Consider the following 54,603-nt stretch of genomic DNA (forward strand, 5'->3'; position numbering starts at 1 on the left):
CTACTCCCCTACTCCCCTACTCCCCTAACTTCCCCATCGCCTTGTACACCGCAATGCCGGCAGCGAGGTCTTCGAGGGCTGCGCCAACCGATTTGAACAGCGTGATCTCACCGGGGCTCTGCCGGCCCTTCTTCTGGTCGCGTGCCAATTCATGCAGGTCGGCGACGATGGCTTGCGCCTCCAGCACGCCCGAGGCCAGTGGCTGGACGATGTCGCCCGCTTCCTTGGTGGCGCCGGCCCGGGTGTCGACGTAGACGCGGGCGCGCGCAATCGCATCGTCGTCGCTTTCGCGCATGGCCGGCGTGAAGCCGCCGACCAGATCGACATGGGTCCCCGGCTTCAACAGCGCGCCCCTGATCAGCGGCGTGGTCGTGATCGTCGCCGACGAAACGATGTCGGCCTGGCCGAGTTCTGCGTCGAGATCGCTCGCGGCGGTAGCCGCAAAGCCCTCGGCGCGCAATTCCGCCGCAACCTTTTCGGCATTGGCCGGCGTGCGGTTCCAGATGCGGATGACGGTGATCGGCCGCACCGCGCAATGCGCCCTGGCGAGGAACGGCGACAGCGCGCCGGCGCCGACCACCAGCAGCCGCGAAGCGTCCTCGCGGGCCAGATAGGAGGCTGCCAGCGCCGAGGCGCAGGCCGTGCGCCACTGCGTCAGCCGCTGGCCGTCGATCATGGCTTCAGGCTCGCCGGTTGCACCGTCGAGCAGGAGGTAAAGCCCCATCACCGCAGGTTTGCCCACGGCGTTGTTGTCGGGCGACACGGTGACGATCTTGACGCCGATATGGCCGCCTGCCGACGAGCCGGCCGCATTGAAGTCGGTCCAGGCCGGCATCAGGAGCAGGGTCGAGGCCGCGCCGTCGGGCCGTTCGACCGTATGGTGGTGCCTGACCGGCTGTACCGCGCCATCGCGAAAAGCCGCGCGTAGCGTTTCGACCAGGCCGGGAAAGGTCAGCGCCTGATCGACCTCGGCCGCCGAAATGCTCAGCATAGGAAACTCCGTCGAGAGAAATTCGCCCTGACGCATGACCGCGAAACCAGAAGCGATTTTCCGCAAAGATCATGCGCAATCAAAAATGGTACAGCGTCTTTTGCGCGTCCAAAAAGGGCGCGCGGCGGTTCCGGCTCAGCCCGTCGGCTTCGGCAAGGAGGGGCCTTGTTGCGCGGCCGGTGCCCGGCTGACCGCCTGGCGCAAGTTCTCGGCCTCGACGCCGCGCTGACGCGCCAGCTTGCGATAGCGGCCCTGCTTGATCCAGGTCGCCAGGCTGCCGACGATCATGCCGATGGCGAGGGCCAAGAACAGGAAGATGAAAAGCGGCAGCGTCATCGTCAGCGCCGGATTGCCGGGGTTGAATGGGTCCAGGGTGAAGGCAACCGGATCGCGGTTGGCGACCGCCAGCGCAATCAGAATGACGGCCAGCGGCACGAAGACCACGATGAGCATGAAACGATTGAACATAGAATTTCCTGTCGAAGGCGGGCTCTACCAAAGGCCGGGCCTACTGAAAAGGCTGGCATGGCGCATGAGCCCGCGCGGCGCTTATTTGCCGCTGTTCAGCCTTTCACGCAATTCCTTGCCGGTCTTGAAGAACGGCACCCATTTCTCCTCGACCTCGACGGATTCCCCGGTACGCGGATTGCGGCCGGTGCGGGCGGGGCGGTTTTTCACCGAGAAAGCGCCGAAACCGCGCAGTTCGACCCGGTTGCCTTCGGCAAGCGCGTCGGTGATCTCGTCGAAAATCGCGCCGACAATGTTTTCGACGTCACGCAGGAAAAGGTGCGGGTTGCGTGTGGCGATGATCTGCACAAGTTCGGATTTGATCATGAGAAGGCTCCCCGTGAAAACTCTGCGGTCAAATTATGAGGATGATTTTATTTGCTTTTTCACTCGTCTCAAGGGTGCCAGACGGAAACCAGACCGTCAAGAAACAAGCGATCGGCACCAAGTTCGTGAATGATGTCGCCGCCATAGTCGGGCAGGCCGAGCGCACTGCCGATGGTTCGCGCCATCGACTTCGAGAACAGGAAGCCACCGCTTTCCGCGTCCTTCCACTCCACCACCTTGAGCTTGGCGTCGATGCCCTTGGTTGCGAGCCAGTCGATCGCTTCGGTCTCGCCGCCGACCGCGTCGACCAATTTGTTGGCAACGGCCTGCCGGCCGGTGAAGATCGATCCGTCGGCCAGCGCCAGCGCCTCCGGTTTGGTCATCTTGCGGCGTTCGGCGACGATGCCGACGAACCAGTCGTAGCTGTCGAGGATGAGCTTGCGGACCATGGTGCGCTCGTCGTCATTGGTCGGCTTGAAAGGCGATGGCGAAGCTTTCAACGGCGAGGATTTCACTTCCTCGAGCTTGACGCCGAGTTTGTTCATAAGGCCGCTGACGTCCGGATACTGGATCAGCACGCCTATCGAGCCGACAATCGACGATTTGCGCGCGACGATATGATCGGTCGCGGTGGCGATCATATAGCCCGCCGATGCGGCCAGCGTGCCGACCTGGGCCACCACCGGCTTCTCGGCGGCCAGCTTGCGCACAGCCTCGTAGATCGATTCGCCGCCGACGGTGGTGCCGCCCGGTGAATCGATCGACAGGATTACGGCTTTCACCCTCGAGGATTGACGGATGGCGTCCAGTTGCTTGATCAGGTCTTCGTCTTCGGTGATGGTGCCCTCGATCTCGACCTTGGCGATATGGTCGATCGCCGCGCCAGTGAAGTCATCGCCGTAAATCCAGGTCCAAAAGGCAATCAGCCCGGCTGCTGCGACAACAAGCGCTGCAACGCGCCAGAATGTCAGCTTGCGGCGCAAGCGGCGGCGGTCGATCAGGTCGTCGGCTCTCAGTACCATGGTCAGCCTCATAGTCGGTGGGAGCAGATGCTTTTAAAGCAACCGCCCGCGCCCGGCTACCGATTCCTGACGAGCTTGCGCCAAAGACAAGGTCTCGACGTTGGGGAGACGGCGTTTCGAGAGAACGTAAAAGACCAATCCACAGCCCCTAACGCTGTCCGCCCGTATCTGGTATGACGTGCAAGTTGTGCCGGTTTCATTTTCGTTTGTGCAACAGCAACCGTCACACTTTTGCGGTTTTCCTCCGCTTGTGCTTGCTTGTGGGCGCCGGCATCCCACCTATAGGGGTGCTTGGCGGCAGGGGTTTAGAAGAAAGCAGTTATGTTAGCGCGACCGATCGAACCGACCAACACCGAGGCGGGGTTGGCTCCCCCGGACGTAGGCCCGGCGCGGGTCGACGCCTTCGGCATCGCCCAGCGCCACTCGCGCCGCGTGCGTATCTTGAAGCTGGCGGTGCCGCTGGCCGCTGCCGCGATCGCGGTCGCCGTCCCGGTCTATTCCTATCTCTCGGCGCCTGGCTCGATCCAGGTCCAGGCCGACGCCAGCGCCTTCGCGAACGGCAAGCTGGTGATGGCCAACCCCAAGCTCAACGGGTTCACCAAGCAGAAACTGCCCTATTCCATGACGGCTTTGCGCGCCATACAGGACGTGAGCCAGCAAGGCATCATCAATCTGGAGGGCATCGACGCCAAGCTGCCGATATCAACCGACAATGTGGCGGCCATCAATGCCCCGCACGGTAGCTTCAATCGCGATGGCAACACGATGAGCCTGACCAGCGATGTCACCATAACCACCACCGATGGCCTGGCGGCAAAGTTCAAATCGGTCTTTCTCGACATGGGCAAAGGCACTATGAAGACGAACGATCCGGTCGACGTCAGCCGTGGCGGGTCGCGGATTACCGCGGATTCCATGTCTGTCCAGGACAACGGCAAGATCGTGGTCTTCGAGAACAGAGTGCGTGTCAACATCGATCCCGCCAGCTTGAAGGCGGCAGAGGCAATGAGCGGAGAATCCAATGCGGTTCAGTAGTTCGACACGGCTCGTGGCCGCGGCTTCGGCGTTGCCGGCCGTAGGGCTGGCCGCCCTGGGGCTGGCTTTGGCGGCGGCGCCGGCTCTGGCGCAGTCCAGGACCACCAGCCAGCTGTCGGGCCTCAAACTGTCCGGCGACAAGCCCATCCAGATCGAAAGCGACAAGCTCGAGGTTCGCCAGGCGGACAGCGTCGCCGTGTTCACCGGCAATGTAAACGTCGTCCAGGGTCCGACCTTGCTCAAGGCCGGCAAGATGACGGTCTATTACGTCAAGGACCCCGACGCTGCCGCCAAGGGTGAGCAGGCCTCGGGTGCCGCGATGACGGGCTCGGCCGACATCGACCGTCTGGAGGTCGCCAACAAGGTCTATATCAAATCGGACGACCAGGTCGCCACGGGCGACAACGGCACCTTCGACATGAAGACGGAAGTGCTGGTGCTTTCAGGCAGCAAAGTCGTGCTCTCGCAAGGCGACAATGTACTGGTCGGCTGCAAGCTGACCGTGCAGATGAAGAGCGGTCTGGCCCAGGTCGACCCCTGCGGCGGTGGACGCGTCATGATGTCGATCACGCCGCCGAAGTCGGGAGCGGCGAACCCCTGATGGTCGACGTAGCATCGCTGTTGGCGCGTCTTCCAGGACGCGCCGCCAGCAAACTTGCGGCACCGGCCGCGATTAGCCTCGATCAGGTAAAATTCAAGGGAACCCTGATCGCCAAAGGGCTGACCAAGAGCTACAAGGGCCGCAAGGTGGTCAGCGGCGTGACGATCGGCGTGCGCGCCGGTGAGGCGGTCGGGCTGCTCGGTCCCAACGGCGCCGGCAAGACCACCTGCTTCTACATGGTCACCGGCCTGGTGCCGGTCGACGAAGGCACGATCGAAATCGACGGCTTCGATGTCACCTCTATGCCGATGTACCGCCGCGCCCGCCTTGGCATCGGCTACCTTCCGCAGGAGGCGTCGATCTTTCGCGGCTTGAGCGTCGAGCAAAACATCCGTGCCGTGCTCGAAGTGGTCGAGAAGAGCCGCAAGGAGCGCGAACGCATTCTCGACGAACTGCTCGAGGAGTTTCACATCAGCCATCTGCGCAAGGCCCCGTCGCTGTCGCTTTCCGGCGGCGAGCGGCGGCGCCTTGAAATCGCGCGCGCCCTGGCGACCCGCCCCGCATACATGCTGCTCGACGAGCCTTTCGCCGGCATCGATCCGATCGCCGTCGCCGACATCCAGCAACTCGTGCGCCATCTGACGGCGCGCGGCATCGGCGTGCTCATCACCGATCACAATGTCCGCGAGACGCTCGGCCTGATCGACCGCGCCTACATCATCCATGCCGGCCAGGTGTTGACCCATGGCCGGGCCGACGAAGTGGTCGCCAACCCGGATGTGCGGCGGCTTTATCTCGGTGAGGGGTTTACACTCTAAGCGTGAAAATTTCTGTCCAGACGCGGTTTTTGACGCGAGACAGAGCTTTTTCTTCGATTTCTCGTCGGAATACGCACGGACAGGCGAGTTTTGATCGCCGTCGCCTTGACAAGCAAAAGCCGGGCCAGTTTCTATGCCGAACTCCTTCCGGCAGTCCGGATGCGTAGACAGGGCGTTTGAAACCGAACCATGGCGTTGGCGGCAAAACTACAGCTACGACAGTCCCAGTCGCTGGTGATGACGCCGCAACTCATGCAGTCGATACGGCTGCTGCAGTTCACCCACATCGAGCTGGAACGCTTCATCGACGACGAGATCGAGCGCAATCCTTTGCTCGAGCGCGCCGAGCCGCAAGACGATGCCGTCAGCGACCAGGCGCAGAAGATCGATGCCGCGCCGGAAACGGCCACCGCCGGCGACTGGTTCGAGAAGGAAACGGCGTGGAGCGCCGAGGCGATCTCGGAAAAGCTCGATACTTCGCTGGAAAACCTGTTTCCCGACGACCCCGGCACCAGCGAGCGGCTCGGTCCCGACCTGACGGCCCAGTGGAAATCGGCATCCGGCAACGGTTCCGCATCCTCTTCCGACGGTTTTGACGTCGGAGACATGGCGGCCGGAGCCATCACGCTGCGCGAGCATGTTGCCGAGCAGGTCGCGCTTGCCTTCGCCGACCCGGCAGCACGCCTGATCGCCAGCGAACTGGCCGATGGCCTCGACGAGGCCGGCTACATGCGCGCCGACATGGCTGAGATCGCCACCCGTCTCGGCACCGACAGAGCGGCGGTGGCAAATGCGCTCGCGGTCTGCCAGACATTCGAGCCCACCGGCCTCTTTGCCCGCGACCTTGCCGAATGCCTGTCGCTGCAGCTTGCCGTCCGCGACCGTCTCGACCCTGCGATGAAGGCTTTGATTGCCAATCTCGAACTCTTGGCCCGGCGCGATTTCCAGACCCTGAAACGGATTTGTGGGGTCGATGAGGAGGATCTGCTCGACATGCTGGCCGAGATACGTGCGCTCGATCCGCGCCCGGGGATGGCGTTTTCGGGCGGCGCCAGCGACGCGATCATCGCCGATGTCGAAGTGCGTGCGGCCAATGACGGGAGCTGGGTGATCGAACTCAACCCCGAAACGCTGCCGCGCGTGCTGGTCGACCATATCTATTTCGCTCGGGTTTCGCCGCATGCGAAAAATCAGACGGAAAAGGACTTCCTGGCGGAGTGCCTGCAAAACGCCAATTGGCTGACGCGCAGCCTCGATCAGCGGGCGAAGACTATCCTCAAGGTTGCCTCAGAAATCGTGCGCCAGCAGGACGCCTTCCTCGTCCATGGCGTGCGTCACCTGAGGCCGCTCAACCTGCGCACCGTGGCCGACGCCATCGGCATGCACGAATCGACCGTCAGCCGGGTCACCGCCAACAAATACATGCTGACGCCGCGCGGCGTGTTCGAACTGCGCTATTTCTTCACCGCCTCGATCGCTTCGTCGGGTGGCGGTGACGCGCATTCGTCTGAAGCGGTGCGCGACCGCATCAAGCAGTTGATCGACGAGGAGAAACCTGCCGACGTGCTTTCCGACGACGCGATTGTGGATATGTTGCGGGAAAGCGGCGTCGATATCGCCAGGCGCACGGTCGCCAAGTATCGGGAGGGCATGAATATTCCCTCGTCGGTGCAGCGGCGGCGTGAAAAACGCGCTTTGGCCAGCGCCGGACGCTGATCTCTGACTGAATTTTCGACAGCTTTCGCACTTCATTGACAAGCCGCAATGAAGTGGCTAGAAGCCCGCCCGCATGGGACGGGCTACTGCCCGCATGCGGATGGTCCGTCACGACGTTGGCCACGGGACGGTCAAGAAGGCGGCTTGTGATCATCGGAAAAGTTCGGATTTAAAATCGGCGCAAGTGACGCCGCAAAGCTTGTGCGCTCAGACCACGGGTATAAACTCGGGACAGTTTGAAGCCTGAGCAAGGAAGGTCAGTATTCAGATGACGCTGCGCATATCAGGAAAACACATGGATATCGGCGATGCGTTCCGTACGCGCATCAACGACCGTGTCGGAGAGGTGATCGGGAAATATTTCGATCGGGGCTTTTCTGGGCAAATTGTAGTCGTCAAATCGGGATCGCGCTACACGGCCGATTGCATGATCCGGCTGGATTCCGGCGCTTCGCTGCAGGCGACCGGTGAAGCGCAGGACCCGACGCTCGCTTTCGAGGCGGCGGCGGATCGCCTCGAGACCCGCCTTCGCCGCTACAAGCGTCGGCTGAAGTCGCATAATTCAGGCAACGCCAATGGCGAACCCACCGACGTCGCCTATACGGTGATGGCGCCGCTTGCCGACGATGACGAGGAAATGCCGGAGAATTTCGCGCCAGCCATCGTCGCCGAATCAACCATGACGCTGCGGACCATGTCGGTGGCGTCAGCCGTGATCGAACTCGACACCAAGGACAGCCCGGTCCTCGTCTTCCGCAACGCCGGAAACGAGCATCTCAATATCGTCTATCGTCGGCCGGACGGAAACATCGGCTGGATCGACCCGTCTACGACCAAGGTCGCGCAGGGCTAACGGCCAAGGCCGCACTGGGCTGACGGCCAAGGCCGCACTGGGATAAGGCACCAGCCGCACGCGAGAGTGAGGGCTGGCGACGGCAGGCGAACAAGGGATTTCAAGTATGGACCTGAGCGATCTTATCAACGTTCCGGCAATCTTGCCGGCGTTGAAGGCGAACTCCAAGAAGCAACTGCTGCAAATGCTGTCCGAAAGGGCGGCGGCGATTGCCGGTATTCCGGAACGGGAGGTGTTCGACACCATCCTGCAGCGTGAACGGCTGGGCTCGACCGGTGTCGGCAACGGCATTGCCATTCCGCATGGCAAGCTGGCCGGGGTGAAGCGGATCGCCGGGGTTTTCGCCCGGCTGGAGACGCCGGTCGATTTCGAGGCGCTGGACGACCAGCCGGTCGATCTGGTGTTCCTGCTTTTGGCGCCCGAAGGCGCCGGCGCCGACCATCTCAAGGCGCTGTCGCGCATTGCGCGGGTGCTGCGCGACGCCGACACGGTGGCCAAGATCAGGGGCACCCGCGACGCCGCCGCGATCCATGCGCTTTTATCGGATACACAAGCCTCGCACGCGGCCTGAGTTTTTTCGATCAGTTCGGTTAAAGGGCCGCCGCGAGCGGCCCTGTCCGTTCTAACCAGATCGCTGCGCCGTCTTGTTAGTGGATCGCGACTTAGTGGATCGCGACGGGGGTCAGGTCGTTTTCCAGGGCGCCGGCCAGCGCCCGCTCGCGAGCGTCGGAAAGCAGGATCGGCTGGCCGTTGGCGGCAAACAGGGCCCACAGTTCCAGCCCGGGCGCGATTTCGCCGAGGCCCGGGAAACGGCCGCGCAGATCGTCGCTCGAGATTTTCCTGAGATAGGCGACCGAGCCTTCGCCGAGATGGGCGAACTCGCCGCTGGTCATGATAAGATTTTCGTCAGTTCTGGTCATTTAAGCCTCCGTGCTGCGAGGACCCCGTTCAAGGCCGCCTCGCATGAGAGCAATCGGTAAAAATCAGTCTTTCACCGATATGTTTATTTTCCGTACCAGCCGTTCGGACTCGGGCCGATCGAGATCGATCGACAAAAGACCGTTCTTCAGCTCCGCCGCGATCACCCGCATGCCGTCGGCCAGCACGAAACAGCGCTGGAACTGGCGCGCGGCAATGCCGCGGTGCAGAAATTCGCGCTCGGTGTCATCGTTCTGACGGCCGCGCACGACCAACTGGTTCTCCTCCGTGGTCACATCGAGATCGTTTTCGGCGAAACCGGCGACAGCGAGTGTGATACGCAGCCTTTCGGCCTTGCCGTCGGCACCGCTGAGGCGCTCGATGTTGTAGGGAGGGTAGCTGTCACCTGACTTCGCCAGACGCTCCAGGGTCTTTTCCATGGCGTCGAAACCCAGGAGAAGCGGGCTGGAAAAAGGCGTCATTCGACTCATGTTACACTGTCCTCTCAAGAGCGACATAAAGCGGAAAAACCCGGATGGCATTTTTCCCGATGGTCTTGATATGGTCCGCCCGGCGGTCGAGTTCAAGCCGTCAAAAGCCCCGCCCAAAAAGACTCCCTAAACAAGGAATTGAAATGCCCCAATCCCGCAAGATCATTATCGACACGGATCCCGGCCAGGATGATGCCGTCGCCATATTGCTGGCGCTCGGCAGCGCCGAGCTGGAGATCGTCGGCATGACCGCCGTCGCCGGCAACGTGCCGCTGAGACTCACCGAAAAGAATGCACGCAAGATCTGCGAGCTGGCCGGCCGGCCTGACATCAAGGTCTATGCCGGCGCCATCCGGCCGCTGGCGCGCGAACTGGTAACCGCCGAGGAGGTGCACGGCGAGACCGGGCTCAACGGACCGCAATTGCCCGAACCAACCATGGAGCTGCAGGCCCAGTACGCAGTCGATTTCATCGTCGAGACGCTGATGAAGGAAGAGAGCGGCACGATCACCCTGTGCGCACTCGGCCCGCTCACCAACATAGCGCTGGCGCTGATCCGCGAGCCGAACATTGCGCCGCGCATCAAGGAAATCGTGCTGATGGGCGGCGGCTTCTTCGAAGGCGGCAACGTCACCCCGACCTCCGAATTCAACATCTATGTCGACCCGCATGCCGCCGATGTCGTATTCAAATCCGGCATTCCGATCGTCATGATGCCGCTCGACGTCACCCACAAGGCGCTGACCACGGCCAAGCGCACCCAAGCCTACCGCAAGCTCGGCACCAGGGTCGGCACGGCCACGGCGGAGATGCTGGAATTCTTCGAACGATTCGACGAAGAGAAATACGGCACCGACGGCGGTCCGCTGCATGACCCTTGCGTCATCGCCTATCTATTGAAACCCGAGCTGTTCAGGGGCCGCAACTGCAACGTCGCTGTGGAAACCGCCTCGGAACTCACCATGGGCATGACCGTGATCGACTGGTGGGGCGTGACCAAACGGCCGAGCAACGCCATGGTGATGCGCGACATCGACCACGATGCGTTGTTCGCGCTGCTGCTGGAAAGGCTGGGCCGGCTTTAGGGCCGCTTCCTTCTCCCCTTGTGGGGCCTTGTGGCCCGAAGGGCGGGCGAGGCCCGTGACTCGCCCCGGGCGGGGGATCTGCGTGCAGCGCCGAGACGGTTGAGGGTATTGGCCGGAGCGCTGTTGGAGCTGGAACACCCCTCATCCGGCCGCGGAGCCTGTCCTCGGGCTTGCCGGGGGCAAGACCAGTGGGCGGCCACCTTCTCCCACGGGGGGAGAAGGAAAGGAGTGCCGCTCACTTCGCCTTTGAAAATGCCAGCCACAGGCCGCCGCCGACCAGAAAACTGCCGCTTATCCGCGACAGCAGCTTGACGCGGCCGGCCGAAAGCAGGCGTCCGGCGCGGCCGGCGGCCAGCGCGTAGGTCGAATCCGATACGGCGGCGAAGATCATGGCGGTGAGGCCCATGACGCCGATCTGCAACCCATGGTTGCCGTCAGGGGCGATGAACTGCGGAAAGAAGGCGCCGAAGAACACCAGCGTCTTGGGATTGCTGATCGCCACCAGCAGGCCCTGCAGGAAGAAGCCGCCGCGCGGTGTCTTCGCCGATCCGTCGGCGTTCAGCTTGCCCTTGGAGCGGAACATCTGCACACCCATCCAGATCAGATAGGCGGCACCGATCAGCCTGACCCATTCGAACCAATGGCCCATTCCCGCGATCAGCGAGGTCAATCCGATGCCGACAATGGCGATCATGATCGCCAGTCCGGCCTGTGTGCCGGCGACGTTGGCGAGGCCGGCGCGAGAGCCATGGCGGATGCTGTTGGCGATGATCAGCGTGACCGTCGGTCCGGGTACCAGGATGATGACGAGGCAGGCGACGAGATAGGTGGCATAGAGTTCCAGCGACATGGTTTCCTCAACAGTATGCGGCTTTGCGACACGGCTGACCGCGATCAATGCATGACAGTAACGCGGCTGCAAGCGGCAGGAGATGTCGCCGGCAACCTTGACCTGGATTATTTTAGGCTCCAGCCAGCCACGGCAGCGTCGTCTCGTAGGCTGCCGCCGCTCTCAGCACGGCCATGTCGCCGCGCGGCCGCCCGATCAATTGCATGCCCATCGGCCTGCCGCTGCCATCGAAGCCGGCCGGTACGTTGACCGCCGGGCAGCCGCCCAGCGTGGCGAGTGCTGAAACCTGCATCCAGCGGTGATAGCTGTCCATGGCACGCCCGGCCACCTCCCGGGGCCAAGGAGTACTGACATCGAAGGGAAAAACCTGCGCAGTCGGCAGCGCAATCAGGTCGAAGCGATCGAAGAGCGCCAGCAACGTTCGATGCCAGGACGAGCGCCTCACCGTGGCGGCGTGGATCTGCGGCGCCGTGAGCTGCAGCGCCTGTTCCACCTCCCACACCGCCTCCGGCTTCAGAAGAGCGCGTTTCAAGGGATCGTCGTAATGCGCCTTGAGCGCACAACCGCTGCTCGCCTGGCGCAGCGTCACGAAGGCCTGCCACAGCGCTTCGAAATCGACATCCGGCACCAGCGCTTCGGTCTGAAAGGATGCCGCGGCGAACCGGCCGAGAGCGGCCTCGCAAAGACCAGGGATGCCGGGTTCGACCGGCAGATGACCACCGAGATCGCCGAGCCAGGCGATGCGGCCGCCGGCCGTCGGCGTTTGCAGTCCCTGCAGGAAGCAGTCCTGCTTGTGATGCGAGAGGGGCGCGCGAGGGTCGTAGCCAGCCTGCTCGTCGAGCAGCAACGCCATGTCGCGCACGCTGCGGCCCATCGGCCCTTCGACGCCCATCTGGGCGTGGAAGACGTCAAGCTCTGGGCCGGCCGGGACAAGCCCCTGCGACGGACGGAAGCCATAGACGTTGTTGTAGGCGGCCGGGTTGCGCAGCGAGCCGCCAAAGTCGCTGCCGTCGGCGACAGGCACCATGTCGAGCGCCAGCGCGACCGCCGCGCCGCCGCTCGAACCGCCGGCGGTCAAGGCCGGGTCGAAAGCATTGCGTGTCGGGCCGAATACGGTGTTGTAGGTATTGGAGCCCAGGCCGAATTCGGGAACATTGGTCTTGCCGATGATGATGGCGCCGGCCTTGCGGATGCGCTCGACGAAGAAATCGTCTTCCTGCGGGACGAAATCGGCGAAGATCGGCGAGCCCAAGCTGGTTCTGAGGCCCTTGGTCTGCGCGAGATCCTTGATGGCGATCGGCAGGCCGAACAGCGGTCCGGCATGCCCTGCATGCGCCAGATGGGCGTCTGCCCTGTCGGCCTCGCGCAAGATGTCGGCACGGTCGCGCAGCGAGACGATGGCATTGACCAGCGGGTTTACCGCGTCGATCCGGTCGAGGAATGCCGTCACCACCTCGCGCACCGACAACCGCCTGCGCCGGATCGCCTCGGCAAGATCCACGGCGGACAGGCGGCAGATATTGCCGGCAGGCGGCACGGCGTGTTTTGTGGCCGGACGCATGGCTCTCACCTGGCTGGCGTGTTTTGGAGCGCCGCCTCGACGTCCTTCGCTAGTGGGATCGCCGGCTGGGCGCCGGGCTTCAGGCAAGCGAGCGAACCAGCGGCTGCAGCACGGGCGAGCGCCTGGTCGAGCGGCAGGCCCGATGACAGCCCGGCGGCGAAATAGCCGCAGAACGTGTCGCCGGCGCCGACCGTATCGACCGGAGTGATGTTCAACGCCGGAACCATCAGGAGATCGGCTGGCGTGGCGGCCAGAACGCCGTCACCGCCGAGCGTGACGACTATTGTGCGACCGGTCGTCCCCGCGAAATCGCGCATCCGCGCCGGGCGATCGCGGCCGCTCAGCGACAGCGCCTCGCCATAGAGGTCGAATTCGGTTTCGTTGGCGACGACATAGTCGGCCTTGCCGAGGAAGGCGGCCGCCTCTGCGCGGAACGGTGCCGTGTTGAGCACGGTAACCGCGCCTGCCGCCCGTGCCGCGTCCAGTGCTGCATCGACAGTCTGCAGCGGAATCTCCTGCTGCAGGAGCACGACATCGCCCTTCTTCATGAAAGCCTTGGAGAGGTCGCCTGTGACGACCGAATCATTGGCGCCCGGCACCACGGCAATGATGTTCTCACCGTCGTCGGCGACCATGATCAATGCCGTGCCGGTCGAAGCGAAGGTTTCACCGACACCGGACAGGTCGATCTTGCCGTCCCGCAACAGCGCCAGCGCTTCGTTGGCGAAATTGTCCTTGCCGACCGCGCCGACCATGCGCACCTTGGCGCCGGCGCGCGCGGCGGCCAGCGCCTGGTTGGCGCCCTTGCCGCCGGGTGCGGTGCTGAAGCCAGAACCCCGAACCGTCTCGCCCTGTGCGGGCAAGCGGTCGACATTGGCGATAAGGTCGAGGTTGATCGAGCCGACAACGATGATCAAGTGGTGCCTCCCTGCTGACTGCGGGAAGCTACTCCGTAAGGCCGCCGCTTGCCAGACGGCGCGATCTAATCGCGTCAGGTCTGAACGCGCTTCTCAGCGCAACTCCAGGCGTCGTCGGCGCCGACATCGACAATTGGCGCGCGATTTCAGGATCCGACCTGTCCCGCTTCCCAGCCAAGGATGGCGCGTTTGCGCGTCAGGCCCCAGTGGTAGCCCGTGAGCGCGCCGGACTTGCCGAGAGCCCGGTGACACGGCACCACGAAGGACATCGGATTGGCGCCGACCGCGGCGCCCACCGCCCGGCTGGCGCTCGGTGCGCCGATGCCGGCGGCGATCGAGGAATAGGTGCAGGCCTTGCCCATCGGGATGCGCAGCAAGGCTTCCCAGACGCGGACCTGAAAGTCGGTGCCGATCAAGACGACGCGCAGCGGCTGGTCGGCGCGCCACAGTGCCGGGTCGAAGATGCGCGCCGCATAGGGCGCCGTCGCGGCCATGTCCTCGACATAGGTTGCGTTCGGCCAGCGGCCGGACATGTCGGCGAAGGCCGCACGCTCGTCGCCGACATCGCTGAAGGCGAGGCCGGCAAGCCCACGGTCTGTGACCATGATCAGGGCGATGCCGAAAGGCGAGATATGATAGCCGTAGCGGATCGTCAGCCCGGCGCCGCGCGTCTTGTAGTCGCCCGGCGACATCGCTTCGTGGGTGACGAAAAGGTCGTGCAGCCGGCCGGGGCCCGACATGCCGACCTCGAAAGAAGCCTCGAGCAGCGGCATGCCGGAATCGAGCAGTTTGCGCGCGTGGTCGAGCGTGACCGCCTGCAGAAACGCCTTGGGCGACAGGCCGGCCCAGCGGGTGAAGAGCTTCTGCAACCCGGTCGGTGTCTCGCCGACTTCCTCCGCCAATATCTCGAGCGACGGCTGGTCACGATAGTCAAGGCTGATCTTCTCGATCGCGCGCCGAACAACTTCGTAGTCACCGCCTTCGGGTGTGATGTCTTTCTTCAGAATAGCTGTCTGTGCGTTCATCGGGCCATCTCCTTGATCGTGAATATCGTCCTTCGCGGCTCCGATCACCACCCGAAACTTGCCTTCTCGTCATGTGCATCCAGATAGATCTGGCTTCGAGGAAGGAGCCGACGAGGGCTGGCAAAAAGGTGCATTCCAGCAGGGAGAAGTAACGCTGCCGATTACCGTTCTTGGCCGATTGCCGGTTTATGAGGCATTGCAGAACCGGTTCGCGAACGAGGCGGTTCGCTCACATTCAGCGCGCTTTCGCGGTCGCCAGGGCGCGCGAAAAGGCTGACGCAAAGCTCTCGCGGTCGTCGGGATTAAGGAAGCCGCCGATCGGCACATTCTGGCCTTGTGCTTCCACCGCCATCCTGGTGATGCCGATTTCGGCGTGGCGGGCGACCGAAAAACGCGCCCAGAACGGATTGAAGCGATGGGCTTCCGATTTGCCTGATGGCGCGGTCTTGCGGATGTCGAGGCTGGTGCGCGAGACCGACACCTCCTCACGGGCGCGGGCGGCACGATAATTGGCGCGAAAGGCGATGTAGACGGCGATGACGTCGAGACCCAGGAAGCCGAACACCGGCCAGGCGCCGCGCGACAGGAAAAACGCTCCGGTGACCAACGAGCCGAACAGCAGAGCGCCCATCAGGATGGCAAAGCCGGTTTTGCCCAGCGAGCGATGCGGTATCAGCAACGCCTGGAAGAATGGCTCGTCGGCCTGAAATGAGGCGTTTGTGTCGCTCATGCCGGGGTATTATAGGAAGGGGATGACGAGCCCCAAGTCCAAAAATTCCTCTACACCCAAAAATGAACTGCTCCCCGGCCGACGCGATAGCGCGAACGCCAAACCGCGTGCCCGGCCTCTGCGGTCCCATTCGCTCTACGGCCCGGCCGAAGTGCACGAGATTTTCCGACGCTTTTCCGTTCAGCGGCCCGAGCCGAAGGGCGAGCTCGAACATGTCAACGCCTTCACGCTGCTGGTGGCGGTGGTGCTTTCGGCACAGGCGACCGATGTCGGCGTCAACAAGGCGACGCGGGCGCTGTTCAAGGTCGCCGACACGCCGCAAAAGATGCTGGCTCTCGGCGAAGCCAAGGTCGGCGACTATATCCGCACCGTTGGGCTCTGGCGCAACAAGGCCAAGAACGTCATCGCGCTCTCGGAGGCGCTGATCCGCTGCTATGGCGGCGAAGTGCCCGACGACCGCGACCAACTGGTCAAGCTGCCGGGCGTCGGGCGCAAGACCGCCAATGTCGTGCTCAACATGGCCTTCGGCCAGCACACGATGGCGGTCGACACGCATATCTTTCGCATCGGCAACCGGCTGCGGCTGGCGCCCGGCAAGACGCCGGAACAGGTCGAGCAGGGGCTGTTGAGGATCATTCCGGACGAATACATGCGCCATGCGCATCACTGGCTGATCCTGCATGGCCGCTATGTCTGCAAAGCGCGCAAACCGGATTGCCCGATCTGTGTCATCGCCGACATCTGCAAGGCCGAGGAGAAGACGAATGATGTTCCGGCGCCGCTGGTCGAAATTGCGCCGCTCGAACCCTTAAGCGAGATTCAGTAGCCGTAGCCGCGCGCCATCGCCGCGGCGAAGACCGGGATCAGCAGGAAGATCGAGGCTTCGGCGCGGACATAAGTTCGAACGGATGCAAGTTGTGCCGCCGGCACTTGAAAGCCGGGGCTGGCCGAGGCCTGCCTGCTCCAGAACGCAAAGCGGACCGTCGGGATGATCGACAGCAGCCCGACGGTGACGAAGGCCGCCATCTTTGCCCAGAATACCCAGTTGTAGACGTAGAATTCCCAACCTTTCAGGCCGTAGATGACGCGTCCGATGCCGACAACGATGATCAGCATGGCGATGATGCCGTAATGGCGATCGATGCCGACAAGCCGCCGAAGCGTCGCGGCGGGCAGATCGCCGCGGATCAGGACAAATTCGGCGCCGATGATGCCGGCCAGTGAAAACACCAGCAGATGATGAACGATGGCAAGCAGAAAATCGGTGGTATCCATGCCCTTTTCCCTCCGTCGGACGGCACAGCGGACGCTGAATCAGTTCATGCGAAGGGTAGCATCGTTCGGCAAGATTCCCATGCCGGAGCTGGAGTTCGCGACTACGTTGACGCCAAATCCCGACAGCCTAAATTTGACATAACCAGACTGAAACGCGCCTTGAACCCGATGCCGGACGACATCCGAACCGCTTTGACAAAGCAGGGTTTGATGGCGGCCTATGATGACAGACCGGATTATCAGAAGAACGACTATCTCGGCTGGATCGCTCGTGCCAAACGCCCCGAGACAAGACACAAGCGGCTCGACCAGATGCTGGACGAATTGAAGCGTGGCGGCGTCTACATGAACATGCCGTGGCGCGGCTGAAATCGCGCTTGTCGGGTCACAGTTTCCCGCGGTCGAAGCGCCTCGACCTCGTTTCTCGCGCTGGAAGATGATCTGCCCTGTCCTGGCTCTTGTTGGACATTTGGGCGACATGCATGAGGCACCGGCAAAGAAACACTTTGAATTTGCGCATGATCGTTTCGGAGGCGGTTTTTCGGCGATCGTGCGCCGCGAGGCAGAGTTATGGGAATTCCAGGAGCAGCCAGTGCACCGGTCATCGAGACGAAGCGAACCATCTTGCGGCCACACCAGCTCGATGATTTCGATGCCTATGTTGCCATGTGGGCCGATCCGGACGTCACCCGCTTCATCGGCGGCAAGCCGCGCACGCGCGAGGAAAGCTGGATGCGCTTCCTGCGTCATGCCGGCCTGTGGTCGCTGCTGGGCTACGGCTTCTGGGCGATCGAGGACAAGGCATCCGGCCGTTTCATCGGCGAGGCCGGTTTCCACGATCTGAAGCGCGACATGGTGCCGTCGATCGAAGGCGTTCCGGAAGCCGGTTGGGCGCTGGCCCCGAGCGCACATGGCCAAGGGTTCGCCAGCGAAGTCGTCGGACGGGCTCTCGCCTGGGGCGACGAGGCATTCGGGCGCGCAAGGACGGTCTGCATCATCGATCCGGAAAACACCGCTTCGCTGAGCGTCGCGGCCAAATGCGGCTACAGCGAAGTGTTGCGGACCACCTATCACCACGATGCGACGATCCTGCTGGAACGGCAGCCCTAGCGGTTGCGGCCTGTCATCCGGTGGTTCTGATCGGGCCGAATCGAGGCTTTCTAGGCCTGCCGCTTCAGCACCGGGCCTTCCGCTTCGGCCTTTAGGGCCGCCTGTTCTAGCATCGAGGCGTCTTCGCCGAAAGCGCGGGTGGCGCGCGCGGCCGCCTCGATCAGCGGATTTTTCATGCGCTGTAGAAAGGCCGCGTCGACGCGCGTGCTCGGGCCGGACAGCGTCAACGCACCGAGCAGGGTGTGCCCCGGCCCGAACACTGGTGCCGAGACGCCCGCCGTCTCGGGGTCGCGATCGCCGACCGACAAACAATGGTAGGTTTTGCGGATCGTCTCGTATGGTTCGCCCTGCTGACCGGAAAACGCCGCAAGCACGCGGCCGCCTGTGCCGGCCAGCAGGGGCAGCACGTCGCCTTCCCGGATGGTGTAGCGGATGGGATGCTTGGACTCGACGCGGTAAAGACAGGTGCGCACGTCGCCCGAACGGACATAGAAGGCGACGCTTTCCCAGCTTCGCTCGGCCAGATCGCGCATGATCGGCAGCAGGATGTCGATCGCCACCACCGAACGCTGGTATAGGGCGCCCAGCCGAAAGGTGGCAGGGCCGACACGGTAGCGGCCGTCGTCGAGACGCTCCAGCAATTGCCCGCCCAGCAACGAGTTCGCCAGCCTCAGGATCGTGCTCTTGTAGAGGCCGGTGCGCGCCGCGATTTCGGCCAGGCTGAGCGAACGGTCGGCAGCAGCGAAAGCATCGAGGATGGCGATCGCTCGGTCGAGCGCGGCAACGCCGTTGGTCGACGCAGGCTTGGTTTGTGTTACGGTTATCCGCTTGACCACGTCGTTCCGTTCCCAGTTGGACAGAAGGGCCGATCGGAACAATTGTGCCGCATCCGGACAGTTCTGTCCAGCAGAATGCCATTCCGGTTGACAGAACGATGCAAAGACTGCATGAATTTTTGTCGAGCGGGTCTGAATTCAGGCTACGTTGCTGGCAGGCACCGGAGGAGGTGTCGTGATTGGAGGAATCCCATGCTGAACAGACGCAGATTTTTAACGAGCACCGCCGCTGCCGGCGCCGCCGGTTTCGCAGCGTTGCATCTCTCGCCCGCTTTCGCGCAGGACGCACCGCAGATCCAGATCTTTGTGCCGGCAGCGCCCGGCGGCGGCTGGGACCAGACGGCGCGCACGATGGACCAGGTGCTGCGCAGTGAGAAGCTGATCTCCGGTTCGCAGATCACCAATGTCGGCGGCGCCGGCGGCACAGTCGGCCTGCCGCAATTCATCAGCCAGTGGAACGGCAAGGGCAATTCGCTGATGGTTGCCGGCATGGTCATGGTTGGCGCTATCATCGCCAACAAATCGGCCAACAATCTCACCGAGGTCACGCCGATCGCCCGCCTCACCGGCGAATTCGAGGCGCTGGTGGTGCCGGCGGCCTCGCCGTTCAAGACAGCAGCGGATTTCGTCGCCGCCCTCAAGGCCGATCCGACCAAAGTGCCGGTGGCAGGCGGTTCGGCCGGCGGTTCGGACCACATATTGTTCGGCCTTATCGCCAAGACGGCCGGTGTTCCGGCAGCCAACCTCTCCTACGTGCCGTTCGCCGGCGGCGGCGAGGCATTGTCAGCGCTTCTCGGCAACCAGGTCGCGGCCGGCATCTCCGGCTATGGCGAGTTCTCCGAACAGGTCAAGGCAGGCGCGCTTCGGCTGCTCGCCATTTCCGCGGACAAGCGCCAGGAAGGCATCGACGCACCGACGATGAAGGAATCCGGCATCGATGTTGAACTGTTCAACTGGCGCGGCGTCTTCGCACCGCCGGGCGTTTCCGACGCCGACAAGGCGGCGATGATCACGCTGGTCGAGACGATGGCCAAAAGCGAAGCCTGGACCACCGAATGCAAAAACCGCAACTGGACGCAGATCCTGCTCACCGGCGACGACTATGCGAAATTTCTCACCGAAGACACGGCTAGGATCGCAGCCATCCTCAAGGACCTCGGCCTTGCCTGATGTCCCCGGAGAGGGGCGGTCTGCACTGCCCCTTTCCGATGTTCGCCAGCCGCATGGACATACGATCCGGCGCGAGTGAAACTGCGATGAGGTCGGCCGTGGGAGACCGGCTATCCAGGGAGGACGATCATGAGCACCAGCGACCAGCAGGCGGCGCGGCCGCGCCTTGCCGTGCCCGAATTGCTGATCGGCATCGGGCTTCTTGCCTGCGCCGGCGCAGTGGCCTGGCAGACTCTGTCGATTCCGGTGTCGCCGCTCTACTCCAAGGTCGGCCCGACCGTCTTCCCCTACATCACCATGGTCGGCATGACGGTCCTTTCCCTGCTGCTGATCGTCGCCGCTCTGCGGGGCGGCTGGCAGCCGGAGGAAGAAAAGGAAACCCCGACCGACTGGAAGGCGATGGGCATCGTCGCCGTCGGACTGGTCACGAATCTTGTTCTGATCCAGCCGCTTGGGTTCACCGCAGCCTCGGTGATCATGTTCGTTCTCATCTGCCACGGATTCGGCAGCAGACATCCGCTGCGTGACGTGCTGCTTGGCCTGATCCTGGCGCTTGCCGCCTATTTCGGCTTCGCCAGGGCGCTCGGCGTCAACATCGGCGCCGGCTTCATCGAGAACCAGCTGAACACGGGCATCGATTCCATTATCCGTATGTTGAGAGGCTGAAGCCATGGAAACGCTTGGCCATCTCGCGCACGGATTTTCGGTCGCCTTTACGCCGGTCAATCTCATGTGGTGCCTGCTCGGCACGACACTGGGGACAGCGATCGGCGTGCTGCCAGGCCTCGGACCTGCGCTGACCATCGCCCTGCTTTTGCCGATCACCTACCAGGTGGCGCCGGAAGCGTCCTTCATCCTGTTTGCCGGCATCTATTACGGCGCCATGTATGGCGGTTCGACGACATCGATCCTGCTCAACACTCCGGGTGAAAGCGCGACCATCGTCACTGCGCTGGAAGGCAACAGGATGGCCCGTTCCGGCCGCGGCGGCGCTGCACTTGCCACCTCGGCGATCGGCTCCTTTGTCGCCGGCACACTCGGCACGCTGGGGGTCGCCTTCCTGGCCCCGGTCGTCGTCAAATTCGCGCTGTCCTTCGGCCCGGCCGAATATTTCTCGCTGATGGTGCTGGCCTTCATCACGGTTTCGGCGGTGCTCGGCTCGTCGTCGGTGCGTGGCCTGACCAGCCTGTTCATCGGTTTCGTCATCGGCATGATCGGCGTCGACCTGCAGACCGGGCAACCGCGCTTCACCTTCGGCATGAGCCAATTGCTCGATGGCGTCGACGTGATCGTCGTCGCGGTCGGCCTCTTTGCGGTCGGCGAGACGTTCTACATGGCCTCGCGCCGCTATGCCGGCAAGGACGAGATCGTGCCGCTGAAGGGCTCGCTCTACATGACGGCGGCCGAATGGGCACGCTCGTGGAAGGCTTGGCTGCGCGGCGCCCTGCTCGGCTTCCCGATCGGCGCGCTGCCGGCCGGCGGCGCCGAAATCCCGACCTTTCTCTCCTATGCAATCGAGAAAAAGCTCTCCAAACACAAGGAGGAGTTCGGCACGGTCGGCGCCATCGAAGGCGTTGCCGGGCCGGAATCCGCCAACAACGCATCGGCCGCCGGCGTGCTGGTGCCGATGTTGACGCTTGGGTTGCCGACCTCGGCGACGGCCGCGATCATGCTGTCGGCCTTCCAAAGCTATGGCATCAATCCCGGGCCGATGCTGTTCATGACGCAGGCCAATCTGGTCTGGGGGCTGATCGCCAGCCTGTTCATCGCCAACATCATTCTCGTCATCCTCAACCTGCCGCTGATCGGGTTGTGGGTGCGGCTGCTGAAAATCCCGGCGCCGCAGCTCTATGCCGGCATCCTGGTGTTCGCCACGGTCGGCACCTACGGTATTTCTCAGTCGCCGACCGATCTCGTCATCCTCTATTTGCTCGGCGCGGCCGGGTTCCTGATGCGGCGCTTCGATTTCCCTACGGCGCCGGTCATCATCGGCATGATCCTGTGGCCGCTTGCCGAAACACAGTTCCGCCGCGCGATGACCATCTCGAACGGCGACTGGTCGGTGTTCTACAAACATCCGCTGTCGCTGACGCTGCTGACGCTGGCGTTCATCGGGCTGATCGGGCCGCATATCTACGCTTACATCGAACGCCGGCGCATGCGTGGACCGGAACACGTGCCGGGCGATGCTTGACCTGTTTGTGACATCATGACCGATCTGCTGTCCGGCATCCGCGTCCTCGACCTGACCAATGTTCTGGCTGGCCCCTACTGTGCCTATCAGCTGGCGCTGCTCGGGGCCGATGTGATCAAGGTCGAGGCGCCGCAAGGCGGCGATCTGGCGCGCCAGCTCGGCGGCTCGCCGGAACTCAACAGCACCGGCATGGGCGCTTCATTCCTGGCGCAGAACGCCGGCAAACGATCGGTCGTGCTCGATCTCAAGAAAGAGGCCGATCGCGGACGCTTCCTCGATCTGGTCGCCTCCGCCGACGCGCTGGTCGAGAATTTCCGCCCCGGCGTGATGGATCGGCTGGGGCTCGGCTATGCCAGGCTGAAAGAGGTCCGCCCCAGTCTTGTCTATTGCGCGATTTCGGGCTTCGGCCAGACCGGGCCGATGCGCGACAATCCGGCCTATGACCAGATCATCCAGGGTCTTTCGGGCATCATGAGCATCACCGGCACAGCGCAGACCGCGCCGCTGCGTGTCGGTTATCCCGTCGCCGACACGCTGGGTGGGCTGGTCGGGGCGTTCGCCATCACGGCGGCACTTGTGAAGCAGAAGACGACAGGCGAGGGCGCTTTCCTCGACGTGTCGATGCTCGAATGCACGCTTTCCGCGCTGGGCTGGCCGGTCTCCAACTATCTGACGGCAGGCGTCGAGCCGCAGCCGATGGGCAACGAGAACATGACGGCGGCACCTTCCGGCACGTTTCGCACCGGCGACGGTCTGCTCAACATCGCCGCCAACAAGCAGGAGCAGTTCGTCACGCTCTGCCGGCTGGTCGGGCTGCCGGAGCTGGCGTCGGACCCGCGCTTTGCCGAGCGCGAGACGCGCAAGCGCAACCGCATCGCCTTGAAGGCGCTGATCGAGGATGCCCTGGCGAACAACTCGGCCGCAGCCTGGGAGGAGACGCTCAATCGCGCAGGCGTGCCGGCGGGCAGGGTGCTGACCATCCCGCAGGTGCTGGCCGAGCAGCAGGTGATCGAGCGCGAGATGACCGCCCGCTTCGATGGCATGCCGAAGATGGACCGGCCGCTGACCGTCGTGCGCGGAGGGTTCATGGTCGACGGCGAAGCACCGTTGCCGACCAGGCCGCCGCCGGCGCTGGGCGAGCACATGGACGAGGTGTTTGCCAGTCTGCCGCCGCGCGTCGAGAAAAGGGCGCAGGCATGAGCGACGCGAGAACATGAGCAACGTTGAGAAAAAAACCGGCCGCGAGCGCGGTGAGGAATGGTGGCAGACCGATATCATCGAAATGCGCCCTGGCGTGATCCGGCTGCGTGGCTATGAGATCCAGGACCTGATCGGCCGCGTCAGCTTTCCGGGGATGATCTGGCTGATGCTGCGCGGCGAACTGCCTGGCGAGGAGCAGGCGGCGCTGCTCGGTATCGCGCTGGGGGCGGCCGTCGACCACGGGCCGCAGGCGCCGTCGATCGCCGTTGCCCGCATGGCGGCCACCTGCGGCGTCGGCATCAACAGCGCCATGGCTTCAGCCATCAATGTGCTTGGCGACGTGCATGGCGGCGCCGGCGAGCAGGCGCTCGCCTTCTACGGCGACATCGCCGCGGCACTGGACGCAGACGTGACGCTTGCCGATGCCGTCGCGTCGCGGCTCGATCGCTTCTTCGCCGATGAAAAATCCTATGTGCCGGGGCTCGGCCATCGCTTCCACCCGGTCGATCCGCGGGCGCCGCGTCTCATCGAGCTGACCCGCGATTTTGCCGCGCGCGGCGTCGTCAGCGGACGTTTCGCCGACATCGCCGAGGCTGTCGAGGCCGAGGTCGCGCGGCGCAAGGGCAAGAAGATCCCGCTCAACATCGACGGCGCCACCGCCGTCATCTATGGCGAGCTCGGCTTTCCGCCGCCGCTGACACGTGGCCTTTTCGTGCTGTCGCGCTCGGTCGGCATCTTGGCGCATGCGTGGGAACAGTCGCAACAGAGCGACCGCAACAAAGGACCACTGCCGCGCGAATGGTTGTGGGCCTATACCGGCACGCCGGTCCGGTCTTTCCCTCAGGGAGAGGACGACGCCAAATGAGACCTTGGTTCAAGTGCGCCAGCGGGCGCTGGCTGGGGAATTTTCAAGTTCTTCAGCAGCGTTGAAAGTTCGGGCTCGTCGATAAGCACGGCTGCGTCTTCCGGCGCCAGCCATGCCCGCTGCCGCCTTTTGGCTTCCTGCCAGTTGGCCAGTTCCTCCGTCACCGCCAGCAGGTAGACGGTGACGTCGACGCGGACGAAGCGGTTCGTCAGCCGCTTCCAGTAGGAATAGGTGCCGGGCGGCTGCTTCAGCGTCTTGCCGAGGACGCCGGCTTCCTCCCGCGCTTCGATGGTGGCTGCCTTGCGCCCACTCTTGCCCTTCATCGGCCAGCCCTTGGGAACGATAAAGCGCCTTGTCGATATCGAGGTGACCAGCATCACCTCGACAACGCCATGCCTGCCCAGCCGAAAGGGAATTGCCGCGACCTGGCGGATCCGCTCGCCCTTCCTCGCCTTGCGCACGACCTTCTTCTTGGTGGCTGCCATTGCCGACGATCCAATCAGGGCAGTGCCCAAGCGCAAAGGCACGTTGCGAAATCAAAACCGCCTTTGATGCTACTTTAAGTAGAGCGGCGTTCAAGCATATCAGCTAAATAAATGAAAACGCCGGGCCATCAGCGGCAGACGCTGATGAAGCGGCTGCCCGATCGCCGCAACTGGCAAGTAGGCGCCATCTGCGGCACATCTGGCCGTTGCGGCACGACCACGCGATCCTGGGCACGGAACTGCTGTTGCTGCTGCTGAAATTGCTGCCGTCGCAGCCTGTTCTCCAGCATCTGCAATTCGCCTTGCAGGACCACGGTATTGCGATTGGCGGGAGCGACGTTCTGCGCGGAGACAGCCGCGCCCGACAGCATCGCTGTTGCCAGGGTTGCCGATATCAAGACCGTCGAAAGGCGAAGCGGCGACATCCATCCATTCCCTTACGAAACAGAACCTTGCGATTATATAGGGCGTTTGTCTGATGATGCCATGGATTAAAACCCCGCGCCGGAGCGGAATTGGCTGACTAGCCAGTCAGGGCGCAAAGCCCGTCGACCGATGTGTGCTGGCAAAGGGCACCAATACGAGGCCGACGACAAGAAGCTGGAGGGCATCCTGCAGTTCCATGCCTTTCAGGCCTGGATTGGATAATTTGAACCGCAACATCGCACAGTTGAAAACCGCGGCACGGGCGGCGCTGCGTTCCCCGGAGCCTTTGGCCACGGCACGGCGATAGCCCAGCTGCGCGACTATTCGCGGAATGCGCGGCTGATCTGGTCGGTCAATGGCTTCATCAGAAACGAGATGACGGTGCGATCGGTCGTGCGCATGAACGCCTCCACCGGCATGCCCGGCTTGAGGCTTTCCGGATCCAACGAGCCAAGCTTGCCTTCGTCAAGCCTGATCCGCACGCTGTAGTAGGATAGTCCGTTCCGCTCGTCTTCGACGAGGTCGGGAGAAACCGTTGCTACATGTCCTTCGATTTCCGGCGTGACCTGCTGGCTGAACGCCGACGGCCGCAGATGGACAAGCTGGCCGGGCTGGACCTGATCGATGTCTTGAGGCGCGATGCGTGCCTCCACAGTCAATTCGTCAGCGGTCGGGACAATCATCATAATTGGCCCGCCGGTCGTGACGACGCCGCCGACCGTATGGATCGCAAGCTGATGCACCCGGCCGTTCTGGGGTGAACGAATATCGGTCTGTCTAAGCAATTCCTCCGCGGCGATCTTTCGCTCTGCCAATTCTGTGGTTCGAGCCTCCGTTTCGCGTAATTCTTTCGCGACCTCGCTGCGCCAATCCTGCTGGATCTGGATGATGGCCATTTCTGTTTCGCTGATTCTGCCGTTCGCTTCGGCTATCGCAGCGACGAGTTGGCCGCGCCCTCCCTCGATCTGAGCCTCGCCCCGCTCCAGGTCCAGGAGTCGCGACCGCTGGACGAGTTTTTTTTCCCAAAGGCCCCTGACGCCCTTGATCTCGTCGCGGACCAACGCAATCTCGTGCTCCTTGGCCGCCCTTTGTGCCTCGAGGCCCGCTATCTCCTCCTTGAGCTGGCTCACCCGTTGCCTGCGTTGCTCGATTTGGGCACGGTAAGCTCCCCGTCGCAAAGCGAAAAGTTTCTGCTCCCCGCCGATCACACGCGCCACATGTCCAACAGAGGAGCGGCTGGTGAGATCCTCGGAAAAGGCTATCGCCTCGGCATCCTCACGCTCCGCTGTGAGGCGTGCCTCCCGCGCCGAGAGTTCGTCCAGGGTATTGGTTATGACGGCGAGATTGGCGCGTGTAAGCGTGTCGTCGAGACGGAGCAAAATATCGCCTGCTCTGACTTCATCGCCGTTGCGCACGTTGATCTCACCCACAACGCCGCCGCTTGGATGCTGAACCGCCTTGACGTTGGATTCCACTGCGATATGGCCGGTAGCGATGACGGCGCCTGACAATTCCGTCGTTGCGGCCCATGCACCAAGGCCGCCGACAAGCAGCGCCACGGTTGCGGCGCCAAGAAGCATATACCGGCGAAGGGATAAGTCGTTCTGCGTCGGCTGCGATCGCACATCGGTAGGGAGGTTAGCCCGAACGAACAGCAGCCCGCCGATTTTGCCTTTGACGCTGGCCAGATGGCTCGCTCCGGCACGAATATGCGGAATCATCCCCTTTACGCCGTTACGCGCGCCAAAGAACGATCGATCATGAAATAACGTCATCCTGATGCCTTTTCCTCCGGGGCAACTGCTTGAACCGTTCCCACGGAGGCACTCCGCGTCGTGCCCCGCACGACCAGATCCCTCGCCCCAAATGCGTGCTGACGGCCGGAGTCGAGAACAAGTAAAAGGTCCACTGCCGCCAGGGCGCTTGGACGATGGGCGATTACGACAACCACGCCGTGCCGCTGTTTGACTGCAAGGATCGCCTGGGTCAAAGCCTGCTCGCCTCCAGCGTCCAGATTCGAGTTCGGTTCATCCAAAACAACGAGGAAAGGATCACCATAAAGCGCGCGGGCCAGTCCGATGCGCTGCCGCTGTCCTGCTGAAAGCGATGCGCCGCCCTCGCCGATCTCGGTCTGATATCCGCGAGGCAAGCGCAGGATCATTTCGTGCATGCCCGCGGTCTTGGCCGCCGCGATAATGGTTGCCGGATCCGGAGAAGGATCAAAGCGGGCAATGTTTTGAGCAATGGTGCCTGCGAAAAGTTCGACATCTTGCGGCAGATACCCGATGTGCCGCCCCAGTGCCTCAGCCGGCCACTGTTCGATGGCGGCGCCGTCCAGGCGGATTTTGCCGCGCGCTGCCGGCCAGACGCCGACGAGCGCCCGCGCCAGTGACGATTTGCCCGATGCACTCGGACCGATGACACCGAGCGCGGAGCCGGCGCTCAGCGAAAACGTAATGTCCTGTACAACAAAACGGCGCTCGCCTGGCGGAACGACGCCGATCCCTTCAACCGAGAGTTCGGTCCGCGGCGGCGGCAGCTGCAAGCGATCCTCTGTGGCGGGGAACTCCCTGAAAAGTTCGCTCAGCCGATGCCAGCCTTGTCTAGCGGCAAGAAAGTTCTTCCAGTGCGCAATTGCGAGTTCGACTGGCGCCAGCGCTCGCGCGGTGAGAATAGAACTTGCGATGATGATGCCAGGCGTGGCTTCCTGGCCGATCACCAAATACGCTCCGATCGCGAGAACGACTGATTGCAGCAGCATCCTAAAGCCGCGGGAGAGCGCGCCGAATGAACCCGTGACATCGCTGGCACGCATCTGCGCCTGCCTGTATTTGCCGTTTGCTTCCGCCCAGCGCGAGGCCATAGTGGATCTCATGCCCATCGCTTCGAGCACCTCGGCATTGCGGATGCTTGCCAGTGCGATATTGCTGCGCGCTCCGGCATATCCAGACATTTCAGTTGCTGGATGGCGGACCGTTTTCTCCGTGAGCACGGTCAATGCCAAAAGCAGGATCGCCCCAATCAGCGCAGCCAGGCCGAGCCAAGGATGGAAGGCAAAACAGAGCGCGAGATAAAGCGGCATCCACGGCAGGTCGAAAAGAGTGGCGGGACCACCGCTGGCCAGGAAACCGCCGATTTGATCGAGATCGCGCACCGGCTGCATGCCTCGCCCGAACGGCCTCTGGCCAAGGGCAATTGCGACATCACGCGGTAGGTCCGCTCACTTAGGCGCTCGTCGAGTCCGCTGCCGATACGCGCCAGCACCCGGCCGCGGATCGCGTCGAGTGCACTTTGAAAAACATATAGAATCGAAATCAGCAGGACCAGAGCCACCAGCGTCGGCACGCTACGGCTGGGCAGGACCCTGTCGTAGACCTGCAGCATAAACACCGAGCCGGACAACATCAGCACGTTGATAAGGCCGCTGAAAGCCGCCACCGCCAAAAAGGCGCGCCGGAAATGCGCCAGGCAGGCAGCCAATTCGGACTTCGCCCTCGGCGGGCGGAGCTTCTCTGAACCAGATTGTGACATTGATGTCCCCTCGATCAACCGCATGCGTCAGCAGGCGATGCGGGCCCATAACTGCAGGCCCGCATCGCCCGGCATTGGCTACGCGGCCTGATCGGCGATTACGCTGTTGTTATGCGCAGACAGTTGCTCGATGAGTTTCGCAGCCAGCGCGTCGGCATCGCCCGCTTGCGTATGTGCATACTCTGCCCAATCAAAAGCCGGTCTCGGATCGCCCGCATTTGCTAGCGCGGTCGACGCATTGTCCCGGACCTGCTCGATAGCGTCGTCGAGTTGGCCCCGAGCGTTCCCGAGTTGTGGAAACACGATGTTATCGCCGTCAAGCGCCACCTGTGCACCACTCTCCTTAGCCGTGCCAGGCGTTCCTTCAGCCTCCTCATGTTCGGCCAGGGTCTGGTCAGACCGGAAGTTTACGCCCTGTTTGCCGAAGAAGGTTGCAAGCCACTGGGAGCCAGAATTCGGCTGCCCAGAATCCGGCGGCGTTGTCGGGGCCGGTTCAGCTTGCGCCGTTGGTGTCGGGGCCGGCTCAGCTTGCGCCGTTGGCGTTGGTTCCTGCTGCGGCGCCGGATCGGAAACTGCCGCCGGTTCATCCTGAACGGCAGCGACGGCTCCCTGCTTCGGATCGACGAGATCGAGTTTGACGTTCTTGCTCCCGACAGAGACGGTGCGCGTCGAAGCTTCGATGCCCGCCCCCGAGAATGTTACTGTGTAGGTGCCGGGCTTGAGCGCGAGGTCGTAGCCGCCGGCGCCCATGGTCTTCGTCGTAAACGTCGCGCCCGTCGAACTCTTCGCTGTGATGGTGAGACCGGATAGACCTTCACCGGGATCGTAGAACCTATCCCCGTCCTTGTCGTCGATCGCCACACCGGTCAGGAACAGGTCTGATCCGGTCTTGGCGAAATTCTCCGCCACGAAACCGCTGGAGCGCCCCCGGTAATCGCCAACCTCGAATCCAAGACCTACCTCGCGGAAGTTCCCGTTGAGGATGTTGGCACGATGACCCGGGGAGTTCATCAGGTTGTTGTGCAGGAGCAGAATCTCGTCATTGTAGCCCGTCGGTGACCTGGTCGTAGCCCATGCGATGTTCTCTCCTGTCGCCCAGGAGCCCGTTAGGGTGTAGCCGGCAGCCTTCATACGCTGGGTGGGCGAGGACCCTCCCGACCCCGTGTGAGAAAAGGTGTCGGTTGCAAGCATCCATCTGCTGTGCCCCTCAGCCGCCTCGCTGAGATCATTATCGAAGGCCAGCGGCTGCACGCCGGCCTTAGCCCTCTCCGCGTTGATAAGTTCAAGTAGATATTGTTCATGTGCGCTATGTTGCGGCATTAGATCGTCGCTCCACTGTTTCGTTTTTGGACGGTCCCGCCAAGCTGTAGAATTTCCCAATCACGCTTGGTAAAAGCCGACTGTGGCTAACCTGCGGCAAGCAGCTGTTAACCATGATTTTGTTAAAGAGAATTTGTGGGGATGCGATAACACGAAATTTCATATTGTAATGCAACCAGCAAGTGTGACATTCAATTATGCGCGTTCTCACGATGCGCGACGTGCGCGCCAGGCCGTGACGAGTTGAGAGTGGCGGCCGCGGCTATGCCGCCGGCAAGAGGTCGGGCTCTCGTCCTTTACCCGCATGCTGCCGGCATCCAGATCGGGACGGCGCCCGGTCCGGTCCCCGAACGCCTCGCGTCGACCATTGCCATTAACCGAAGGTTGTTCGCCGATCCTGGACATCAGGGACCCGTGTGGCCGGGCCGTCTCGATCGCTGTCAAGATCGTTAAACGAAAAGCTGATCAAGTCGGCTTCGCCGTGCAACCGGGACGCTTGGTTGTGGAGCGCTGGATCAGCTGCAACAGGCGGCTGATGGTAGACGCGCGCCCCGCAGTGGGGTTAGACGGGCCCGCCCGCGGCCCTCGCTTCAGTCGACTTCGCGCAGGCGGTATCCTACGCCGGTTTCGGTGGTGATGTAACGCGGCTGGTCGGGCGTTTTCTCGATCTTTTGCCTGAGCTGCCGCACATAGACCCTGAGATACTGCACGTCGGTCGAATCGCCCCAGACCTGCTTCAAAAGAAACTGGTGGGTGAGAACCTTGCCGGCGTGCTGCACGAGGATGCGCAGGATGTCGTACTCCTTCGGCGAGAGCTTTATCTCCCTGTCCTCGATCATGACGATGCGCTTCACCAGATCGACCGTGAGATCGCCGGTGTGGAAGACCGGCTTCTCGCCTTGCTGCTGGAACTTGTGGCGGAGCGCCACGCGGATGCGCGCGACAAGCTCGTTCATGCCGAACGGCTTGGTGATATAGTCGTCGGCGCCGAGATCAAGTGCCGAGACGATGCCGGCCTCGTCGGTGCGGCTGGAAAGGATGACGACGGGAACATCCAGGCCGTCGTCCCGCCATTTGCGCAGCAATTCGTGACCGCCCATGCCGGGCAGGCCGAGATCGAGCAGGATCAGGTCCGGCTTTTCCGTCTCCACGAGTTCGATCGCCGTCTTGGCGTTCGGCGCCTCGCTGATCGCATAGCCCTGGCTGCCAAGGCCGACGCGGAGCAGCTTGCGGATCGGCGGTTCGTCATCGACGACCAAAATCCTGACGCCCAGGTTCGTCATGGCAGGTCATCCATGCCGGGGTCACCCACATGTTGGTCTGCCGCTACCGGCATCCTGATGGTAAAAACCGCACCCGGGCGGTCGGTCCTGTTGGCCGCCGAAATCGTCCCGCCCATCGCCTCGATGAAGCCACGGCAGATCGAGAGCCCGAGCCCGGTGCCGGCACGGACCTGATCGCCCTTGCGCACCCGGTGGAACGTGTCGAAAATGCGCTCCAGATCCGCTGGCGGAACGCCTGGCCCCTCGTCCATGATCTGCAGCATGACGGAACCATTGTCGGCCCAGCCCTGCAGGCGGATCGTCGAAGCTGGCGGGGCAAATTTAGCGGCATTGTCGAGGAGATTGAACAGCGCTTGCTCGAACAGGACGGGGTCGACCCTCAGCATCGGCAGATCCGTGGGAATGTCCATTTCGGTCTTGTGTTCGCCGATGATTTTTCTGGCTCGATGCAAGGCGGTGCCGACAATGTCGCCGACATAGTGGAACGCGTAGTTCGGCTCCATCGCACCGGATTCGATCTTGGTCATGTCAAGCAGATTGGCGATGAAGCGGTTCAGCCGCTCCGATTCGTCGAGCACGGTCGACAGCAGGTCCGCCCGGTCCGTTTCGGGAAGCGCCGGCGCAAATTCCCGCAATGTGCCGGCGGCGCCCATGATTGCGGCAAGCGGCGTTTTCAGGTCATGGGAAATCGAGGTCAGCAGCGCCGAGCGCAGGCGGTCCGCCTCGGCCTCGAGCCTGGCCCGGTCGACGTCGGCAACAAGCTGGATGCGCTCGATCGCGACCGCCGCCTGATCCGCGAGTGCGTCGAGCAGGCGCTTCTGTTCGGGGGTCAGCAACGGGCCTTGCTTGTCGTTGTCGAGGCCGACGACGCCGACGGCGGTGCGACCGGTGCGCAACGGCAGATACAGGCGTCTTGCTCCGGGAAGCGTGTCGGCGCCGCGGCCTGCGGGGCGATCGTGCTCCCAGGCCCAACGGGCGGCCGCGATGTCGGCCTCGGCCAGCGTGTCGTCGGGTGGGTAACCGGCCTTGACGGTGATCGTGCCGTCTTCCGGCAGCAGCAGCACCACGCGCAGCTTCAGCATCGAGGCGATCTGGAAGGCAGTCGCCCAGAGCACGTCGTCTAGCGTGCCGGCGCCGGCGAGCTTCTTCGAGAAAAGATAGATATCTTCCGTGGCGCGTGCCCGCGCGCGGGCAGCGACCGCCTGTCGCTGCACCCGCGCTGTCAGATTGCTGGCAATGACCGCAACAACCAGGAAGGCAGCCAGCGCCACGATGCTCTCCGGGTCCTGGATCGTCAGCGTGTAGCGTGGTTCCAGGAAGAAAAAGTTGAAGGCAATGGCGCTGATGAGGCAGGCATACAAAGCCGGCCAGAGACCGCCGGTCACCGCCGACGTCAGAACCCCGATGAGAAAGATGATCGCCAGATTGCGGACGTCGAGGAACTGGTGGAGAAGGACCGCGAAGGCGAGCGAGCCAGCAACATAGGCCGTGGCCTTGAGATAGGGCCAGATATCGAATTGCCACTGCTCGTCCGCCACCTTTACGGTCCGTGACGTCGCCTCGTCGTTGCGTTCGTTTCCCGAAATGACATGGACGCTGATGTCGCCGGCATTGCGGATGAGATCATAAGTGAGCGAGCCTTCGATCAATTCCCGCCAGCGCGAACGGGTCGGCCTGCCGATCACGATATGGGTGAAGTTGTTGGCGGTCGCATGGCGAACGATGTCCTGCGCGACGTTCTGGCCTGGAATGGTCGTTACTTCGGCGCCAAGCTGCTCGGCAAGGCGCAGCAGCGTCGCGAGCCGATCCTTTTCCTCCTCGGACATGGCGGCTGAACGAGGGGTATCGACATGAAGCGCCGTCCAGGGAGCGCGGAGCCGGTCGGCCAATCTCCGCGCATAGCGGACGCGGGCCGCCCCGCCCGGACGCGCATCGACGCAGACGAGAACCCTTTCCCCCGCCGCCCAGGGCCCGGGTATGGCGTGGGCCTGCATGTGGGTCAGCAACTGCTCGTCGACGCGCTGGGCGGTGCGGCGCAGCGCCAGTTCCCTGAGCGCCGTCAGATTGCCCGGCGAGAAATAATTCTCGATCGCGCGCCGGGCGGTGCTGGGGATATAGACCTTGCCTTCCTCGAGCCGCTTGATCAGGTCGTCGGGCGTGAGATCGATGATCTCGATGTCGTCGGCCTGGTCGATGATGGAGTCTGGAACCGTCTCGCGCACCCTGACGCGCGTGATCTGCGCCACGACATCGTTCAGGCTTTCGACATGTTGTATGTTGAGCGTGGTGTAGACGTCGATGCCGTGCGTCAGGATTTCCTGAACGTCGAGATAGCGCTTGGGATGGCGGCTGCCCGGTGCGTTGGTATGGGCAAGCTCATCAACGAGGACCAGCGCCGGACGCCGGGCAAGGATGGCATCGAGATCCATTTCCTCGAGGATGCGCCCCTTGTACTCGACCCGATGACGGGGAATCACCTCATAGCCGTCGACCAGCACCTGGGTTTCCTTGCGGCCGTGCGTCTCGACGACGCCGATCACCACGTCCACTCCGTCGGCCAATCTTGCACGGCCCGACATCAGCATTTCATAGGTCTTGCCGACACCGGGTGCTGCGCCCAGAAAAATCCGCAGACGACCGCGCGCCTCCCGCTCCGCACGGTCAAGCAGGGCGTCGGGTGAGGGTCGGGTTTCGTTGCTTCTGTCGTCCGGCATCACAATCGATCATGAATGGCGCCGGGGATGGTGTCGATCCCCAGCCTGCCACTCATTGCTTCCCACAATTCATTGCTTGATGGCCTCGTCCAGCGCCAGGTTAAGCGCCAGCACATTGACCACAGGCTCTCCCATGAAGCCGAGCTCGCGGTCCTCCACATGGCTGTCGACAAGCGACTTGACACTGGCTTCATCGGCGCCCCTGGCCCTGGCCACCCTGGCGACCTGGAAATAGGCGGCCTCGGGGCTGATATGCGGATCGAGGCCGCTGGCTGAAGTCGTGACCAGATCGATCGGCACCTTCTGGTTCGGATTTTCCGCATTCAGCCTGTCGGCATCGCTCTTGACGCGGTCGATCAGCCTAGGGTTGGTCGGCCCAAGATTCGAGCCGCTCGAAGCGGCGGCGTCGTAGCCGTCGCCCGCAGCCGACGGCCGGCCATGGAAATAACGCTCGCTGGCAAAAGCCTGGCCAATCAGTTCGGAGCCGACGACCTTGCCGTCCCTCTCGATCAGGCTGCCATTGGCCTGGCGCGGGAACAAGGCCTGGGCGATGCCGGTCATGCCGATCGGATAGATCAGGCCGGTGAGGATGGTGAAGAAAACGATCATGGTGATCGCGGGTCTGATTTGCTTGAGCATCGACTTCATTCCTTATGCGAGGCCAAGCGCGGTGATGGCCATGTCGATCGCCTTGATGCCGACGAAGGGGACGATGATGCCGCCGAGGCCGTAGACGAGAAGGTTACGGCTGAGCAGCGCGGCCGCGCCGATGGCGCGATATCTGACGCCCCTCAGCGACAGCGGGATCAGCGCGACGATGATCAGCGCGTTGAAGATGATGGCCGAGAGAATGGCGCTCTGCGGCGTCGCCAGATGCATGATGTTAAGCGCCTGCAGCGGACCTGATGTCTGCCCCGGCGCGATGTAGAAGACGGCGAACAGGGCCGGGATGATGGCAAAATACTTGGCCACGTCGTTGGCGATGGAGAAGGTTGTCAGCGAGCCGCGCGTCATCAGCAGCGCCTTGCCGATTTCGACGATCTCGATCAGCTTGGTCGGGTCGCTGTCGAGGTCGACCATATTGCCGGCTTCGCGTGCGGCGACCGTGCCGGTGTTCATGGCAACGCCGACATCGGCCTGCGCAAGAGCAGGCGCATCATTGGTGCCGTCGCCGCACATGGCGACGAGCTTGCCCTTGGCCTGTTCGTCGCGGATGAGCTTCAGCTTGTCCTCGGGCGTCGCCTGGGCAAGGAAATCGTCGACGCCGGCCTCCGCCGCGATCGCCGCCGCCGTCATCGGGTTGTCGCCGGTGATCATCACCGTGCGGATACCCATCTTGCGCAGTTCGGCGAAGCGTTCCCTGATGCCGCCCTTGACGATGTCCTTGAGATGCACGACGCCGAGCAGGCGTCCGTCGCGCTTGACCGCAAGCGGAGTGCCGCCGGATTTGGCGACATCGTCGGCGATCGCCTGGAGGTCGCGGACGGTGTCGCCGCCGGGGCGCGTGCCATGCGTGGCGACGGTCGACTGATTGACGAACGCGAGCACCGAATCGACCGCGCCCTTGCGAATCGAAGAGCCATCGATGTCGACGCCGCTCATGCGGGTTTGCGCAGTGAAGGGCACGAAAGCGGCATGCAGTGTCGCCATGTCGCGGGCACGGATGGCGTATTTCTCCTTCGCCAGCACGACGATCGAGCGGCCTTCCGGCGTTTCATCGGCAAGCGAGGCCAACTGCGCCGCGTCGGCCAACTCCTGCTCGGTGACGCCCTTGACCGGGCGGAATGCCGTCGCCTGGCGATTGCCGAGCGTGATCGTGCCGGTCTTGTCGAGCAGCAGCGTGTCGACGTCACCGGCCGCCTCGACGGCGCGGCCCGACATCGCCAGCACGTTGAACCGCACCAGGCGATCCATACCGGCGATGCCGATGGCCGAAAGCAGCGCGCCGATGGTCGTCGGGATCAAGGTGACGAACAGGGCGACGAGAACGGTCACCGAAATGGTGCCGCCCGAATAGGCGGCGAAACTCGGGATCGTTGCCGTCGCCAGCACGAAGATCAGCGTCATGCCAACGAGCAGGATGTTGAGCGCGATCTCGTTGGGCGTCTTCTGGCGCGCAGCGCCTTCGACCAGCGAGATCATGCGGTCGAGGAACGTATGGCCGGAGGCCGCGGTGATGCGCACGCGAATCCAGTCAGACAGAACCTGCGTGCCGCCGGTCACCGCCGAACGGTCGCCGCCGGATTCACGGATAACCGGAGCGGATTCGCCGGTGATCGCTGCCTCGTTGACCGAAGCGACGCCTTCGATCACCTCGCCGTCCGATGGAATGATGTCGCCGGCCTCGACGAGCACCACGTCGTCGACCTTCAGGCTGGTGCCGGGCACCAGCTTGAAATTGCTGCGGTCGTCGCCGCTCAACAGCTTGGCCTGGCTCTCGGTGCGAGCCTTGCGCAGCGAATCGGCCTGCGCCTTGCCTCGGCCTTCGGCGATCGCTTCGGCGAAGTTGGCGAAAAGCACGGTGAACCACAGCCAGATGATGATCTGCAGCGAGAAGCCGAGATCGCCGCCACCAGTGACGAGATCCTTGACGAACAGGACTGTCGTGAGCGCCGAGACCACGGCGACGACGAACATCACCGGATTGCGCATCAAGGTGCGCGGGTTCAGTTTCCTGAAGGCGCCGTCGATGGCGGGCAGCAGAATGCGGGCATCCATGATGACAGCGGATTTGGACTGGCTCATTTGGTGGCTCCAGTATCGATGTTGTTGGTTGGCGCCGATCGATCGGATGCCGAACGAAGATGCGGAAGCCCGGAGGCCAGCAGCCAGATCACGATCATGACTGCCGCAATGCCGAAGAACGTGGACATGGTCGGGAAAGGAGGCGGGGTTGCCCCTTTCCGATCATCTCGATGCCGAATCTTGCGACGTATGGTTTCGAGCCAGGACATAATTTTGATCCAAGGTGGGACGGTTCAGAAAGTCTGCCCGTGGATGCCAGCCAGGTGCTCGACGATCGGTCCGACCGCCAGCGCCGGGAAGAAGGTGAGGCCGCCTACGATCAGAATGACGCCCACCAGCAGCCCGACGAACAGCGGCCCGTCGGTTGGGAATGTGCCGGCGGAGGCCGGCACCGTCTTCTTGGCGACCAGCGAACCAGCGATCGCCAGAGCCGGGATGATGACCAGGAAGCGGCCAATCAGCATGCCGATGGCGAGCGTGATGTTGTACCAGGGCGTGTTGCCGGTCAGGCCGCCAAAGGCCGAGCCGTTGTTGGCGGCAGCCGAGGTGTAGGCATAGAGAACCTCGGAGAAGCCGTGCGGGCCGGCATTGGCCATCGAAGCGACGCCGGTCGGCAGCACCACCGCGATGGCGGTGAAGATCAGCATCGCCAGCGGCAGGCAGAGAATGGCGAGCATCGCCATCTTGACCTCCTTGGCCTCGATCTTCTTGCCGAGATATTCGGGCGTGCGTCCGACCATCAGTCCGGCAACGAAGACGGCGATCACGATGTACATCAGGATGCCGTAAAGACCGGCGCCGACACCGCCGACAATGACCTCGCCGAGCTGCATGTTGATGATCGGGATCATGCCGCCAAGCGCTGTGAAGCTGTCATGCATGGCGTTGACGGCGCCGCAGGACGCGGCGGTGGTGATCACCGCAAACAGCGCCGACAAGGCGATGCCGAAGCGTGTTTCCTTGCCTTCCATGTTGCCGCCGTCGATGCCCAGCGCATGCACCAGCGGATTGCCTGATGCTTCCGCCCAGTAGCAGACGGCGACGCCGGCGATGAACAGGACGCCCATCGCCGTCAAGATCGCCCAGCCCTGGCGCTGGTCGCCGTTCATGCGGCCGAATACGTTGGTCAGCGCCGCACCGATGGCGAAGATCGAAACCATCTGGATAAGATTCGAGATCGCGTCGGGGTTTTCGAAGGGATGCGCGGCATTGGCGTTGAAGAAGCCGCCACCATTGGTGCCGAGCATCTTGATGGCGATCTGCGAGGCTGCTGGCCCGACCGCGATTGTCTGCCGCGCGCCTTCCAGGGTTGTGGCTTCGAGATAGGCGCTGAGCGTCTGCGGTATGCCGAGATAGACATAGACCAGCGTCAGCACGATGCAGAGCGGCAACAGCAGGTAAAGGGTGCAGCGGGTCATATCGACCCAGAAATTGCCGATCGATTTGCCGGAAGCCTTGGTGAAGCCGCGGATCAGCGCGATTGCGACGGCGATGCCGGTCGCTGCGGACAGGAAGTTCTGCACGGTGAGGCCGGCCATCTGCACGAGATAGGACATCGTGCTTTCACCGCCGTAGTTCTGCCAGTTGGTGTTGGTCATGAAGCTGGCGGCGGTGTTGAAGGCGAGCCCGGGTTCGACGGCGCTCATGCCGGCCGGATTGTACGGCAGGCTGCCTTGCAGCCGTTGCAGGGCGTAGAGCACCAGGAAGCCGGCGAGGTTGAAGAACAACAAGGCCGCCGCATAGGTGGTCCAGTGCTGCTCCTCACGCTCGCTGATCCCCGAGATGCGATAAAGGCTGCGCTCGACAGGACCCAAAATCGGCGAGAGGAATGTGCGGTCGCCGCTGAAAACGCGATACATGTAGCCGCCGAGCGGCTTCACCAGCAAAACGACGATCCCGCAATAGACGAGGATCTGCATCCATCCGTTGAAAGTCATTGAAATAAGCTTCCGTGCCTGCGCCAGTTGCCGTTAGAAACGTTCTGGGCGAATGAGGGCGTATGTCAGGTAGACGAGAAGGAACAGGGTCACAGCGCCACCGAGGATATAGTCGACAAGCATGTTGCGGTCCTTCCGCCTAAAGACTGTCGCAGGCTTTGACGAAGGCGAAGAACAGGGCGAAAAACAAAAACCGTATCCCGAGAACGATGATGTCCATCGGAGCTGTTCCTTATTTTCGTTTTTGCGCTGGCTTGCCTGCAGCCGGGCAGCGTTGAAGTCATGTGAAGACACTCTGTCGCGATGATAATGGCGACCGAGATGTGTCCTTCCCGACGGAATATGGATCCAAACCCCATAAAGGTTCGAGACGTGGCGAAGAGGAAAGAAATAAGAATCCTATAAAGAATTTGCCGTCGCGGCTCTCAGCGCGGCGCTCAAAGACAAGCCGTGCGGCGGGGCGAAGCCGCCGAAAATCAGCGATTTCGCGTATAGATCACGGCATAGTCGTCCGCATACGCCCGCTTCCAGCCGAGTTCATCGAAGAATGGGATGGGGCTGTCGTCCAGCGTGCGAATGGCTGGCGGGTGCGGAGCTGATGCGGGAACGAGGGCGGACTCGCTCCGCCAAATCGGCTGCTCAGCCTTCGGCCTTGAAGTTCTTGGCTTCCTTCTCGACCTTGGCGCTGTCCTTGCCGTGCTTGCGCATCAGATCCTTCGCCTGGTTGGGCGAAACGTCAGTTGTCTCGGCCAGTCGCAGGGCCGCCTTGTCGTCCGGTTCGCGTTTCTTCCGATCGGCCATTGCGGTCCGTTTGTCAGCCATCACAATGCCTTTATGCTCTTGGCGATTTCGTTCAGCACCTTGCGGTCGGTGCCGTGGCGCTTGATCAGCGTGCGAGCCTGGTCGGGAGTGATGCCGGCTTCCTCGGCGAGATGCCTCACCTCATAGTCTTCGTCGCCGGCTACTTGTGAGCGATCGCGGTTGTCGGTCTTGGTCTTGTCGTCGGGCATGGCAGTTCTCTCCTCGCTTGGACCTGGAGCATAACGGCGGAGATTTCGTGAGGTTCCTTAATGCCTGTCGCCCAAAAGCGCGCAGCGGTTTTGGGACAACGACATGCATAAACAGGAACAATGCATGTCGCCCAAAGCTGCGCAGCCGTCTTGGGCAACGACATCCCTAAAAACAAGAACCAAAAGCACGTGGCATCGCGCTCTTCAGACGTGACGCGCTTTAATGCCGGCCTTCGCGCACAAACACATGGGCTTCCTTGGCGGCCGCCGTGAATGCCCGCCGCGCAGTGCCAACCGCCCGCCGCTGCTCCATCGCATCCATCATGGCTTTCAAGGCCGCGCGATATTTCGGCCCGCGCTTTTCGTTTGGCCATTTGTCGACCAGAAGCGAGGCCGCCTGGACCGTCCTCGTCACAGAAAGCCGGCGTCCGGTGCGTTCGCTCTCGATCGTCACCGGAACGTCGAATTGTTCATCACGCATTGCCGTCAATCCTCGACTCCAAGGACAGCAACGGCGCAGCGGAGTTATTCGTTCCGATAGCGAATGGCGCGATCAATCCCGGTCACGATTCATGGTTACTGAATAGCTTACCTCGCCGGTGTCGTCCGGACAGTGCGCAAGCCAATTGCGGGCCGGGTGATGTGCATTAGCGGCACCGATGGTCGAACACGATCCCCATGGTCCTACCAATTGCGGTCATGACGATAAGCTCGACCAGTTGGTCGTCGCTGTCCGTACAAGCTGGGCCTGCCCGGCGGATGGTATCTATTGCGGCTCTGGTCGATATGGTGTCGCCGGCGCGGAATTTTGAAAGCGCAGATGAAACGAGTTCATGGGCCGGCAAGTCAACGACAGGCGCTCTCGAAACGATGTCCATTGGCCTCCTCCGCCATGAACTCTCTGCCACGAGAATAATACGCCGAATGGGTGGTTTTCGCCAGCGAAATTGTGGTCCGACCAGAGGTCGATCGGACACCAATTGGACTGGGACAGCTAGCTTTTTGCAGGGCTCAGCGCGATGCTGCCGACCTCGATTTCTCTCTGGCCTTCGCAGCTGGCTTGACCCTTATACGCATCGCTCCACCCTCGGGATGATCGATCTCAAAGGCATTGGTCTTGCGCACGAGATCGCTCAGCTTGCGAAAGCCGAAGGTCCTGGGATCGAAGTCGGATACCAGATTGGCGAGCTGATTGCCGACAATCCCGAGCGGCACCCAGCCGTCCTCGGTTCCCATCTGTGAAATGACTCTGGTGATGATCGGTGTCGCGGCGCTGGGCGGCTGCAAGGATTTCGTCGGCGCCGCATCTTGCGCGTTGGCTGACGCTGTCGGAAGCAGGTTCTCGGTGTAAACGAAGCGGCGGCATGCCTGCCGGAAACTCTCCGGCGTCTTCTGCTCGCCAAATCCATAAACGTCGATGCCGTGCTCCCTGATGCGAGCGGCAAGGCGGGTGAAATCGCTGTCGGACGACACCAGGCAGAAGCCTTCGAACCGCCCGCTGTGGAGAAGGTCCATGGCGTCGATGACGAGCGTGATGTCGGATGCGTTCTTGCCGGTGGTGTAGGCGAATTGCTGCTGCGGGATGATCGCATGCTTCGACAGCACGTCGGCCCACGCCTTTGAGCGGGTGCTGGAGAAATCGCCGTAGATGCGACGGACGCTTGCCTCGCCGATCTTCGCGATTTCCTCGAACAAGCCGTCGGCAATCTTGGCCGAGGTATTGTCCGCGTCGATCAGCACTGCAAGCCGTGGAGAACGTGGTTCGGTTGGCAAGGTGAGCCCCTGTTTTTGGCTGCGCACCAGAGACATATGGTGCAGCGGAGCCATGCGAAACCTCTTTATCGAGATACGGACGTCATCTACTTCTCCAGATACAAGATCATGCCGGCGTGGTGCAGCACACCGTCGATGAACGTTCCGTCAGCGGTAAAGCCGGTGTCGTCCCAGTAGTCGATGTGATTTCCCCGGATCTCATAGCGCCCCTGGTATGCGCTGTCACGGTTCCCACGCGCTTCGTCATAGCGACCATTTGGAAGCAAGTTGTGGCGGATATGGCCATCCGCCGTGACCCACATCCCGACATAGGGATGGCTTGCCGAAGCTGGGGTAACGGAATTTTGCGCGATATTCATTTGGGCGAAGCCTTTCTGTGCGGATAAGCCGGCCGCGCCGGCAACAAGCACGGCAGCGGCAAGTATGGAAATCTGTTTCATCGGACTACTTGCTGGCTGTCGGCCGGATGACGATCTCGTTCACGTCGACATCGTCCGGCTGTTCGATGGCAAAGCGCACGGCACGGCCGATCGCGTCGGGCTGCAGCGCAATGGCGCGATAGGTCTTCATCGCTTCCACCGCGACCGGATCGGTGATCGTGTCGGCGAGCTCGCTCTCGACCACGCCGGGATGAATGCAGGTGACGCGGATGTTGTCGTGCTCCTGCCGCAAGCCATCGGAGATGGCGCGGACCGCGTATTTGCTTGCGCAATAGACAGCGGCTGTCGGCGATACCGAAAGCGCGCCGATGGAGGCGATGTTGACGACATGGCCGGAGCCTCGGGCCGTCATCTCCGGTAGCACCGCAGCGATGCCGTAGAGCACGCCCTTGATGTTGACGTCGACCATTCGGTCCCATTCATCGACCTTCATCGAGGCCATCAGCGACAACGGCATGACGCCGGCATTGTTGACGATCACGTCGACGCGCCCCCAGGCCTGACGCGCTGCCTCGGCAAAGGCGGCGACATCGGCGCGGTCGGTCACGTCCAGGCGGCGCGTCATTGCCTCCCCGCCCTTTGCCCTGATCTCTTCTGCGAGGGCGTCCAGCCGATCGGTGCGGCGCGCACCGAGCATGACCTTTGCTCCGGCAGCACCGAGCTCCCGGCCGATGGCGGCGCCAATGCCGCTCGACGCCCCGGTGATGAGCACGACTTTGCTAAGGGACATGTTTCGTCTCCGTCTGGTTGATTTTGCGAGCCGCCATGCAGCGGTTGCCACGAAGATGGATCTGTTTCACTGTTGCGATAAGACGACCATTTGTTCACAGCGTCGAAAGCACAGCTAACCAATGCAGCCGGATCTCAATGCGCTGGCCGTCTTCGCCCTCGTCGCCGAGGAGCGGAGCTTTCGTGCGGCTGCGGACCGAATGGGCGTCACCCGCTCGGCGGTCAGCCAGACGATGAAGCGGCTGGAAGAGACGCTCGGTATCGCGCTCGTCCAGCGCACGACGAGAAGCGTCAGCCTGACCGAGGCTGGCGAACGCCTCTACGCCGAGATTGCGCCCGCCATTGCCGACATGCGCGCCGCAATGGAGAGCGCCGGCGACCTGCGCGGGCGTCCACGCGGGCAATTGCGGCTCGCCGTCTCGTCGATCGCCGAGCGCTTTCTTTCAGGGCCGTTCCTAGCGACCTTTGCCGAAGCCAATCCGGAGGTCCGGATGGACATCACGGTGACGGACGAGGAATTCGACATCGTCGCCGAGGGATACGATGCCGGCGTCAGGCTCGGCGAGGTGATCGAGCAGGACATGATCGCGGTGCCTGTCGCCGGTGACGAGCGGCAGCTGGCCGTCTGCGCGCCTGCCTATCGCGATCGGTTTGGGCAGCCTTCGCATCCGAGGGAACTCGCTGAACATCGCTGCATTGGCTGGCGCCGCGCCCCGAAGGTCGCGCCCTATCGTTGGGAATTCGCCGAGGACGGCAAGGAGTTCAGCGTCGCGGTTGCGCCGGAGATCACGACCAACGACATGGCGTTGATGATAAAGCTCGCCATTGCCGGCGCCGGCATCACTTTCGGCATGGAGGAAAGCTTTCGCCCGTGGATCGGTCGGGGCGAACTGGTGCCGGTTCTCGAGGATTTTTGCCCGCGCTTTGCCGGCTTCTACCTGTATTATCCGAGCCGTCGCAACGCCGCGCCGAAGCTGCGCGCGCTTGTCGAACACCTGCGGTGTCCTGGCTAGCGTTTTCACGCGGACCGATCGAGCCGAAATCGCTTTCCGGCCCATCATCCGCTTTGGGACGGGAGATCGTCAAAACTCGCTGTGCGCAGCGCTATCTCGATATTGCAATTATATTAGTGTGAGCGCATGTTTCCGTCAGCCGGCCGCAAGCCGGTCAGGCCCGGCGGCCGGCCGGTCACCCCCAACAGGCTGCCGGGCCGCCCGCAATCCCGCGCCTCTGGCGGAGAAAGCGGGCAGATCGGGTTGTGGGCTGAGAGCGTCTGGCGCTTGGGCAATTATATTAGATAAGCCTAATGCAAATCAGGTCTGGCCGATTGAGCGGGCGCGGCGGCGCACTCGGGTTGGGCGTGCTATTCATCCGGTAGATATGTCGATCACGCAAAGGGAGGACGAGATGAGACCGGTTAAGTCATTTGCATTTGCTGCTGTGCTGCTTCTTTCGTCTGCATTGTCTGCGGCCGCCCAGTCGGCTCGCGAGGACATCGAAGCGGCGCTGCCGAAATTCACGGACGCCTTCAACAGCGGAAACGCGGCGGCGGTGGCTCAATTGTATACCGAGGACGCTGCCTTGCTGCCGCCCGACGGTAAGCGTGTCGATGGTCGCAAGGGCGTGGAAGAATTCTGGCAGGGCGCGATCAAAGGCGGGATGAAGAATCTCACCCTGAAGGCGCTGGAAGTGGAAGAGAGCGCGAACCTCGCCTACGAAGTTGGCGCATTTACGCTCGATGTGCCGAACAAAGACGGCGCCCTCTCCACCGTTGCGGGCAAGTACATCGACGTCTGGAAAAAGGGCGACGATGGGACATGGCGCCTGCATCGGGACATCTGGAATTTAGGTGCGGCCCAATAGGGATTGATATCCGGGCCTCATTGACCGGCTTGGCGAAAGCTGCGGCGGGTTATTTTGCGTTGGAACAAAGGCTTAGGTAGAAAGTTCGGCTTCCGCAGCATTATTTTCCTTTGCAGACATGCTGCGAGATCGGCTCGTCCCTCCGATCAGCCCGCGTCCTCTTCCCCACCCCGGGGCGCGGGCTTTTCTGCCTATCGTACGGAAATAGCCAATGACCAGCCGGCGATCGGCGGCCCCAGGTCTGAGCATTTGGTCATCATTGTGCCGGCAATGCCTTCGCGGCGGCGGTCAGGGCTGCCCGATCGTTGCCGTGCTTGCGGATCAGTTCGCGCACCTGCTCCGGCGTGATGTTGTTCTGCAGAGCGAAGAAGTTCACTTCATAATCGTCGCTCGCCGATATCTTGTTGCGGTCGCGAAAGTCGCGTTTGCTTTGGTCGTCTGCCATATCGCACGTCCTTTAGAATTTTCTAATATTGACTATGGCTAATATACGCCTGTGACCTAGACTGGGTTCCATGCGCAGGCGGGCAGAGGCCGGCACCGGCCGGCTAGAGTTCATTCCCCCGATGGAGCCCAGGCTGGTGGCCATGCCGCCCGAGGGTGACGACTGGATTCACGAGATCAAGCTGGATGGCTACCGCGCCCAGATCATTATCAACGGGCCCGAGGATATCCGCGTCTATACCGAAACCGGCAAGGACTGGACGCGTCGATATCTGGGCATCATGGAAGCCGCGGGTGAGCTTGAGGTCGAGAACGCCATCATCGACGGCGAGGCGGTCGTCACCGACAAGGCCGGCATGCCCGACTTCAACGCGCTCCAGAACGCCGTACACAACAATCCCTACGGCATGTATCTGTGCGCATTCGACATTCTGCATCTGAACGGCGATGATCTGCGCGACGTCGGCTGCAAGGCGCGCCGCGAAATTCTCAGCGGTATCATCAAGCCGCACAGCCGGATTCGGTTTAGCGAGGTCCTGCCTGGTGACGCGCAGTCGCTCTTCCACCTCGTCGAGGAGGTCGAGCTTGAGGGAATTGTCTCGAAGCGCGCCGACAGCAAATATCGCAGCGGCCTGACCTCGAACTGGCTGAAGACCAAGAGCTTCACAGTCGATGAATTCGAACTGCTGGGCGTCGAGCGCCAGCCCGGCGAGGCAGCCTTCGCCCTTTTGGCACAGCCCGGCACCGGGAAATATGTCGGTTCCGCCCTGATCAGCCTGGGCCGCGACATGAAGGAGCGGCTGTTCAAGCGGGTTCGGGAGCACGCCGGGCCGCCGCCAGAGGCCATGAAGAAACGGCCGGGGACACAATGGCTCAGGCCCGGGGTGAAGCTGCGCATCAGGCATCTTCGCGGCGACCACAGCCACATACGCAATGCGTCGCTGCTGGGTTTTGGTGACGAGAGCTAGTGCGCTTTGTCTGCGCCCCTTTGAGCGACGGACGCTTCGGCGCCGCAGCCAGAAGGACGTCGTGACCTGGGAGTGGCGGCTGGCCAACGACTGGCTGCCCAAACCGCGCATCCTTCATCCTTGGCCGCACCAGCGCCGTCAATTACCCGAGGCAGGAGTTGTATGCGCTAATCGGGCTCGTCGGATCTGTGCGGGGCGCGCTCGGCAATGGGAGTGCCACCGCGATCTGTATTATGTGGCGATCGAGCCGCTACGGACATGCCCGGCTGGGCGGCAACCAGGCCGCGAATTGGCCGCAATGCCCCGGTTCAACTGTCTGCCGTGGCTCCTGCTATCCCTGAGGTGCGTGAAGTATGAAGTATCTGTTGTCTCTGGGCATTGTGCTCTTTTCGGTACCTTTATCGGCATCGGAGATCATCCTGGAGCAGGTCACATTGCGCCGAGGGATGGAAGGCGACACCAGGCAGTCGGGAGCCTTGGACGATCCGAAAACCTACAGCAAAAACAAGGTGTACCGTGAGGAAAAGGACCCCGCAGCGAAAGCTGGCGTCGAGATAGACCAATTCCTGGATGATTACTATGCGAAAGGATTTCGGAAGGAATCTGGAAAGAGCAGTACACTACCTGATATTCTACAATTCAATCTCGGCACCGCAGTGCAAGAGGGAATATTTGATCCAGCGGGTAAGGCACACCAAGATATATTATCAAGAAAATAGGAAGATTGTCGGTAAACAAGTCAAGTATCTTGTGGAGGTTTTCAAGCTGAACAGCTACGGGCACACCAAACGCGCCGACCGTCATAAACAGCTTCATTTTCTGGGGGACGTCCAATCGCGAAAGACTGTCGTCGACATCGAGGTCGGTTGCGGCGAGGTGCGCAGCGTGGCCGAAGGATTGGCTTGGCCTTTCGATCAGAAAATCCTGTTTAAAGAGTTGCAGGATTATTCCAACAAACCCGGCCTGTACGACAAGGTCAGCTTCGAGTTCTCGAGGTCTTACAGCTTTGCTTCGGAATTCGACCGGAATGGACACACGATAACGTTGCCGGATTTTCTCCAGTAGCCTTCCTCGAAGTAGACCCGACCTTGCTGCCTTTCTGCCGCCGCCGGGACCCGAAGATTTTTCCGGTGACAGTGCACCTTATTGTCTTCTTCCGTTCCCGCATTCCACCCGTCGCCCGCTGCCTCACGGTGGCGGGGCATTTTGATGGGCACACCGGAACCAGAGCTTGGCGATCCGGTTAACTGGATATGCCAAACAAAATCAAAGACCCGCCACCGAAGCCCGCCCCGAAGAAGACACCTGTCCGTCGTCCCGACAAGGAAGCGTCGCCGGAGCCTGAACATGTGGACCCGCCGCCACGAGACGTGCGCGAGGCTCCGGCACCAAATCCAAACGGCGATGGGAAGTCATAACCGCCGCGCAAGAACGACGTAGCGCCTCGCCGCCTCATGACGGCGGCCTTCATTTCGAACCGGAATGACCCCTCAAAAGCAAGCTTTCGCCTGATCTATAGGCAACTACGGTGACAGTGCACTATTTCTTTTCCTCGCCTGCTGCGTCCCCATTACACTGCGTGTTTTCAGTTTTCAGAGGCCCAACCGGCCAGCAGTAGGCGAGGCAAGCAACTGCGGGAACGGATACATTTTTGTCAGCAGACAACGCTGCCCCATTCCATAGCGCCTCTCCGAACTGTTGTTTCGGTGCTATGGTGTTCCTGCATGATCAGACTGCAAGGATATGAGGCATGCCCGAAATCACCCGCCGTACACTTCTTGCGTTCACCGCCGTAGCCTCGGTCGTTGAACCGACGTTTGCTGAAGGGGAAGGTGCCTCGCGCGAATTGCAGGCGCTGATTGGAGCCCATGAGGCGGCCTATGTCGCGCTCCACAGGGTTGTTCATCGAACGGACAGCAGCAGCCACGACCGCAAGAGGGCAGACCGGATTGAAGAGGACGCATTGCTGGCCATCTGCTCCTATCCTGCGATCAGTCGAGGCGACCGCCGAGCCAAGGCCGAGTACCTGTTAGCCACTGAAGCACGGGGCGAACTTGACCTGGAAGAGCACATGCAGGCCATCCTGCACTCGATGATGCGGGGCTGATACCATTGTCACCGCAGCCACCGCAATTCGATGGCTCCAGCGAGTTCAATGGAAAGCGGATGGTTCTGCGGCTCTCTTGGACTGCTCGGCCCGACGATGTGGGTGCCCGAACACGCGGGAGAGCATCACATCGAGCCCTTGAGACCGGTTCGAGGTGCAGCCGCCCGGTAACTACTTACGCGGCGCGTCGTTGAGCGAGGTGGAAACCCGAACGGGCTCGACGGGGCTCGACGGCGGTCACGATGCTGTGGTGATGATCGCAGTACACGCGGTCAGGCGAAGTTGGCCCAGCACAAAAGCGGTGACCGCCGGGCACTGACCGATCTTCGCGAACCGGGAAGCGGCATTGACAGCTGCCCAGCTTGATGAGGGGGACGTCACTCGTTGGCAGTCTGGTATTTTCAGGCATGATGTCTTTCTGGTTCCTAAAGGTTGGCCGTACGTCGTCGCCATGATCCACGGTGGAGGGCAGCGACTGGGTCGGGCGAGTTCATCTCGCTTGGCTGGCTATGGAACGCCATGTGGTGTCGGGAACTGCTTCAAGCAATTGCTTGCGGCTAGAAGCCACACCGCTGCTGATGGGTGCGCGAAGCAGGCATCCTTGTCCGTGCCGGTTGACCCCCCGGGGGAGCTTGTCCGAAGGCGGGGTGGGTGCGGATTGTGGGAGCCCACCACCCTGCGTTTTTTTTCGGCTTTTAGGGAACCGGCCAGCAATGCGGATACATTTTGTCAGCAAACGATGTAGTCGCGTCCTAGAGCGCCTCTCCGAAGTGTTGCGCCGGCCGGCCTGTCAGATAGCAAGGATATGACGCATGCCCGAAGTCACCCGCCGTACACTACTTGCGTTCACCGCCGTGGCGTCCGTCGTTGAACCACGTTTGGTGAAGGGGAAACTGCCTGACGCGAATGCAGGCGGAAGCGTCGTTTCGGATGGTTCGAGAATGCGGCAGGCTGTCGCGGATCGGGCCTGCGCAAAGCGCCAACCGAAGGTGCAAGGAAATTCGACGACGATCGATATTTCTCAGCTAAACAACCTTTTAGTAGGGAAATGTGGCGGAGAGAGCGTCTTCTACACCATTGTCCGCCAACGTCTGCTAATGTAACCAAAAGCCGTTGATTCCCTTGAGTTTTCACCGCTCTATCTGATGGTCAAGAAGGGTGGGACCAAGTCCTGGACCTTCGTCCACTTCAAGGGCTCGGGTGCCGGCCGCGTCTGGAAGGAAGCGGGGCTCGGCTCTTATCCCTCTGTCTCCCTGAAAGATGCGCGCATTGTCGCGACCGCCTGCCGCGACCGCCTGCGGCGCGGGCTTGACCCAATAGAACAGCCTTCCGAAAAGAAGGCCGAAGCTCCAACATTCGCTGAGTGCGCGGAAGACTTCATTGTTGAAGTCTGCAAGAGCTGGAGGAATCCGAAACACAAGGCCCAATGGGAAATGACCCTCGGCGATGCCTACTGCAAACCGATCCGCAAAAAGCCGGTCGACAAGGTGACCACGGCCGAGGTCCTCGAAATTTTAAAGCCGGTCTGGCAGGCCAAGCCGGAAACGGCGCAACGGCTTCGCGGCCGAATTGAACGGGTGCTGGACTTTGCCAAGGCCTCGGGGCATCGATCGGGCGAAAACCCAGCTTTGTGGCGCGGCCATCTGCAACACCTGCTGGCGAAGGCAAAGAAGCTCTCTCGCGGGCACCACCCAGCGATGCCTTACGCTGATGTCCCGGTATTCGCGAAGCGCCTGCGGGCCGCTGAAGCCCTGTCGGCAAAGGCGCTGGATTATCTCATCCTGACGGCGGCGCGTTCGGGCGAAGTTCTCGGAATGAAGTGGCCTGAGGTGGATCTGGACGAAAAGGTCTGGACCGTGCCGGCTGAGCGCATGAAGGCGGGCAAAGACGCGCACGTCGGATGCTGCACGGGCATTCACGCACAATGAGCGCGCCGCACGGGATGCAAAGACGGCTCGCCTTCGGGAGCAACGACTTAAGGCCGAAATCACTCTTCCTGCTGCCTTAGCAGCCAAGCCGAAGAGGAACCGGAAAGTCTAGAAGCCCTAGCAGGCACACGTGCACTTACCGAGGCTCTCGTATCAAGTTCAAGTAAGTCGGGTCAAAATCCGCCAACTCGCGAAGGCGATCGATATCGAGAACGGTCACCATTTTGCGATCCCATCTGATCAGCCCAGATGCGCGCAACTCCTGGATCATCCGGTTAACGTGTACGACTGATAAACCAACGATATCGGCAATGTCGGACTGCGTAACGGGTAGTTGGAAGCTTTGGCCACGGACAAGCCCCACAGTTTCCAGACGTGCGTAGAGCTCGCAGATCAAGTGAGCAAGGTGAGTATTGGACGGCCGGCGGCCGAGGCAGGTGACCCAGTTCCGCTCTATGGCGGCATCTATCACAGTAGAGAGCCACAGCAGACGACCGAGATGTGGCGACGCAGCGATTATGGCTTGGAGACTGGTATGGGGCACGAACGCAGCGATGCAATCCCCAAGCGACACGACGCTGTGGTCCATGACCTTTAGCAGCATCGAGTGCAGGTCAACGAAGTCGCCCGCTATATGAACTGCCGTAAGTTGGCGCTTGCCCTCGGAGACGTATTGCTGGCGGGCCGCAAAGCCGTTCAGGACAAGACAGCTTTCGGTTGGACGGGAGCTCTCCACCACAAGTTTCTCGCCAGCAGCAAACGTCCGGATTCGGAACGGCAGCTGCTCCAATAACCTCTTCTCTTCCTCGCTGATGTGGTCTCGGCGCTCGAGAGCCAGGATCAGCGCTGTGAAAGTGCCAGTCACAATATGCCGGGGGCACCGACGCCCCAGGGAGGTGGTTGGTCGCGTTGTGGCACAGCCTTCTCCTTCTGGTGCTTATGGTCGCTCATCGGGCGAGGAAACACCGATGATCAGACCAACCCCTTTTTAAGCGATTGCGGTTTGCTGGCCAATCCCCTTTGTCGGTCCGGGGCTCCGTTTCGTCCCACGCGCCGCGCCCATCAGGTCCGAATGTGCGGAACGGAGGTGACCCTCAACGGACAGCTAAATGGTTGATGAGGGCGTGTCGTCTCGCTCGCGAAGACGACCGCCAATAAGATTCGAAGCTGTCGTCCCGACCCGCACGATGCCGGAAAATTAGCATTTGTTAGTCTGCACGTAAGTAATTCCAAAACCGCGACGCCAATGTGGAACCGACCTTCTTTCGACGGGTTAGCGTGGGCTTATCAGACCGATCAACCTCATTCGAACTCGGAGATAAACATGCCAACAGAGCGGAGCGAGTTTGTGACCCTCATCCCTGCCGTGCGGGCCTTCGCCCGCACGCTCTCTAGGGATGCCTACGATGCCGACGACCTGGTCCAGGAGACGCTGATGAAAGGTATCGCAAACATCAACCGCTTCCAGCCCGGGACCAATATGAAATCCTGGCTTTTCACCATAATGCGCAACACTTTCTATACGCGCATCAAAATGGCGAATCGCGAGGGACCCGGTCTGCTCGATTGCGCTTCGAGCCGGCCTGCGATCGCGGCGAGCCAGGAATGGTCGCTACGCAGCCAGGAGATGGCGCGGGCCATCGAAGCTTTGCCGGACGATCAGCGCCAGGTTATTGTTTTGATAGGCGTTCTCGGGACCAGTTACGACGACGCGGCAAGCATATGCGGCTGCGCCATCGGAACGATCAAGAGCCGCTTGAGCCGCGCGCGCCACCGGCTCCTAGGAACGTTTGGCGAAAAGGGTTCGGGCGATGCCGTAACCACCTCGTCCATCTCCGCCGCCGCCCTCCAGTTCGACGAGGCGCGCGTTTAGGAGTAACCCTTTCGATGCAGTCACCAGCAAGCCGAGGCAAATCATTCGCAGCGCTGGTCCCCCAGTAACTCGCCGCAATAAGGATAAAACTGATGAGCGACGCATTTCCCCACTCCCGCCAGGACGAAAATTTGGCTTACTCGACCGCCAGTGACGACGCTCGCACGATCTTGCTGAACAAAGTTAGCTGGGGCGCCATTTTCGCCGGGGTGGTCGTCGCTCTCGTGGTCCAAGTCCTGCTGACTTTGCTGGGTGCGGGTATGGGCATCGCCACGCTCGATCCCGGGACCGGTGACAATCCCGAGGCATCGACCTTGTCGATTGTAGCCGGTATCTGGTACGTCCTGTCCGGCATTGTTGCTGCGTTTGTTGGCGGCTACATCGCTGCTCGGATGTCCGGCAAGACGCTCCCGACCACGGGCGCCTTCCATGGTCTGACAACGTGGGCACTCACAACCTTGCTGGTCTTATATTTCCTCACCAGCACCGTCGGCATGATTGTTGGCGGAGCTTTCAGTGGCATCGCAAGTGCCGTCGGCGGCTTGAGCGAGACTGTAGCGCAGACTGCGGCCCCGATTGTCGCAGAGGCCAATCCTCTCGAAGCTATTGGAGCTCAGGTGCGCTCGACCGGAACAGATCCGGAAGCCCTTAACAATGCGGCCATTAACGCGATGCGCGCTCTCATCATGGGCAACGAGGCGGATGCGAACGCAGCGCGTCAAAACGCGGCACAAGCACTGGCGACGGCGCGCGGCATCCCTCTCGAACAAGCCACGCAGCAGGTGACGCAGATGGAACAACAATATCACCAAGCCGTCGAGCAGGCGAAGCAACAAGCGGCGGAAGCCGCAGATATCGCTGCTTCGGTCGTATCGTCCGGCGCACTCCTGGCATTCGCTTCCCTTGTGCTTGGCGCGATTGCGGGCTGGTTTGGTGGCCGTTCCGGGGTGGTTCACCCAGTCTTTGCAGACCGCCTCATACCTACGCGGCACGGTTTGACATGACTCTCAGTTCCGCCGATGACGCGACGCCGGCCTCGTTCAAGCGCGATGATGCCTTGAAGGATTGAAACATAGGGGCCGCATGCGACTTAAGCCCGCCATGCCGAAAGGTGCGGCGGGCTTTTTTTGCGCGTGGAACAAAGGCTTGCGACGATAGTTTGGCCATTTGCAGCATGTTTTCGCAGGCACATGCTGCGATCGGTGTCCTCCGATCAGCCCGCGTCCTCTCCCGGAGGCGCGGGCTTTCTTCGCTCATGGAACCAAAAAGATCAAACTTTATTGAAATCGGGTGCTGTTGCGTTGGGGTTTGTATGGCCGAAAGGCTGGCGTTTATTCCACCGATGGAGCCCAAGCTGGTCGCCAAGCCACCCGGGGGGACGACTGGATTCACGAGGTCAAGTTCGACGGCTACCGCTCCCAGATCATCATCGACGGCGGCGGCGCGCGGATTTTCACCCGCCGCGGACTCGACTGGACCTCCAAATACCGCGACCTAGCTGCAGCGGCCAAGACAATGCATGTCGAGGGTGCCATCATCGGCGGCGAAATTATCGTCTTGAATGAGGATGGCATTTCGGATTTTGCCGCCCTTCGGAAGGCGATCACGCGGCGCCAGCACGACCTCTACTTCGTCGCCTTTGATCTGCTGCACCTCAACGGCCACGACCTCCGCGACATGGCACTGGGGGACCGGCGGGAGATACTGCACGGCATGATCCCTCCTGATATCCGTATCCAATTCAGCGAGGCACTGCCGGGCGAGGCGAATGCGATTTATCACCTAGTCGACAAGGCTGGCCTGGAGGGGATGGTATCAAAGCGCGCGAACTCTAAATACCGCAGCGGTCCGACTACCAATTGGCTGAAGACAAAATCTTTCACCGAAAGCGAATTCGAGCTTCTTGGTGTCGAGCGCGAGCGGGGTAAGCCGGCCTTTGCCCTGATGGCCGAGCCGGGGACCCGCAAATATGTCGGCAGTGCCGTCAGCGTCAATCGCGAGATGCGCGAGAGACTTTGGAAAAGGGTCCAGGAACATGCCGGGCCACCGCCCAAGGACATGCCAAAGCGGCCGGCAACGCAGTGGGTCAAGCCGGGGGTCAAAGCCCGCGTGAAGCACTTGCGCGGCGAAGAGGACCTTCGGCACGCCTCGCTGCAGGACTTCTGGATGACGAGTGAGCTTCCGCTTCGATCTGAACCGCCTTTTGTTGATCCTTAAGCAGTCGGGTCGTCCTTACCGCTTCCACCATCTGGGCCACTTGCGGTAGGTTGATTGAGTCGACCCTGAGGCGCTTCAGCCCTGCTTGACGTAGCCGGCGGTGACCTCGTCTTTGTGTGCGGCGAAGGCTGCGAGGACCTCCGCTTTCTCAGGCTTCGGAACCTTGGCGAAGTCCAGCGTCCGTCCGAGTTCCGCTGCGACCTCATCAAATTCCGCGGGAGAGATCCGGAGGTCCCGGTGGGCCTCCTCAAGGCCGAGCGGCGTCGTGCCGGGCTTGGTGGCCGTGAACCTGAAGGGCCCGCCAGAAACGTCGCAGACCCACAGCGTGCGCATGAACTTGAGGCCGGGCAACCTTCCAAGGTTCTCGGTGTGCCATTCTCGCAGCTGCGGGTTCTCGGACGTCTGGCCGACGATGGGGTTCTTCACGATGGCGTCGCTGAAGTGATCCACCACCGCTGCGATGGGGAAGACGCCTCCCAGCCGCTCGTACAGACTGTTCTCAGGCGTGGTTTGGTTGGCCTGCGCGGAGGTATTATCCGCCGCCGCCAAAGCCATCGGGGCGACGGTCAGCCCGGCGACAACGCTTCGTCTTGTGAAAGAGGTCGAGACAGCCGTTTTCATCTCTGTTTTCCTTCGAGTTAAGCCAGAGCAAGCCGCAGCATGTCTGGCGGCTTCATGAAGTGACATTCGGACATATCCACTTTGCCGTAACC

Annotated in this window: 59 protein-coding genes and 2 pseudogenes; 26 read left to right on the forward strand and 35 right to left on the reverse strand. The window is 62.0% G+C overall.

The window, feature by feature from the left end; genetic code table 11:
- Nucleotides 1–16 precede the first annotated feature (16 nt).
- The 4 genes from lhpI to sppA all read right to left on the reverse strand — a co-directional run bounded on the left by lhpI (nt 17) and on the right by sppA (nt 2,847).
- The gene (gene lhpI / locus AC0L2Z_RS20725) at nt 17–991 is read right to left on the reverse strand and encodes a bifunctional Delta(1)-pyrroline-2-carboxylate/Delta(1)-piperideine-2-carboxylate reductase (RefSeq protein WP_023797439.1); all 975 of its coding nucleotides are present in this window, start codon (nt 989–991) and stop codon (nt 17–19) included.
- 135 nt (nt 992–1,126) lie between these two features.
- Nucleotides 1,127–1,459 (reverse strand): LapA family protein, encoded by a 333-nt coding sequence (locus tag AC0L2Z_RS20730; RefSeq protein WP_027153064.1) that lies wholly within the window; start codon nt 1,457–1,459, stop codon nt 1,127–1,129.
- Nucleotides 1,460–1,540: 81 nt separating this feature from the next.
- Nucleotides 1,541–1,825: an integration host factor subunit beta gene (locus tag AC0L2Z_RS20735; protein ID WP_023797441.1), complete on the reverse strand. Its 285-nt coding sequence runs from the start codon at nt 1,823–1,825 to the stop codon at nt 1,541–1,543.
- 68 nt (nt 1,826–1,893) lie between these two features.
- Complete coding sequence (sppA, locus tag AC0L2Z_RS20740; protein ID WP_473629178.1) at nt 1,894–2,847, reverse strand: signal peptide peptidase SppA; 954 nt, start codon at nt 2,845–2,847, stop codon at nt 1,894–1,896.
- Nucleotides 2,848–3,168: 321 nt separating this feature from the next.
- Between sppA and lptC the strand changes: the two genes are divergently transcribed.
- The 6 genes from lptC to ptsN all read left to right on the forward strand — a co-directional run bounded on the left by lptC (nt 3,169) and on the right by ptsN (nt 8,441).
- Nucleotides 3,169–3,882: an LPS export ABC transporter periplasmic protein LptC gene (lptC, locus tag AC0L2Z_RS20745; RefSeq protein WP_027153063.1), complete on the forward strand. Its 714-nt coding sequence runs from the start codon at nt 3,169–3,171 to the stop codon at nt 3,880–3,882.
- On the forward strand, nt 3,869–4,483 hold the full coding sequence (locus AC0L2Z_RS20750) for an LptA/OstA family protein (RefSeq protein ID WP_473629179.1): 615 nt from the start codon (nt 3,869–3,871) through the stop codon (nt 4,481–4,483). The genes lptC and AC0L2Z_RS20750 overlap by 14 nt, the downstream gene beginning before the upstream one ends.
- Nucleotides 4,483–5,301, forward strand: a complete 819-nt coding sequence (gene lptB, locus AC0L2Z_RS20755; protein WP_287230420.1) for an LPS export ABC transporter ATP-binding protein — start codon at nt 4,483–4,485, stop codon at nt 5,299–5,301. Before AC0L2Z_RS20750 ends, lptB begins: the two co-directional genes overlap by 1 nt.
- A gap of 189 nt (nt 5,302–5,490) precedes the next feature.
- Complete coding sequence (rpoN, locus tag AC0L2Z_RS20760) at nt 5,491–7,017, forward strand: RNA polymerase factor sigma-54 (RefSeq protein WP_023797446.1); 1,527 nt, start codon at nt 5,491–5,493, stop codon at nt 7,015–7,017.
- Nucleotides 7,018–7,285: 268 nt separating this feature from the next.
- On the forward strand, nt 7,286–7,870 hold the full coding sequence (gene hpf / locus AC0L2Z_RS20765) for a ribosome hibernation-promoting factor, HPF/YfiA family (RefSeq protein WP_023797447.1): 585 nt from the start codon (nt 7,286–7,288) through the stop codon (nt 7,868–7,870).
- 106 nt (nt 7,871–7,976) lie between these two features.
- The gene (ptsN, locus tag AC0L2Z_RS20770) at nt 7,977–8,441 is read left to right on the forward strand and encodes a PTS IIA-like nitrogen regulatory protein PtsN (protein WP_023797448.1); all 465 of its coding nucleotides are present in this window, start codon (nt 7,977–7,979) and stop codon (nt 8,439–8,441) included.
- Between the two features lie 91 nt (nt 8,442–8,532).
- Here the strand turns inward: ptsN and AC0L2Z_RS20775 are convergent, their stop codons facing one another.
- Both AC0L2Z_RS20775 and AC0L2Z_RS20780 read right to left on the reverse strand, forming a co-directional pair.
- Nucleotides 8,533–8,790, reverse strand: a complete 258-nt coding sequence (locus AC0L2Z_RS20775) for a BQ00720 family protein (RefSeq protein WP_023797449.1) — start codon at nt 8,788–8,790, stop codon at nt 8,533–8,535.
- Nucleotides 8,791–8,853: 63 nt separating this feature from the next.
- A complete protein-coding gene (locus AC0L2Z_RS20780; RefSeq protein WP_023797450.1) occupies nt 8,854–9,279 on the reverse strand; it encodes an Hsp20 family protein in 426 nt (141 codons plus the stop codon).
- A 143-nt stretch (nt 9,280–9,422) separates the two neighbouring features.
- On the opposite strand from AC0L2Z_RS20780, the gene AC0L2Z_RS20785 reads away from it, so the two are divergent.
- Nucleotides 9,423–10,364 (forward strand): nucleoside hydrolase, encoded by a 942-nt coding sequence (locus AC0L2Z_RS20785; RefSeq protein ID WP_023797452.1) that lies wholly within the window; start codon nt 9,423–9,425, stop codon nt 10,362–10,364.
- Nucleotides 10,365–10,599: 235 nt separating this feature from the next.
- On the opposite strand, the gene AC0L2Z_RS20790 is transcribed toward AC0L2Z_RS20785, so the two are convergent.
- The 5 genes from AC0L2Z_RS20790 to AC0L2Z_RS20810 form a co-directional block, all read right to left on the reverse strand.
- Nucleotides 10,600–11,214 (reverse strand): LysE family translocator, encoded by a 615-nt coding sequence (locus AC0L2Z_RS20790; protein WP_023797453.1) that lies wholly within the window; start codon nt 11,212–11,214, stop codon nt 10,600–10,602.
- Nucleotides 11,215–11,326: 112 nt separating this feature from the next.
- Nucleotides 11,327–12,775, reverse strand: coding sequence for an amidase (locus AC0L2Z_RS20795; RefSeq protein WP_473629180.1), 1,449 nt, complete (start codon nt 12,773–12,775; stop codon nt 11,327–11,329).
- A gap of 5 nt (nt 12,776–12,780) precedes the next feature.
- Nucleotides 12,781–13,692, reverse strand: coding sequence for a ribokinase (locus AC0L2Z_RS20800; RefSeq protein WP_473523540.1), 912 nt, complete (start codon nt 13,690–13,692; stop codon nt 12,781–12,783).
- Nucleotides 13,693–13,838: 146 nt separating this feature from the next.
- A complete protein-coding gene (locus AC0L2Z_RS20805; RefSeq protein ID WP_287346458.1) occupies nt 13,839–14,717 on the reverse strand; it encodes a methylated-DNA--[protein]-cysteine S-methyltransferase in 879 nt (292 codons plus the stop codon).
- A gap of 235 nt (nt 14,718–14,952) precedes the next feature.
- Complete coding sequence (locus AC0L2Z_RS20810) at nt 14,953–15,447, reverse strand: DUF2244 domain-containing protein (RefSeq protein ID WP_091595586.1); 495 nt, start codon at nt 15,445–15,447, stop codon at nt 14,953–14,955.
- Between the two features lie 22 nt (nt 15,448–15,469).
- On the opposite strand from AC0L2Z_RS20810, the gene nth reads away from it, so the two are divergent.
- A complete protein-coding gene (gene nth, locus AC0L2Z_RS20815) occupies nt 15,470–16,273 on the forward strand; it encodes an endonuclease III (protein WP_473629181.1) in 804 nt (267 codons plus the stop codon).
- On the opposite strand, the gene AC0L2Z_RS20820 is transcribed toward nth, so the two are convergent.
- Entirely contained in the window at nt 16,267–16,722 is a 456-nt protein-coding gene (locus AC0L2Z_RS20820; RefSeq protein WP_473629182.1) for a DUF2214 family protein, read from the reverse strand. The genes nth and AC0L2Z_RS20820 overlap by 7 nt on opposite strands.
- A gap of 168 nt (nt 16,723–16,890) precedes the next feature.
- On the opposite strand from AC0L2Z_RS20820, the gene AC0L2Z_RS20825 reads away from it, so the two are divergent.
- Together AC0L2Z_RS20825 and AC0L2Z_RS20830 are read left to right on the forward strand one after the other, a co-directional pair.
- Nucleotides 16,891–17,091: a YdeI/OmpD-associated family protein gene (locus AC0L2Z_RS20825; RefSeq protein ID WP_128169938.1), complete on the forward strand. Its 201-nt coding sequence runs from the start codon at nt 16,891–16,893 to the stop codon at nt 17,089–17,091.
- Nucleotides 17,092–17,292: 201 nt separating this feature from the next.
- The gene (locus AC0L2Z_RS20830) at nt 17,293–17,832 is read left to right on the forward strand and encodes a GNAT family N-acetyltransferase (RefSeq protein WP_473629183.1); all 540 of its coding nucleotides are present in this window, start codon (nt 17,293–17,295) and stop codon (nt 17,830–17,832) included.
- A gap of 50 nt (nt 17,833–17,882) precedes the next feature.
- Here AC0L2Z_RS20830 and AC0L2Z_RS20835 read toward each other — a convergent pair whose 3' ends face one another.
- Entirely contained in the window at nt 17,883–18,656 is a 774-nt protein-coding gene (locus AC0L2Z_RS20835; RefSeq protein ID WP_473629214.1) for an IclR family transcriptional regulator, read from the reverse strand.
- Nucleotides 18,657–18,860: 204 nt separating this feature from the next.
- Here AC0L2Z_RS20835 and AC0L2Z_RS20840 point away from each other — a divergent pair, with 204 nt between their 5' ends.
- From AC0L2Z_RS20840 to AC0L2Z_RS20860, 5 genes are all read left to right on the forward strand, one after another.
- Nucleotides 18,861–19,838 (forward strand): Bug family tripartite tricarboxylate transporter substrate binding protein, encoded by a 978-nt coding sequence (locus AC0L2Z_RS20840; RefSeq protein WP_473629184.1) that lies wholly within the window; start codon nt 18,861–18,863, stop codon nt 19,836–19,838.
- A 129-nt stretch (nt 19,839–19,967) separates the two neighbouring features.
- A complete protein-coding gene (locus AC0L2Z_RS20845) occupies nt 19,968–20,504 on the forward strand; it encodes a tripartite tricarboxylate transporter TctB family protein (RefSeq protein WP_473629185.1) in 537 nt (178 codons plus the stop codon).
- A 4-nt stretch (nt 20,505–20,508) separates the two neighbouring features.
- On the forward strand, nt 20,509–22,032 hold the full coding sequence (locus AC0L2Z_RS20850) for a tripartite tricarboxylate transporter permease (RefSeq protein WP_473629186.1): 1,524 nt from the start codon (nt 20,509–20,511) through the stop codon (nt 22,030–22,032).
- A 15-nt stretch (nt 22,033–22,047) separates the two neighbouring features.
- Nucleotides 22,048–23,232 carry a CaiB/BaiF CoA transferase family protein gene (locus AC0L2Z_RS20855; RefSeq protein ID WP_473629187.1) on the forward strand — a complete coding sequence of 395 codons (1,185 nt, stop codon included), beginning with the start codon at nt 22,048–22,050 and terminating at the stop codon, nt 23,230–23,232.
- Between the two features lie 13 nt (nt 23,233–23,245).
- Nucleotides 23,246–24,097, forward strand: a complete 852-nt coding sequence (locus AC0L2Z_RS20860; RefSeq protein ID WP_473629188.1) for a citryl-CoA lyase — start codon at nt 23,246–23,248, stop codon at nt 24,095–24,097.
- On the opposite strand, the gene AC0L2Z_RS20865 is transcribed toward AC0L2Z_RS20860, so the two are convergent.
- From AC0L2Z_RS20865 to AC0L2Z_RS20955, 19 genes and pseudogenes are all read right to left on the reverse strand, one after another.
- Complete coding sequence (locus tag AC0L2Z_RS20865) at nt 24,073–24,582, reverse strand: NUDIX hydrolase (RefSeq protein WP_473629189.1); 510 nt, start codon at nt 24,580–24,582, stop codon at nt 24,073–24,075. The genes AC0L2Z_RS20860 and AC0L2Z_RS20865 overlap by 25 nt on opposite strands.
- A gap of 128 nt (nt 24,583–24,710) precedes the next feature.
- The gene (locus AC0L2Z_RS20870; protein ID WP_287074527.1) at nt 24,711–24,953 is read right to left on the reverse strand and encodes a hypothetical protein; all 243 of its coding nucleotides are present in this window, start codon (nt 24,951–24,953) and stop codon (nt 24,711–24,713) included.
- A gap of 375 nt (nt 24,954–25,328) precedes the next feature.
- Nucleotides 25,329–26,783, reverse strand: coding sequence for an HlyD family type I secretion periplasmic adaptor subunit (locus AC0L2Z_RS20875; RefSeq protein ID WP_473629190.1), 1,455 nt, complete (start codon nt 26,781–26,783; stop codon nt 25,329–25,331).
- Nucleotides 26,780–28,539 (reverse strand): annotated as a pseudogene (locus AC0L2Z_RS20880) (type I secretion system permease/ATPase). Before AC0L2Z_RS20880 ends, AC0L2Z_RS20875 begins: the two are co-directional and overlap by 4 nt.
- 78 nt (nt 28,540–28,617) lie before the next feature.
- Entirely contained in the window at nt 28,618–29,859 is a 1,242-nt protein-coding gene (locus AC0L2Z_RS20885) for a CAP domain-containing protein (protein WP_287230406.1), read from the reverse strand.
- A gap of 590 nt (nt 29,860–30,449) precedes the next feature.
- Nucleotides 30,450–31,142 carry a response regulator transcription factor gene (locus AC0L2Z_RS20890; RefSeq protein ID WP_287239819.1) on the reverse strand — a complete coding sequence of 231 codons (693 nt, stop codon included), beginning with the start codon at nt 31,140–31,142 and terminating at the stop codon, nt 30,450–30,452.
- Nucleotides 31,139–33,856 (reverse strand): sensor histidine kinase, encoded by a 2,718-nt coding sequence (locus AC0L2Z_RS20895; protein WP_128173506.1) that lies wholly within the window; start codon nt 33,854–33,856, stop codon nt 31,139–31,141. Before AC0L2Z_RS20895 ends, AC0L2Z_RS20890 begins: the two co-directional genes overlap by 4 nt.
- Before the next feature lie 69 nt (nt 33,857–33,925).
- Entirely contained in the window at nt 33,926–34,495 is a 570-nt protein-coding gene (gene kdpC, locus AC0L2Z_RS20900; RefSeq protein ID WP_023797475.1) for a potassium-transporting ATPase subunit KdpC, read from the reverse strand.
- 12 nt (nt 34,496–34,507) lie between these two features.
- Nucleotides 34,508–36,601 carry a potassium-transporting ATPase subunit KdpB gene (gene kdpB / locus AC0L2Z_RS20905; RefSeq protein WP_287363678.1) on the reverse strand — a complete coding sequence of 698 codons (2,094 nt, stop codon included), beginning with the start codon at nt 36,599–36,601 and terminating at the stop codon, nt 34,508–34,510.
- Complete coding sequence (locus AC0L2Z_RS20910) at nt 36,598–36,810, reverse strand: hypothetical protein (protein ID WP_023797477.1); 213 nt, start codon at nt 36,808–36,810, stop codon at nt 36,598–36,600. The genes kdpB and AC0L2Z_RS20910 overlap by 4 nt, the downstream gene beginning before the upstream one ends.
- Before the next feature lie 24 nt (nt 36,811–36,834).
- Complete coding sequence (kdpA, locus tag AC0L2Z_RS20915) at nt 36,835–38,538, reverse strand: potassium-transporting ATPase subunit KdpA (RefSeq protein ID WP_287239825.1); 1,704 nt, start codon at nt 38,536–38,538, stop codon at nt 36,835–36,837.
- Nucleotides 38,539–38,571: 33 nt separating this feature from the next.
- Entirely contained in the window at nt 38,572–38,661 is a 90-nt protein-coding gene (locus AC0L2Z_RS20920) for a K(+)-transporting ATPase subunit F (RefSeq protein ID WP_023797479.1), read from the reverse strand.
- Nucleotides 38,662–39,177: 516 nt separating this feature from the next.
- Entirely contained in the window at nt 39,178–39,360 is a 183-nt protein-coding gene (locus AC0L2Z_RS20925) for a hypothetical protein (protein WP_473629191.1), read from the reverse strand.
- A complete protein-coding gene (locus tag AC0L2Z_RS20930; RefSeq protein WP_023797481.1) occupies nt 39,360–39,548 on the reverse strand; it encodes a DUF3606 domain-containing protein in 189 nt (62 codons plus the stop codon). The genes AC0L2Z_RS20925 and AC0L2Z_RS20930 overlap by 1 nt, the downstream gene beginning before the upstream one ends.
- Before the next feature lie 220 nt (nt 39,549–39,768).
- The gene (locus tag AC0L2Z_RS20935) at nt 39,769–40,029 is read right to left on the reverse strand and encodes a DUF982 domain-containing protein (RefSeq protein WP_051505610.1); all 261 of its coding nucleotides are present in this window, start codon (nt 40,027–40,029) and stop codon (nt 39,769–39,771) included.
- A gap of 166 nt (nt 40,030–40,195) precedes the next feature.
- Entirely contained in the window at nt 40,196–40,426 is a 231-nt protein-coding gene (locus tag AC0L2Z_RS20940) for a hypothetical protein (RefSeq protein WP_027153036.1), read from the reverse strand.
- A gap of 133 nt (nt 40,427–40,559) precedes the next feature.
- Nucleotides 40,560–41,321, reverse strand: a complete 762-nt coding sequence (locus AC0L2Z_RS20945; RefSeq protein WP_287239865.1) for an NYN domain-containing protein — start codon at nt 41,319–41,321, stop codon at nt 40,560–40,562.
- Nucleotides 41,322–41,407: 86 nt separating this feature from the next.
- Nucleotides 41,408–41,680: an Atu4866 domain-containing protein gene (locus AC0L2Z_RS20950; protein ID WP_128247428.1), complete on the reverse strand. Its 273-nt coding sequence runs from the start codon at nt 41,678–41,680 to the stop codon at nt 41,408–41,410.
- Nucleotides 41,681–41,765: 85 nt separating this feature from the next.
- Nucleotides 41,766–42,491, reverse strand: coding sequence for an SDR family oxidoreductase (locus tag AC0L2Z_RS20955; RefSeq protein WP_287239827.1), 726 nt, complete (start codon nt 42,489–42,491; stop codon nt 41,766–41,768).
- Nucleotides 42,492–42,612: 121 nt separating this feature from the next.
- On the opposite strand from AC0L2Z_RS20955, the gene AC0L2Z_RS20960 reads away from it, so the two are divergent.
- Both AC0L2Z_RS20960 and AC0L2Z_RS20965 read left to right on the forward strand, forming a co-directional pair.
- Nucleotides 42,613–43,503 carry a LysR family transcriptional regulator gene (locus AC0L2Z_RS20960; protein ID WP_287239830.1) on the forward strand — a complete coding sequence of 297 codons (891 nt, stop codon included), beginning with the start codon at nt 42,613–42,615 and terminating at the stop codon, nt 43,501–43,503.
- 394 nt (nt 43,504–43,897) lie between these two features.
- Complete coding sequence (locus AC0L2Z_RS20965; RefSeq protein ID WP_287172293.1) at nt 43,898–44,353, forward strand: YybH family protein; 456 nt, start codon at nt 43,898–43,900, stop codon at nt 44,351–44,353.
- A 256-nt stretch (nt 44,354–44,609) separates the two neighbouring features.
- On the opposite strand, the gene AC0L2Z_RS20970 is transcribed toward AC0L2Z_RS20965, so the two are convergent.
- Nucleotides 44,610–44,798 (reverse strand): DUF3606 domain-containing protein, encoded by a 189-nt coding sequence (locus tag AC0L2Z_RS20970; protein WP_287172291.1) that lies wholly within the window; start codon nt 44,796–44,798, stop codon nt 44,610–44,612.
- A 70-nt stretch (nt 44,799–44,868) separates the two neighbouring features.
- On the opposite strand from AC0L2Z_RS20970, the gene AC0L2Z_RS20975 reads away from it, so the two are divergent.
- From AC0L2Z_RS20975 to AC0L2Z_RS21000, 6 genes are all read left to right on the forward strand, one after another.
- A complete protein-coding gene (locus tag AC0L2Z_RS20975) occupies nt 44,869–45,765 on the forward strand; it encodes an ATP-dependent DNA ligase (protein ID WP_287239831.1) in 897 nt (298 codons plus the stop codon).
- Between the two features lie 353 nt (nt 45,766–46,118).
- On the forward strand, nt 46,119–46,484 hold the full coding sequence (locus AC0L2Z_RS20980) for a hypothetical protein (RefSeq protein WP_473629192.1): 366 nt from the start codon (nt 46,119–46,121) through the stop codon (nt 46,482–46,484).
- Between the two features lie 31 nt (nt 46,485–46,515).
- Nucleotides 46,516–46,830: a hypothetical protein gene (locus tag AC0L2Z_RS20985; protein ID WP_287172335.1), complete on the forward strand. Its 315-nt coding sequence runs from the start codon at nt 46,516–46,518 to the stop codon at nt 46,828–46,830.
- Between the two features lie 685 nt (nt 46,831–47,515).
- Entirely contained in the window at nt 47,516–47,872 is a 357-nt protein-coding gene (locus AC0L2Z_RS20990; protein ID WP_287172287.1) for a hypothetical protein, read from the forward strand.
- A gap of 812 nt (nt 47,873–48,684) precedes the next feature.
- On the forward strand, nt 48,685–48,975 hold the full coding sequence (locus AC0L2Z_RS20995) for a hypothetical protein (RefSeq protein ID WP_473629193.1): 291 nt from the start codon (nt 48,685–48,687) through the stop codon (nt 48,973–48,975).
- Between the two features lie 42 nt (nt 48,976–49,017).
- A complete protein-coding gene (locus AC0L2Z_RS21000; RefSeq protein WP_473629194.1) occupies nt 49,018–49,800 on the forward strand; it encodes a tyrosine-type recombinase/integrase in 783 nt (260 codons plus the stop codon).
- A 136-nt stretch (nt 49,801–49,936) separates the two neighbouring features.
- Here AC0L2Z_RS21000 and AC0L2Z_RS21005 read toward each other — a convergent pair whose 3' ends face one another.
- Complete coding sequence (locus tag AC0L2Z_RS21005; RefSeq protein WP_292432737.1) at nt 49,937–50,590, reverse strand: Crp/Fnr family transcriptional regulator; 654 nt, start codon at nt 50,588–50,590, stop codon at nt 49,937–49,939.
- A 534-nt stretch (nt 50,591–51,124) separates the two neighbouring features.
- Here AC0L2Z_RS21005 and AC0L2Z_RS21010 point away from each other — a divergent pair.
- From AC0L2Z_RS21010 to AC0L2Z_RS21020, 3 genes and pseudogenes are all read left to right on the forward strand, one after another.
- Nucleotides 51,125–51,673: a sigma-70 family RNA polymerase sigma factor gene (locus tag AC0L2Z_RS21010; protein ID WP_473629215.1), complete on the forward strand. Its 549-nt coding sequence runs from the start codon at nt 51,125–51,127 to the stop codon at nt 51,671–51,673.
- Between the two features lie 92 nt (nt 51,674–51,765).
- Nucleotides 51,766–52,677, forward strand: a complete 912-nt coding sequence (locus AC0L2Z_RS21015; protein WP_473629195.1) for a PhnA-like protein — start codon at nt 51,766–51,768, stop codon at nt 52,675–52,677.
- A gap of 308 nt (nt 52,678–52,985) precedes the next feature.
- A pseudogene (locus AC0L2Z_RS21020) lies at nt 52,986–53,890 on the forward strand (ATP-dependent DNA ligase).
- Nucleotides 53,891–53,965: 75 nt separating this feature from the next.
- Here AC0L2Z_RS21020 and AC0L2Z_RS21025 read toward each other — a convergent pair.
- Nucleotides 53,966–54,511: a globin domain-containing protein gene (locus AC0L2Z_RS21025; RefSeq protein WP_473629196.1), complete on the reverse strand. Its 546-nt coding sequence runs from the start codon at nt 54,509–54,511 to the stop codon at nt 53,966–53,968.
- Nucleotides 54,512–54,603: the final 92 nt, after the last annotated feature.

The sequence above is a fragment of the Mesorhizobium sp. WSM4850 genome (assembly GCF_055811735.1).

Coding starts and splice junctions, on each gene's coding strand:
- AC0L2Z_RS20735 (WP_023797441.1), bottom strand. CDS start 1,825: ATGATCAAATCCGAACTTGTGCAGATCATCGCCACACGCAACCCGCAC.
- AC0L2Z_RS20920 (WP_023797479.1), bottom strand. CDS start 38,661: ATGCTTGTCGACTATATCCTCGGTGGCGCTGTGACCCTGTTCCTTCTC.
- AC0L2Z_RS20910 (WP_023797477.1), bottom strand. CDS start 36,810: ATGTCCTGGCTCGAAACCATACGTCGCAAGATTCGGCATCGAGATGAT.
- AC0L2Z_RS20960 (WP_287239830.1), top strand. CDS start 42,613: ATGCAGCCGGATCTCAATGCGCTGGCCGTCTTCGCCCTCGTCGCCGAG.
- AC0L2Z_RS20820 (WP_473629182.1), bottom strand. CDS start 16,722: ATGGATACCACCGATTTTCTGCTTGCCATCGTTCATCATCTGCTGGTG.
- AC0L2Z_RS20875 (WP_473629190.1), bottom strand. CDS start 26,783: ATGACGTTATTTCATGATCGATCGTTCTTTGGCGCGCGTAACGGCGTA.
- lhpI (WP_023797439.1), bottom strand. CDS start 991: ATGCTGAGCATTTCGGCGGCCGAGGTCGATCAGGCGCTGACCTTTCCC.
- AC0L2Z_RS20775 (WP_023797449.1), bottom strand. CDS start 8,790: ATGACCAGAACTGACGAAAATCTTATCATGACCAGCGGCGAGTTCGCC.
- AC0L2Z_RS20810 (WP_091595586.1), bottom strand. CDS start 15,447: ATGAGCGACACAAACGCCTCATTTCAGGCCGACGAGCCATTCTTCCAG.
- AC0L2Z_RS20940 (WP_027153036.1), bottom strand. CDS start 40,426: ATGGACATCGTTTCGAGAGCGCCTGTCGTTGACTTGCCGGCCCATGAA.
- AC0L2Z_RS20830 (WP_473629183.1), top strand. CDS start 17,293: ATGGGAATTCCAGGAGCAGCCAGTGCACCGGTCATCGAGACGAAGCGA.
- AC0L2Z_RS20890 (WP_287239819.1), bottom strand. CDS start 31,142: ATGACGAACCTGGGCGTCAGGATTTTGGTCGTCGATGACGAACCGCCG.
- rpoN (WP_023797446.1), top strand. CDS start 5,491: ATGGCGTTGGCGGCAAAACTACAGCTACGACAGTCCCAGTCGCTGGTG.
- lptB (WP_287230420.1), top strand. CDS start 4,483: ATGGTCGACGTAGCATCGCTGTTGGCGCGTCTTCCAGGACGCGCCGCC.
- AC0L2Z_RS20870 (WP_287074527.1), bottom strand. CDS start 24,953: ATGCTGTCGGGCGCGGCTGTCTCCGCGCAGAACGTCGCTCCCGCCAAT.
- AC0L2Z_RS21015 (WP_473629195.1), top strand. CDS start 51,766: ATGAGCGACGCATTTCCCCACTCCCGCCAGGACGAAAATTTGGCTTAC.
- AC0L2Z_RS20855 (WP_473629187.1), top strand. CDS start 22,048: ATGACCGATCTGCTGTCCGGCATCCGCGTCCTCGACCTGACCAATGTT.
- AC0L2Z_RS20865 (WP_473629189.1), bottom strand. CDS start 24,582: ATGGCAGCCACCAAGAAGAAGGTCGTGCGCAAGGCGAGGAAGGGCGAG.
- AC0L2Z_RS20850 (WP_473629186.1), top strand. CDS start 20,509: ATGGAAACGCTTGGCCATCTCGCGCACGGATTTTCGGTCGCCTTTACG.
- AC0L2Z_RS20845 (WP_473629185.1), top strand. CDS start 19,968: ATGAGCACCAGCGACCAGCAGGCGGCGCGGCCGCGCCTTGCCGTGCCC.
- AC0L2Z_RS20965 (WP_287172293.1), top strand. CDS start 43,898: ATGAGACCGGTTAAGTCATTTGCATTTGCTGCTGTGCTGCTTCTTTCG.
- AC0L2Z_RS20730 (WP_027153064.1), bottom strand. CDS start 1,459: ATGTTCAATCGTTTCATGCTCATCGTGGTCTTCGTGCCGCTGGCCGTC.
- AC0L2Z_RS21025 (WP_473629196.1), bottom strand. CDS start 54,511: ATGAAAACGGCTGTCTCGACCTCTTTCACAAGACGAAGCGTTGTCGCC.
- AC0L2Z_RS20975 (WP_287239831.1), top strand. CDS start 44,869: ATGCGCAGGCGGGCAGAGGCCGGCACCGGCCGGCTAGAGTTCATTCCC.
- AC0L2Z_RS20885 (WP_287230406.1), bottom strand. CDS start 29,859: ATGCCGCAACATAGCGCACATGAACAATATCTACTTGAACTTATCAAC.
- AC0L2Z_RS20990 (WP_287172287.1), top strand. CDS start 47,516: ATGCCCGAAATCACCCGCCGTACACTTCTTGCGTTCACCGCCGTAGCC.
- AC0L2Z_RS20955 (WP_287239827.1), bottom strand. CDS start 42,491: ATGTCCCTTAGCAAAGTCGTGCTCATCACCGGGGCGTCGAGCGGCATT.
- AC0L2Z_RS20860 (WP_473629188.1), top strand. CDS start 23,246: ATGAGCAACGTTGAGAAAAAAACCGGCCGCGAGCGCGGTGAGGAATGG.
- AC0L2Z_RS20750 (WP_473629179.1), top strand. CDS start 3,869: ATGCGGTTCAGTAGTTCGACACGGCTCGTGGCCGCGGCTTCGGCGTTG.
- AC0L2Z_RS21010 (WP_473629215.1), top strand. CDS start 51,125: ATGCCAACAGAGCGGAGCGAGTTTGTGACCCTCATCCCTGCCGTGCGG.
- nth (WP_473629181.1), top strand. CDS start 15,470: ATGACGAGCCCCAAGTCCAAAAATTCCTCTACACCCAAAAATGAACTG.
- AC0L2Z_RS20930 (WP_023797481.1), bottom strand. CDS start 39,548: ATGCCCGACGACAAGACCAAGACCGACAACCGCGATCGCTCACAAGTA.
- AC0L2Z_RS20995 (WP_473629193.1), top strand. CDS start 48,685: ATGCCCGAAGTCACCCGCCGTACACTACTTGCGTTCACCGCCGTGGCG.
- AC0L2Z_RS20950 (WP_128247428.1), bottom strand. CDS start 41,680: ATGAATATCGCGCAAAATTCCGTTACCCCAGCTTCGGCAAGCCATCCC.
- kdpB (WP_287363678.1), bottom strand. CDS start 36,601: ATGAGCCAGTCCAAATCCGCTGTCATCATGGATGCCCGCATTCTGCTG.
- ptsN (WP_023797448.1), top strand. CDS start 7,977: ATGGACCTGAGCGATCTTATCAACGTTCCGGCAATCTTGCCGGCGTTG.
- AC0L2Z_RS20895 (WP_128173506.1), bottom strand. CDS start 33,856: ATGCCGGACGACAGAAGCAACGAAACCCGACCCTCACCCGACGCCCTG.
- AC0L2Z_RS20785 (WP_023797452.1), top strand. CDS start 9,423: ATGCCCCAATCCCGCAAGATCATTATCGACACGGATCCCGGCCAGGAT.
- kdpC (WP_023797475.1), bottom strand. CDS start 34,495: ATGCTCAAGCAAATCAGACCCGCGATCACCATGATCGTTTTCTTCACC.
- lptC (WP_027153063.1), top strand. CDS start 3,169: ATGTTAGCGCGACCGATCGAACCGACCAACACCGAGGCGGGGTTGGCT.
- AC0L2Z_RS20840 (WP_473629184.1), top strand. CDS start 18,861: ATGCTGAACAGACGCAGATTTTTAACGAGCACCGCCGCTGCCGGCGCC.
- AC0L2Z_RS21000 (WP_473629194.1), top strand. CDS start 49,018: ATGGTCAAGAAGGGTGGGACCAAGTCCTGGACCTTCGTCCACTTCAAG.
- AC0L2Z_RS20825 (WP_128169938.1), top strand. CDS start 16,891: ATGCCGGACGACATCCGAACCGCTTTGACAAAGCAGGGTTTGATGGCG.
- AC0L2Z_RS20790 (WP_023797453.1), bottom strand. CDS start 11,214: ATGTCGCTGGAACTCTATGCCACCTATCTCGTCGCCTGCCTCGTCATC.
- AC0L2Z_RS20925 (WP_473629191.1), bottom strand. CDS start 39,360: ATGGCTGACAAACGGACCGCAATGGCCGATCGGAAGAAACGCGAACCG.
- AC0L2Z_RS20970 (WP_287172291.1), bottom strand. CDS start 44,798: ATGGCAGACGACCAAAGCAAACGCGACTTTCGCGACCGCAACAAGATA.
- sppA (WP_473629178.1), bottom strand. CDS start 2,847: ATGGTACTGAGAGCCGACGACCTGATCGACCGCCGCCGCTTGCGCCGC.
- AC0L2Z_RS20980 (WP_473629192.1), top strand. CDS start 46,119: ATGAAGTATCTGTTGTCTCTGGGCATTGTGCTCTTTTCGGTACCTTTA.
- AC0L2Z_RS20780 (WP_023797450.1), bottom strand. CDS start 9,279: ATGAGTCGAATGACGCCTTTTTCCAGCCCGCTTCTCCTGGGTTTCGAC.
- AC0L2Z_RS20805 (WP_287346458.1), bottom strand. CDS start 14,717: ATGAACGCACAGACAGCTATTCTGAAGAAAGACATCACACCCGAAGGC.
- AC0L2Z_RS20935 (WP_051505610.1), bottom strand. CDS start 40,029: ATGCGTGATGAACAATTCGACGTTCCGGTGACGATCGAGAGCGAACGC.
- kdpA (WP_287239825.1), bottom strand. CDS start 38,538: ATGACTTTCAACGGATGGATGCAGATCCTCGTCTATTGCGGGATCGTC.
- AC0L2Z_RS20795 (WP_473629180.1), bottom strand. CDS start 12,775: ATGCGTCCGGCCACAAAACACGCCGTGCCGCCTGCCGGCAATATCTGC.
- hpf (WP_023797447.1), top strand. CDS start 7,286: ATGACGCTGCGCATATCAGGAAAACACATGGATATCGGCGATGCGTTC.